Annotated in this window: 37 protein-coding genes (1 of these 37 cut by a window edge); 11 read left to right on the forward strand and 26 right to left on the reverse strand. The window is 43.1% G+C overall.

All coding sequences use genetic code 11. The annotated features are described in order from the left end of the window. On the forward strand, window positions 1-617 hold the 3' portion of the coding sequence (locus H8A87_RS05120) for a saccharopine dehydrogenase family protein (protein WP_198688910.1). The gene continues 472 nt to the left of window position 1, outside the view; only the last 617 of its 1,089 coding nucleotides appear in the window; its start codon lies beyond the left edge, outside the window; the stop codon is at window positions 615-617. 64 nt (window positions 618-681) lie between these two features. On the opposite strand, the gene H8A87_RS05125 is transcribed toward H8A87_RS05120, so the two are convergent. Together H8A87_RS05125 and H8A87_RS05130 are read right to left on the reverse strand one after the other, a co-directional pair. After that, window positions 682-1,260, reverse strand: coding sequence for a TetR/AcrR family transcriptional regulator (locus tag H8A87_RS05125; protein WP_198688911.1), 579 nt, complete (start codon window positions 1,258-1,260; stop codon window positions 682-684). Between the two features lie 310 nt (window positions 1,261-1,570). Beyond that, entirely contained in the window at window positions 1,571-3,019 is a 1,449-nt protein-coding gene (locus H8A87_RS05130; RefSeq protein WP_198688912.1) for a flavin-containing monooxygenase, read from the reverse strand. Window positions 3,020-3,215: 196 nt separating this feature from the next. On the opposite strand from H8A87_RS05130, the gene H8A87_RS05135 reads away from it, so the two are divergent. Together H8A87_RS05135 and H8A87_RS05140 are read left to right on the forward strand one after the other, a co-directional pair. After that, window positions 3,216-4,151, forward strand: coding sequence for a LysR family transcriptional regulator (locus H8A87_RS05135; RefSeq protein ID WP_198688913.1), 936 nt, complete (start codon window positions 3,216-3,218; stop codon window positions 4,149-4,151). A gap of 121 nt (window positions 4,152-4,272) precedes the next feature. Then, the gene (locus tag H8A87_RS05140; protein ID WP_198688914.1) at window positions 4,273-4,905 is read left to right on the forward strand and encodes a LysE family translocator; all 633 of its coding nucleotides are present in this window, start codon (window positions 4,273-4,275) and stop codon (window positions 4,903-4,905) included. Between the two features lie 107 nt (window positions 4,906-5,012). Here the strand turns inward: H8A87_RS05140 and cml are convergent, their stop codons facing one another. After that, window positions 5,013-6,209, reverse strand: a complete 1,197-nt coding sequence (gene cml / locus H8A87_RS05145) for a CmlA/FloR family chloramphenicol efflux MFS transporter (RefSeq protein ID WP_198688915.1) — start codon at window positions 6,207-6,209, stop codon at window positions 5,013-5,015. Here cml and H8A87_RS20180 point away from each other — a divergent pair. Then, window positions 6,208-6,333 (forward strand): hypothetical protein, encoded by a 126-nt coding sequence (locus H8A87_RS20180; protein WP_269749517.1) that lies wholly within the window; start codon window positions 6,208-6,210, stop codon window positions 6,331-6,333. The two genes, cml and H8A87_RS20180, sit on opposite strands and share 2 nt — an antisense overlap. A gap of 195 nt (window positions 6,334-6,528) precedes the next feature. On the opposite strand, the gene H8A87_RS05150 is transcribed toward H8A87_RS20180, so the two are convergent. From H8A87_RS05150 to asnC, 19 genes are all read right to left on the reverse strand, one after another. Next, window positions 6,529-7,128, reverse strand: coding sequence for a hypothetical protein (locus H8A87_RS05150; protein ID WP_198688916.1), 600 nt, complete (start codon window positions 7,126-7,128; stop codon window positions 6,529-6,531). A 79-nt stretch (window positions 7,129-7,207) separates the two neighbouring features. After that, window positions 7,208-10,123, reverse strand: coding sequence for a type I restriction endonuclease subunit R (locus H8A87_RS05155; RefSeq protein WP_198688917.1), 2,916 nt, complete (start codon window positions 10,121-10,123; stop codon window positions 7,208-7,210). Between the two features lie 62 nt (window positions 10,124-10,185). Then, window positions 10,186-11,373 (reverse strand): restriction endonuclease subunit S, encoded by a 1,188-nt coding sequence (locus tag H8A87_RS05160; RefSeq protein WP_198688918.1) that lies wholly within the window; start codon window positions 11,371-11,373, stop codon window positions 10,186-10,188. After that, the gene (locus tag H8A87_RS05165) at window positions 11,373-12,980 is read right to left on the reverse strand and encodes a type I restriction-modification system subunit M (RefSeq protein WP_198688919.1); all 1,608 of its coding nucleotides are present in this window, start codon (window positions 12,978-12,980) and stop codon (window positions 11,373-11,375) included. The genes H8A87_RS05160 and H8A87_RS05165 overlap by 1 nt, the downstream gene beginning before the upstream one ends. 141 nt (window positions 12,981-13,121) lie before the next feature. Continuing rightward, on the reverse strand, window positions 13,122-14,951 hold the full coding sequence (glmS, locus tag H8A87_RS05170) for a glutamine--fructose-6-phosphate transaminase (isomerizing) (RefSeq protein ID WP_198688920.1): 1,830 nt from the start codon (window positions 14,949-14,951) through the stop codon (window positions 13,122-13,124). Window positions 14,952-15,074: 123 nt separating this feature from the next. Then, window positions 15,075-16,445: a bifunctional UDP-N-acetylglucosamine diphosphorylase/glucosamine-1-phosphate N-acetyltransferase GlmU gene (gene glmU / locus H8A87_RS05175; RefSeq protein WP_198688921.1), complete on the reverse strand. Its 1,371-nt coding sequence runs from the start codon at window positions 16,443-16,445 to the stop codon at window positions 15,075-15,077. 184 nt (window positions 16,446-16,629) lie between these two features. Continuing rightward, a complete protein-coding gene (locus H8A87_RS05180; RefSeq protein WP_198688922.1) occupies window positions 16,630-17,052 on the reverse strand; it encodes a F0F1 ATP synthase subunit epsilon in 423 nt (140 codons plus the stop codon). Between the two features lie 21 nt (window positions 17,053-17,073). Beyond that, window positions 17,074-18,456, reverse strand: coding sequence for a F0F1 ATP synthase subunit beta (gene atpD, locus H8A87_RS05185; RefSeq protein ID WP_198688923.1), 1,383 nt, complete (start codon window positions 18,454-18,456; stop codon window positions 17,074-17,076). Between the two features lie 34 nt (window positions 18,457-18,490). Further along, on the reverse strand, window positions 18,491-19,354 hold the full coding sequence (gene atpG, locus H8A87_RS05190; protein ID WP_198688955.1) for a F0F1 ATP synthase subunit gamma: 864 nt from the start codon (window positions 19,352-19,354) through the stop codon (window positions 18,491-18,493). Between the two features lie 59 nt (window positions 19,355-19,413). After that, on the reverse strand, window positions 19,414-20,955 hold the full coding sequence (atpA, locus tag H8A87_RS05195) for a F0F1 ATP synthase subunit alpha (protein WP_198688924.1): 1,542 nt from the start codon (window positions 20,953-20,955) through the stop codon (window positions 19,414-19,416). A 14-nt stretch (window positions 20,956-20,969) separates the two neighbouring features. Next, entirely contained in the window at window positions 20,970-21,503 is a 534-nt protein-coding gene (gene atpH / locus H8A87_RS05200) for a F0F1 ATP synthase subunit delta (RefSeq protein WP_198688925.1), read from the reverse strand. 12 nt (window positions 21,504-21,515) lie between these two features. After that, on the reverse strand, window positions 21,516-21,986 hold the full coding sequence (gene atpF, locus H8A87_RS05205) for a F0F1 ATP synthase subunit B (RefSeq protein WP_198688926.1): 471 nt from the start codon (window positions 21,984-21,986) through the stop codon (window positions 21,516-21,518). A 55-nt stretch (window positions 21,987-22,041) separates the two neighbouring features. Then, the gene (gene atpE, locus H8A87_RS05210; protein WP_047962570.1) at window positions 22,042-22,287 is read right to left on the reverse strand and encodes a F0F1 ATP synthase subunit C; all 246 of its coding nucleotides are present in this window, start codon (window positions 22,285-22,287) and stop codon (window positions 22,042-22,044) included. A 46-nt stretch (window positions 22,288-22,333) separates the two neighbouring features. Next, window positions 22,334-23,158: a F0F1 ATP synthase subunit A gene (atpB, locus tag H8A87_RS05215; RefSeq protein ID WP_198688927.1), complete on the reverse strand. Its 825-nt coding sequence runs from the start codon at window positions 23,156-23,158 to the stop codon at window positions 22,334-22,336. Window positions 23,159-23,189: 31 nt separating this feature from the next. Next, a complete protein-coding gene (gene atpI, locus H8A87_RS05220) occupies window positions 23,190-23,567 on the reverse strand; it encodes a F0F1 ATP synthase subunit I (protein WP_198688928.1) in 378 nt (125 codons plus the stop codon). 609 nt (window positions 23,568-24,176) lie between these two features. Then, entirely contained in the window at window positions 24,177-24,797 is a 621-nt protein-coding gene (rsmG, locus tag H8A87_RS05225) for a 16S rRNA (guanine(527)-N(7))-methyltransferase RsmG (RefSeq protein WP_198688929.1), read from the reverse strand. Window positions 24,798-24,808: 11 nt separating this feature from the next. Beyond that, entirely contained in the window at window positions 24,809-26,698 is a 1,890-nt protein-coding gene (gene mnmG / locus H8A87_RS05230; protein WP_198688930.1) for a tRNA uridine-5-carboxymethylaminomethyl(34) synthesis enzyme MnmG, read from the reverse strand. Between the two features lie 375 nt (window positions 26,699-27,073). Next, window positions 27,074-27,514 carry an FMN-binding protein MioC gene (gene mioC, locus H8A87_RS05235; RefSeq protein WP_198688931.1) on the reverse strand — a complete coding sequence of 147 codons (441 nt, stop codon included), beginning with the start codon at window positions 27,512-27,514 and terminating at the stop codon, window positions 27,074-27,076. Between the two features lie 91 nt (window positions 27,515-27,605). Beyond that, window positions 27,606-28,067 (reverse strand): transcriptional regulator AsnC, encoded by a 462-nt coding sequence (asnC, locus tag H8A87_RS05240; protein ID WP_198688932.1) that lies wholly within the window; start codon window positions 28,065-28,067, stop codon window positions 27,606-27,608. Between the two features lie 166 nt (window positions 28,068-28,233). Between asnC and asnA the strand changes: the two genes are divergently transcribed. Continuing rightward, a complete protein-coding gene (gene asnA, locus H8A87_RS05245) occupies window positions 28,234-29,226 on the forward strand; it encodes an aspartate--ammonia ligase (RefSeq protein WP_198688933.1) in 993 nt (330 codons plus the stop codon). Window positions 29,227-29,229: 3 nt separating this feature from the next. Here the strand turns inward: asnA and viaA are convergent, their stop codons facing one another. Both viaA and ravA read right to left on the reverse strand, forming a co-directional pair. Beyond that, a complete protein-coding gene (gene viaA / locus H8A87_RS05250; protein ID WP_198688934.1) occupies window positions 29,230-30,687 on the reverse strand; it encodes an ATPase RavA stimulator ViaA in 1,458 nt (485 codons plus the stop codon). A 4-nt stretch (window positions 30,688-30,691) separates the two neighbouring features. Continuing rightward, window positions 30,692-32,194 carry an ATPase RavA gene (gene ravA, locus H8A87_RS05255; protein WP_198688935.1) on the reverse strand — a complete coding sequence of 501 codons (1,503 nt, stop codon included), beginning with the start codon at window positions 32,192-32,194 and terminating at the stop codon, window positions 30,692-30,694. 278 nt (window positions 32,195-32,472) lie between these two features. Between ravA and rbsD the strand changes: the two genes are divergently transcribed. From rbsD to rbsR, 6 genes are read left to right on the forward strand one after another with little or no spacing between them, the layout of a single operon-like run. Beyond that, a complete protein-coding gene (rbsD, locus tag H8A87_RS05260; protein WP_198688936.1) occupies window positions 32,473-32,892 on the forward strand; it encodes a D-ribose pyranase in 420 nt (139 codons plus the stop codon). 7 nt (window positions 32,893-32,899) lie between these two features. Then, window positions 32,900-34,399 (forward strand): ribose ABC transporter ATP-binding protein RbsA, encoded by a 1,500-nt coding sequence (rbsA, locus tag H8A87_RS05265; protein ID WP_198688937.1) that lies wholly within the window; start codon window positions 32,900-32,902, stop codon window positions 34,397-34,399. A gap of 19 nt (window positions 34,400-34,418) precedes the next feature. After that, window positions 34,419-35,396, forward strand: a complete 978-nt coding sequence (gene rbsC, locus H8A87_RS05270) for a ribose ABC transporter permease (protein WP_198688938.1) — start codon at window positions 34,419-34,421, stop codon at window positions 35,394-35,396. A 23-nt stretch (window positions 35,397-35,419) separates the two neighbouring features. Further along, the gene (gene rbsB / locus H8A87_RS05275; protein ID WP_198688939.1) at window positions 35,420-36,310 is read left to right on the forward strand and encodes a ribose ABC transporter substrate-binding protein RbsB; all 891 of its coding nucleotides are present in this window, start codon (window positions 35,420-35,422) and stop codon (window positions 36,308-36,310) included. A gap of 29 nt (window positions 36,311-36,339) precedes the next feature. Then, the gene (rbsK, locus tag H8A87_RS05280) at window positions 36,340-37,269 is read left to right on the forward strand and encodes a ribokinase (RefSeq protein ID WP_198688940.1); all 930 of its coding nucleotides are present in this window, start codon (window positions 36,340-36,342) and stop codon (window positions 37,267-37,269) included. A 2-nt stretch (window positions 37,270-37,271) separates the two neighbouring features. Beyond that, a complete protein-coding gene (gene rbsR, locus H8A87_RS05285; protein WP_198688941.1) occupies window positions 37,272-38,273 on the forward strand; it encodes a ribose operon transcriptional repressor RbsR in 1,002 nt (333 codons plus the stop codon). Window positions 38,274-38,278: 5 nt separating this feature from the next. On the opposite strand, the gene mdtD is transcribed toward rbsR, so the two are convergent. Next, complete coding sequence (gene mdtD / locus H8A87_RS05290) at window positions 38,279-39,676, reverse strand: multidrug transporter subunit MdtD (protein ID WP_198688942.1); 1,398 nt, start codon at window positions 39,674-39,676, stop codon at window positions 38,279-38,281. A gap of 64 nt (window positions 39,677-39,740) precedes the next feature. Continuing rightward, window positions 39,741-40,430 (reverse strand): FadR/GntR family transcriptional regulator, encoded by a 690-nt coding sequence (locus tag H8A87_RS05295; protein ID WP_198688943.1) that lies wholly within the window; start codon window positions 40,428-40,430, stop codon window positions 39,741-39,743. Window positions 40,431-40,651: the final 221 nt, after the last annotated feature.

The following is a 40,651-nucleotide window of genomic DNA, read 5'->3' on the forward strand; positions in this document are numbered from 1 at the left end:
CTTTGAACGATAAAGCAGGCCCAAATTCAATTGATTATATGGATAGGTTAACAATTCCTTTTACTGTAAAGCAAAATGGAAAGTACCAAAAGATTCTCCCTTTTTCTGATGAGAGAACTGTTTTATTTAGTGATGGTAACAGCCATAAAGTTTTTCGTATTGATATGCCAGAGCAATTTATCTTCCCCATAATTACAAATGCACAAACTGTTGCAACCAGAATTGGTTTTGATGATCCTAAGAGTAATCAATTATTAGCTTTTTTGGTTAAGAAGGGGATTTGGAAACTATTATCAGGCAAGAGAGCTACCGGGTTTCGTAGAAAAATTTTATATAATCCAGGTGAAGGGCATCAGCATCAAATCCGCACCGACATACAAGGAGTTGATAAGAAAGGACACCGTAAATGTGTATGTCTGCAAATTAATGATCCAAAAGGACAAACACATTTAACAGCGACAGGAGCTGCTGCGTTATTGATTCAGTTGGCTGAACATATACAGAATAATCATTCAACAATTTTAAATACTGGTGAAAGATTTTTAGATGTTGAAAAACTCAAATCGTTATTATCTTCAGAAAATGTTAATTTTAGTATTAATAATAATATAGAATAAAAAGTGGCTTTGAAAAATTACTCAATCCTTAAATAATCCGTAAAGATATTCTTTACGGATTATTTTATTCTGATTCTATAATAGCACTTATAGTAAAGCGTAAACGCTTACTTAAATCAAAGTCACAGTTTTCATTGTTATGATAGAAATACAAAATGGACAAACCCTCAAATAAAGAAACCAACATTAATGCTTTCTCTTTCCTGATATTTACAGGCATATCTGAACAGTAATTACGCAAGATAATAATAATCTGATCAATATAACGTTGATAAAATTTAGTTAGGGTTTTATGTAGTTTGTCTGAGTGGCGGCTAGCTAACCATGTTTCTAACGTCAAGGTACATAACGACATGTCTTGTAAATTATTTACTATGATATCCAGTAAAACATCAAGCTCATTATGCTCAGTATTAGCAAGTTGTAATCTTGTAGTTGCATCCTCAATAACTTGATTGAACAAACCCTCTAATAAAGATTCTATATTAGGAAAATAGTACTGTAAATTCCCAAGAGTTATTCCACAATGGCTAGCCAGAGATCTCATACTAAAAGGGCGACTTCCTCCTTGAACAAGGAGTTTTATCGCATCTTTTAAAATACTATGTTGTTTTTCTTCAAATTTTTCATTCTTAGGTTTCATTATGGGCATTATCAATGTGGTGCCGTTAAGTAAATAGTGAATAATCAGAGATTTGTATATGGCCTTCCTCTGTATTGCAAGAGAGCTTTTCAGATAAAAGGAATGGCAATCGCTTGAGCGTCATTGTAGTCGTTTTTGCTTACATCGGTATACATCAACATGTTGAGCAGGCAGTATAGTCTCAGAATTTGCTACGGGATAATCTGATGTCAAGAAGACGCTTTCTGCTAGAAAACGTCATTGGCCAGCTCAAAAATATTTCTCAGATAGAACAAGCATACTCGACTTTTTGTTGGAAATTGTTCTGAAATTATTTCCACCGTAATTCCGCGTCATCTACAGGCTGCCCCAATACTTCTTTATCCTTTTTATAATCATGTGGAACATGCCAATTCGGGCTACGTCCCTGACGTGGAAGGCCTTCATCACCTCGCCTGATATAACCCGATTGCAACTCACCAAAAATGTTTTCGTGTTTCAGCATTTCACCTGGTTGAGCATAGGGTGTTACAGACTTAGCCCCACGACGATCCATCTCTTTCAATAACCGGCAGACATAATTTGCGGATAGATCAACTTTCAATGTCCAAGAGCTGTTGATATACCCAAACAAATAGGCAAAATTAGGGATGTCCTGAATCAAGGTTCCCTTGTAGAGCATACGATCATTGCCCTGTAGTTTTTGCTCATCAATAGAAATTTCGATACCACCAAGAGGCAGTAATTTCAGTCCAGTCGCGGAAACGATGATATCCGCTGGTAATTCCTGACCGGATTGCAACAAAATGCCTTTTTCAGTGAAACGTTCTATCTTATCGGTCACGACAGAAGCTTTGTCTTCTTTCAGGGCTTTTAAAAAATTACCATAGGGGATCACGCACAGACGTTCATCCCAAGGCATGTATTTTGGCGTCAGGTGATTCATATTAAAATTTTGCCCGACTCTTTTACGAACAGATGACAGTAAAAATGATTTCAGCACAGTAGGTAAGTGTCGGCTGGTTTTATAAAGTAAACGGTGAATAAAAAGATTGCGATTTCTGCTGAGTGTGTAAACCCAACGTTTTGGCATAAATTTATTAAGATATTCGGAAATTTTATCTTTTCCAGGGACAGACAAATAATAACTGGGGGAGCGCTGTAGCATGGTGATATGTTCGGTATCACTCGCCATTGTTGGAACTAACGTGGCTGCTGTTGCCCCACTACCAATCACAACAACCCTTTTACCCTTATAACTCAGACCATCAGGCCAATGTTGAGGATGAATAACTGGCCCTTTGAAATCTTCAATGCCAGGGAACTCGGGTAAATATACTTCATCATAGTTATAATAACCCGTCGCTGCGATCAGATAATTACAGGTAAAGATTCGGGTTTCTCCACTGGCTTCCTCAACAGCAGTAATACTCCATTGGCTGGTCACACTTGACCAGTCCGCGTTAGTAATTTTTAACCCAAACTGGATTTTTTTATCAATGCCATACTCTTTTGCTGTTTCATTGACATAATTTTTAATTGAAGGCCCATCAGCAAAAACACTAGTTTCAGACCAAGGTCGGAATTTATAGCCAAAGGTCATCATATCCGAATCTGAACGGATTCCCGGATAACGAAATAAATCCCAAGTACCGCCGATAGCATGACGACGCTCTAAGATAATCACCTTCTTATCAGGGCATTCTCTTGTTAAATGACATGCCATACCAATGCCAGCAACGCCCGCTCCCATGATCAAAACATCATAATGGCTATCCATGTTACCTCTCCTGCAAAAATGCTGTCCTAATCAGATAAGTACCTTGTTCAATCTGTCATGTTATTTTTTATTTGCTGGGGCAACCATTTGCATTTATGTGGGGGGAGTATCACTATGTTAACTAACCGAGAAATTTAAACGTTAATTACTTATATTTATTATAATAATCAGATAATTACCACACGGAAAGCACATCTTGAATAATTACAAACTACTTCCAGCTTTAATATCAATCCTGCAAACGCTTAATCTCACTGAATCCGCAAAGCGGCTAGATGTTACACAGTCTGCAATGAGTAAAACATTGAATCAGCTTCGTGAAGATTTTCATGACAAGATTATTGTAAGAGAGGCAAATAAATTCATCCTCACGAAGAAAGGAGAGAAACTGAAAGAACAACTTCCAGTTCTGATGCAACAATTAGATAATTTATATGCTCCAGAATCAATGGAACCAAGCCTTTGCAAAAGAGTATTTACCTTAGCTTCCAGCGACTATGTTGCCCAAGCTATCTTACCGTCTATATTTTGTCGTATTGAAATAGAAGCGCCTAATGCAAGCATTGAATATACATTGTGGCATAAGGACAACCTGAATAAATTTTCTGATCAAGATGTTGATTTAGCTGCAACTATTGCCGATTCTATACCTGATAATTTATACGGTAAGATAATGGCTGAAGACCAATTGGTCGTTGTATTTAGAAATAAACCTGCCAAGTTTGATAGTGATATGACTATTAAGGATTATATTAACGGACGACATATTCTCATTAGTGGTGGTGGAGACAAGAATAGCCCTGTTGATCATAAATTAGCAATGATGAACCTAAAGCGTAATATTTCTGCTACAGTTCCGTTTTTCCAGGCGGCTATTGAATTGTTATTAAAAACAGACACCATGTTAACCATACCGCTTCATATTGCTGCTGATTTCGCTCAACATTATGATTTGCAGATAAAACGCTTACCCATTGAAATTCAATCACATAAATACTACTTACTGTGGCATGCCAAGCATCAGCAAGATCCAGAGCATAAATGGTTCAGAGAGATTTGCTTTCCTTTAATCCAATCTCATCTTGAAAGAACGATAAAACAGGGTATGAAATTAATTCATACTTATCAGTAGCTTTTCCATCTTTTATATAAATTTTATTTGCATTAATATAAAAACACATTTTCAATAAAAACATTAACATATTGATTTTTATACCCACTGAACTTAATCTTTTATAATGTTGGTAATAAATATGATATCCATAGAAACACTCGTTACATTTATCAGTATTTCAACATTTTTATGCTTCTTACCGGGCCCTGATAATATTTTTGTGTTAAGTCAATCTGCAATAAATGGGCGTAAAGTTGGAATATCAATTACCATTGGCCTATGTATTGGCTTAGTAATACACACATCTTTAGTTTCATTAGGAATTTCAGCGATTTTACGAGAAAACGCTGTAGCATTTGAAATTATCAGGATATTGGGCGTGCTTTATCTAATTTATCTGTCTTGGGGAGCGTTCAATGTAAAGCCAGTTTACTTTAAAGACAGTAATGAAAAATTTAATGGAAAAAATAAATTCATAAAAAAAGGATTGATAATGAATTTATCAAATCCAAAAATTATTATTTTCTTTTTAGCTTTTCTCCCTCAATTTACGACTGATAGTGAAAATATAACACCCATTCCATTTCAGCTATTCTATCTGGGGTTAATATTTGTAGTTGTTTCTTTTTTAGTATTTACACTCATATCCTATTTATCTGTTTTTTTGAGCGTTGTTTTATCTGATACACCATCAATACAAACGGTTTTAAATAAAATAACAGGTTTAATATTTATAGCTTTAGCAATTAATTTAGCTGTTAGTCAATTTTAAAAAGAATAGACTGTAAAAACTGCTCAATGTGCAGCCTCTCGGCTGCACAGACAAAATGGAATTCTTCGACTACTGCAAAAAAATAGTGAAGATGTCGGAGATCCATACTATTTTCTTATCTTCTGTTTCAATACCGTGAATGCAATGAAACTTACGGCTGACATTCCGAAGCAATAAGCTACCAATGGCCAAGCCGTATCGCCATCAAGCACCAAAGTCATGAGCGTACCCACTCCGCCCACAATCAGACTTTGGATGCTGTAGTACAACGCGACAGCAGTGCCCGAGGCATCGCCAAAATCCCGAAGCGCTCCATTTGCCGTGACCGAAACGACGAACACCATGCCAACCGCAATCAACCACATTGGCACCACGAAAGTCATAAACGACTGTTTTGAAAAGACAGCACAAATCGCCAGAATAATGGCTCCCGCCATCATGACAAATGAGCCTCGTACAAAGCTTCCCGGAATGTCCCAACGTGACACAAAAAATTTCGCGAAACGCGCCACGACAATCATGACGAGTGCGACCGTCGCGAACGCTATACTGAACTCCATTTGAGAAAAACCGGTACGACTGACAAGTACACGGGGGGCAGTAGAGAAAAATACGAAAAATGACCCCATCGCAGTACTGAATCCAAGGGTATAGATCCAGAAAGACTTATTAGACAAAATCAACGCAATGGCTAATCCATGTTTATTCTGCTTCGGTGGTCGTGTCTCATGCCATCGGGGTAGCGCACGACTGAATGCCAACAGCCCCAGCAAGCCAAGCATCACAAAGATCCCTCTCCAGCCAAAAGCAAGCGCAATGACCGAGCCGAGAATAGGCCCGAGCGCAGGCACAAACGCCAGCATGGAACTGAATAGACCATAAATAATGCTACTTTCAGGCCTGTCAGCATAAACATCCCGAACGGTAGCAAAAGTCGCCACCAGAGCTGCCGATGCACCCAATGCCTGTAAAATCCGCAAGACAACAAACAATGCACCAATACTTGTCATGGCAAGGGCAAAGGAAGCGATAGAAAAAAGCAAAACGCCGCTTAATACCACGGGCCGCCGACCGATACGATCCGACAGCGGGCCAAAAATCATCTGGCCTAATCCCAGCAAAAGTATGTAGACGCTTAACGTCAGTTGGATCATAGCAGGTGAAGTATCAAGTGCTGCTGGCATAACCGGAATGACCGGCAGATACACATCCATTGCCAATGAAGCAAGGAGATCAATAGGAACCATCAGCACAAGCGCTGACGATAGAGAATAGCCCCAAACGGGCGTAGTTTTATTAGACATGACAAAAAAATCCGCTCAGAAAGTGAAATCCGGCGGCAATCTGCCTATGAATGATCAACGGGAAGAGATCGCCGCAACAACTACCGATGAAAAAATTCCGGTAAAAAAAGTTGTTGCGGTTTAGCGAACTGTTTGGGGAATGAGACTCATATTTGTACCCTTATGATAGTATTTGATAGTGTTGTCTATTCAATCATTCAGATCTACAAGTGATCAACTTTAACAAACGAAAAAGTACGGCTATCAGCCGTACATTTAAAAAATGAGGGTTAACAGGTTACACCACTATGAATGATAACAATTATCGGTGTCAGTCATCCTACTCACAGGTGCTATATATAACAAAATGATAACCATTATTACCAATAGAACCGCTGTAAGCCTCAGTAACTCCGACAGGCGTTTTATTGCTTTCTGGATTAACTTTTGAAACAAGGGCGAAAAATTTACCTTTACAGATGTATTCTCTCTTATAACCAATAGCATTGAATTTTTTATCATTAGTTAAAGTACTAAGTTTTTTAATATCTTCTGCTACTCCATTAAGTGCTGTACTCAAGTTAGCATTTTGTTTTAATTCTAAAAGGTAAAAGCTATCTTTTTCACCAGCCCAGAGCCAAAAATCTGGCTTACATTTTCCCATATCAGCGGGCATTCCATCCCACTTAATGTTAAATTCTCGCCACCATTCCCTATCTTGGACTGTGACATGATGGTGTAAAAAATAGGCCAACTCAATCTGAAACCAATTCTCCCAGCCAGAAATGTTCTCAATATTAAAGACATTGAAACGTTCAATAATATGCACTTGGTTGAAAAAATTGGCTAATAACTTTACCACGTCAACTTTTTCCCCAAGAGATTCAGAGGCTATTTCTACAAGTTCTGGTGCCATATCAGAGATTTTTATTGTTTCCATTTTATTATTTTGACCTTTTTGTTGTTACACACATAACGCCGTATCAATGATAGTGCTACTCAAGACAGTCATCTTATTGTCAGAATCCTCTAATCCCATTAATAAAGGTTTCAATCACGCTACACACCCGCTCATATACACGTGCACGAACGGTCTTACGTTCCAGAATCTTCGGAGTCCAAGTCAGTGTTGCAGCAACCTCATCCTCACGTGGCATCACGTTGGTGAACAGATAATTGTTCACCAACTCCGTTAACTTTATGAAATCTAGACGTTCTTCAGCACATAGTGTCGTTAATGCTTTGTTTTTTTCCCGCTCGACATAAGTTTCAAACACTTGGGTGATATCTTCATCATGCGCTACATGCAGAAGATTTTGTTCGATAAAGTTATTAATCAGTTCACGTTTACTGCGCAACGTCACATCGCTATCAATGATCTCCATCACTTTTTTCTTCTGCTCCTGCTGCTCTTTTGGCGACATTGACTGAATATTTGCAAGTAATTTGAGGATATAACCGACGTTAATTTCATCACGATGGATCAGAGAAATTTCAAAATCCACCTCATCCAGAATGGATACTTTTTCTTTACCGGAGTGCTTTTTCACTTTGTCGTAAATATCGAGATATTTACTGGTGTAGTCAGCCAGAATTTGCTCAGACAATGGCTTACTCACACCATCAAAATCAGCGAAGGTTTCAAGAATATTTTTCAAACGCATCACATCTCGAAATGCGTTAACAAATACCAGTTGGGCATGTTCATCCGGTAGATCGTCCACACTTTCGACTGTCGGGGTTAAGGCCAATAAATAATCAACCGAGGCCTGATAATCGCTCAGATATTCTTCAAATGACTTAACCAGTACAACAGAAGATGCATTTTTATTGGAGAACAGTGCTATAGCATCATCCGTGGCTTTTTTCAGATTGCGGAAACAGACGATATTACCGTGGCTTTTCTTCTCATTAAGGATGCGGTTGGTACGAGAAAACGCCTGCACCAAACCGTGAAAACGCAAATTTTTGTCCACGTATAGTGTGTTCAATAATGAGCTATCAAAGCCGGTCAGGAACATATTCACTACCAGCAGGATATCAATACCCTTCTCTTTGGTGCGCTTAGCGATGTCTTTGTAATAATTATAAAAACTCTGCGAGTCATTGGCAGAGTAGCTGGTGCCATACAGCTCGTTGTAATCCTTGATAAAGCTGTCGAGGTGATCCCGACTTGAGACATCCACTTTACCGCCCTGTGGAAGACTGATATCTTCTTCATCCAACAGCCCGTTCACCGCCTCTTTATCGCTTTTATCCGCTTCGTTGGCGGCATAAGTGAAGATGGTTGCGACCTTCAGCGGTTTATAGTTCACATCTGCGGCCATAAGTGCAGCCTGTTTTTCTTTAAACAACTTATAGTAGGCGATCAGCATTTCCACCGACCCGACGCAAAACATGGCGGTAAATTCGCGGCTGCGGGTCTTTGCGTTGTGGTGCGCCAGAATATAGTCGGTAATTTTTCCCAGCCGAATCTCGCTCTCCATCACCTCTTTGGTATCGATATCTTCCACGTCGATATCAATTTCATTATTACTTTCTTTACGCTTATAGGTGCCAACATATTCCACGGCAAAACGCAGTACGTTTTCGTCACGGATGGCATCGACAATAACGTATTTATGCAAACATTCGTCAAATAGACTTTCGGTCGTTTGCTTGATGCCATTGGTGATATTAACGTTATCGGCAAAAATCGGCGTACCGGTAAAACCGAACAATTGGGCATTCTCAAAAAAATTAACGAGCGCTTTATGAGTGTCGCCAAACTGGCTGCGGTGACATTCGTCAAAGATAAAAACGATGCGCTCTTTGCGCAGGTGTTCCAGCTGTGCTTTATAACCTTCGTGAGTGATGGCGTTGTTCAGCTTTTGAATGGTGGTTAGCGTTAATTTGCTACAGGTGGCCTTCAGGTGCTTAATCAGCGTACTGGTGTTATTGGTCGTGTCCACGCTGTCTTTGACAAAGGAGTTAAACTCTTTCGCTGTTTGGTAATCAAGATCCCGGCGATCGACAACAAAAATGACCCTATCCACTTCCGGCATCGACATGATTACCTGACTGGCCTTAAACGAAGTCAGTGTCTTGCCTGAACCGGTGGTGTGCCAGATATAACCGTTGCGCGGTTTCCCCGGAATATGCAGGCTTTCCCTGACATGATGGATCATCGCTTCGCAGGCGTAAAACTGATACGGACGCATCACCATCAGGCACTTACGAGTTTCGTTCAACACCGTGTAGTGGGTGATCATTTTGGCGATATGACACACCTTCAGGAACGCATCGGAAAATTTCTCCAGCGACTTAATCGGCTCGTTTTTTTCATCCGTCCAGAAAAAGGTCTGTTCGAAATGGTTGGCGCGGTTGTTGGCGTAGTATTTGGTATCCACGCCGTTACTGATGATAAAAATCTGCACATACTGGAACAGGCCACTACCGACCCAGAAAGCATCTCGATGATAACGGTCTATCTGGTTAAACGCTTCTTTTAGCCCCAATCCACGACGCTTAAGCTCGATCTGCACCAGAGGTAGTCCGTTGATCAGTAAGGTAACGTCAAAACGGGTTTTACGGCTGTTTTGCTCGGCATTGAATTGTTTAACCTGACGAGTAACTTGAAACTCGTTCTGGCACCACTCTTCTTTATTAATAAAGCTAAGCCATTTCTCAGTGCCATCATCTCTCAATAACGGGTAGCGATCTCGCAAAGTTCTGGCGCGATCGATTACCTCATTACCTTTGGTCAAGTGCAGAAAAACACGGTTAAATTCACTGTCTGTAAGCGGGGAGCCTTCTATTCGGTTATGAATTTCAATCTGTTTTCTCAGGTTGGCTTTCATACTGGCTTCGTCAGTGACATTCACCAGCTCGTAATGCATCCCGACCAGTTGTTCCACCAGTTGCGTTTCTAACTCGTATTCGCTTTGCGTTGTCATTAATTTTTAATGCCTTATATTTATATGTAGCGCAGACTCGATATTAACGGAACCAGAGATATTTATACGAACATTTGCTGTAGCAATCCTTGCTTCCAGATCTTTAGTTTGTCCAGCTCCGTTTTTTTAGCAGTGATTTTGTCGTCGATTGCGGAGAGGAGGTTGGCGATTTTGGTTTGTTCTTCCTCAACAGGCTGAGCTACAGGAAGACCAAAGAAACCTGCTCCTGAAATATTCATACGGTCATGTCTGGCGCCACTATTAGCTATATTTTTTATGTAATTATGCCAAATTGAACTTTCAAAAAAATATTGATAAAACTTTAATAACCCTTTTTCAAAACGAAAAACCGTATACAAAGGAGACATAATTCCTTGGATCAATTCATTCATTTTTATAGGGCCAACTGGTGCAGTTGAAGATATTCTCGGGTTGTATACAAAATCACCAATATTAACTACGTAATATCCTGTTAAGTTACCCTCTGTCACAATATCTCTTTCAAAGTAACTCTCTTGGCTGACAATGCCTTGCGTGGCAGAATTAGTTAGAACTGTTCTTACTGAATTATCTCTATTTTTAGTATTTACCTTGGAAGCTATTTCTTTTAACTCCATCTCTTCCCACTCCGGAAACGCTTCCCCATTCTTATCCTTAAACCGTAACTCCTGACTAAAAATCTTTTGCATCATGCCTTTTTTGTACTGGCATAGCAGGTCGTACTGCTTGTTCAGCAGCGTGATTTTTTTGTCAACAGAGGATAAAAAATTGGCGATTTTGGTTTGTTCTACATTACTTGGTATAGATATTTGAAGGGATTTAATTATTTCAGCAGAAAGATTTCCTTGCCCACCTTGCAAAAATTTACTCGTTATATCACCTTTAAGTTTCCTAAGATAAGAGTACAAAAAGTATGAGTTTTGTTCAGAACGTATACACAAAATAGCTTGGTTAATAGCACCATTTAATCGAGATAGTGACACTTCCCCGCTCGTTGCACCATAAAGCGCATAAAGAATATCTCCTTTACAAACGAGTTTAGCCGAGGAATTTTTCAATCCTAATTCAGTCAAATATTGCTGTGTTTTATCGCTACTGATTTCTCCTGATTTTATAAACGGTATATTACCCCCATAATAGTCAGAACATGTTGAAGTTGGGGTTCCCCCGGAGAAAAATTTAGCAATGGAATTGAATTTAACTTGCATCCACGGCGAATTAAACTCCTTAAATCGCAGCTTCGGTACCATCACTTATCCCCCTCTGCCAGCGTAAATGGCGTATTAATCCCCAGTTCCTGACATAACTCGGCTATGATTTTATCGATCTCTGCCACTTTCCCTTCCAGTTCGCGAATTTCCTGCGCCACGGCATTGAGATCAATCTCCTCTTCCGCTTCAAAGGTATCCACATAGCGGGGAATATTGAGGTTGTAATCGTTATTACGGATCTCTTCCAATGTGGCAATATAGCTATATTTCTCCACCGCTTTCCAGTCGTTATAGGTGTCGGCAATCTTATCGATATGTTCCGGTAGCAGGCGGTTCTGAGTTTTCACCTTCTCAAAGTCATTGCTGGCGTCGATAAACAGAATGCTGTCGTTGTGCTTACGGCACTTACGCAGTACCAGTACGCAGGTCGGAATGCTGGTGCCGAAGAAGATATTGGCCGGCAGGCCGATCACAGCATCAATACAATTCAACTTTTCAATCATAAACTGGCGGATATGCCCTTCCGCTGCGCCACGGAACAACACGCCGTGTGGCAGAACCACCGCCATGGTGCCGTCATCTTCCAGGTGGTGGAACATATGCTGTACAAATGCCATATCCGCTTTGCTGGAGGGTGCCAGTTTGCCGTACTGGGCAAAACGGTCGTCGTTCATAAACAGCGGGCTGGCGCTCCATTTCGCCGAGAATGGTGGATTGGCAACAATCGCATCAAACTTCAGGTGCATATGCTGCGGATATTCCAGCGTATCTTCCTGAATAATTTCAAAATCTGCATAGTGAACACCATGCAGGATCATATTCATTCGCGCCAGGTTATAGGTGGTAGGGTTCATCTCCTGACCGTAAATTTTCCCCACCGACGAAGCTTCACGTTTTACGCGTAGTAGCAGTGAACCAGAACCACAGGTTGGGTCATAAACGTTTTTCAGTTTCAGCTTGTAGGTAGTGACGATTTTCGCCAATAAAGTCGAAACAGGCTGTGGGGTATAAAACTCACCCGCTTTTTTACCTGCCCCAGAAGCGAATTGACCAATCAGATATTCATAAGCATCACCTAATATATCGGAGCTGGCTTCACTCAGGTCAAAGCTCAGCTTGTCGAATTCAGTGATCACTTTACCGATTAACTCGTTTTTCGCTTTTGCAGTGCTACCCAGTTTACTGGAGCCTAAATCCAGATCTTCAAATAGATTGCTAAAATCATCGGCTGAATCTGTACCCAATGTACTTTGTTCAATATTGCGCAGCGTGGTCGCCAGATCTTCCAAGATAAATCCGGTGCCAGCACCTTTAGGGTCTTTCGCAACACGTTCCGCCATAATGTGGAACAGATCAGTGGGGGGCAGGAAGTAACCCAGAGTCTGGATGCTGTCTTCTTTTACCGCTTCTACGATATCCTTATACGCCGAATGCTCTGTCGAGAGTTTATTGTACTTAATCCCGTCTTCAGCAAGGATTTTGTTTGCATAGGCCACGAATTTTTCAGAAAGATATTTGTAGAAGATAAATCCTAAGCAGTAGTCACGAAATTCATCAGCATTCATCTTACCACGCAGGGTATCGGCTATATTCCACAGTCGGCTTTGCAGTTCACTTAAATTTTGTGCTTCAATTTGGGGAGACATAGTACTTCCTAAGTATTTCGGTTCGTCACAGTATCGCAACGTTTAAATTAAATCATATCACTGAAAATGAAAAATCCGGCCAGCTTACGCATAACCGGATTAAGACAGTATTTAGTTTTGGTTTACACGTGCATTAGCCGATTACTCCACCGTCACCGATTTCGCCAGGTTACGCGGCTGATCCACATCTGTACCTTTGATCAACGCAACGTGGTAAGACAGTAATTGCAGTGGCACAGTGTAGAAGATCGGTGCGATCAATTCTTCTACGTGTGGCAGGGAGATGATCTTCATGTTTTCGCTGTTGGTGAAACCTGCGTCCTGATCTGCGAAGACATACAGTAAACCGCCACGGGCGCGGACTTCTTCAATGTTGGATTTCAGTTTTTCCAGCAGTTCGTTGTTTGGTGCAACGATGATTACCGGCATGTCCGCATCAATCAGCGCCAATGGGCCATGTTTCAGTTCGCCAGCTGCATAGGCTTCTGCATGAATGTAGGAGATCTCTTTCAGTTTCAGTGCACCTTCAACCGCAATCGGGTACTGATCGCCACGACCAAGGAACAGGGCGTGATGTTTTTCAGAGAAGTCTTCTGCCAATGCTTCAATCAGTTTGTCTTTGGACAACATGCTTTCAATGCGGCTTGGCAGGGCATGCAAGGCATGGACAATATCTTGTTCCAATGCCGCATCAGCGCCTTTCTGATGCCCCATGTAAGCCACCAGCATCAGCAATACTGTTAACTGGGTCGTGAAGGCTTTGGTAGAGGCTACACCGATTTCAGCGCCTGCTTTGGTCATCAGGGCAAATTCAGATTCGCGTACCAGCGATGAACCCGCTACGTTACAGATGGTCAAGGTAGCCAGGTAACCCAGTTCTTTGGATAAACGCAGGGCAGCCAATGTATCAGCCGTTTCACCAGACTGAGACAGGGTAATCAGCAGGCTGTTTTTACGGCGTGCAGGCTTGCGGTAACGGAACTCAGAGGCGATTTCCACGTCACATGGAATACCCGCCAATGATTCAAACCAGTAGCGTGAAACCATTCCTGCATTATAAGAAGTACCACAAGCAACGATTTGGATATGCTCAACCTGAGACAGTAAATCCGCAGCGTTAGCACCCAGTTCTGACAGATTTACCTGACCGTTGCTTAAACGGCCTTCCAATGTGCTTTTGATAGCCATCGGCTGTTCATAAATCTCTTTCTGCATATAGTGACGATAAACACCTTTGTCACCTGCATCATACTGAACGTTGGATTCAATCTGCTCACGTTCAACTGCTTCGCCATTCACATCAAAGATGCGAACAGTACGGCGAGTGATTTCTGCGATATCACCTTCTTCCAGATAGATAAAGCGGCGAGTCACTGGCAGTAAAGCCAGTTGGTCAGATGCCAGGAAGTTTTCTCCCATCCCCAGACCGATCACCAATGGGCTACCAGAACGCGCTGCCACCAGTACGTCAGGATGACGGCTATCCATAATCACAGTGCCGTAAGCGCCACGCAATTGCGGGATAACACGCTGAACCACTTCCAGCAATGAGCCGCCTTGTTGCTGTTCCCAGTGAACAAGGTGGGCGATAGTTTCAGTATCTGTATCAGAAGAGAAGGAGTAACCACGCGCTTTTAATTCTTCGCGCAGTTCTTCGTGGTTTTCAATAATGCCGTTATGCACAACCGCAATATGTTCAGAAGCATGAGGATGGGCATTGCGTTCGCTTGGTTCACCGTGAGTCGCCCAACGGGTATGGGCAATTCCCGTACCGCCGATCACTGGCTGTTTGTCCGCTTCATCCACCAGCATTTGTACTTTGCCAACTTCACGCAGGCGAGTCATACGGTTTTCACTGTCAACGACAGCTATACCCGCAGAATCATAACCACGGTACTCCAGGCGACGAAGACCTTCGATCAGTATTTCTGCAATATCTCGTTGTGCTACTGCACCAACAATTCCACACATTTTGTTTTATTCCTAAAAGCAGGGCCGACAAGCCCTTTTTATGTCGCCAACCTGATTGTGTTCCGGCTTTGCCGGTCCCCGAGCTTTGTAGAGATGGGGATTTTTATTATGAATATATCTTATTTATTTTTTCTTAACTGGTCGCTGCCAGTTCTTAATATGGGTTTGCTTCACCCGGCTGATGACCAATTCGTTCTCAGCAATGTCTTTTGTTACGGTGGTTCCTGCGCCAATGGTCGCACCTTTCGCTACCGTAACAGGCGCAACAAGCTGGGTATCAGAACCGACAAACACATCATCACCAATGATGGTTTTAAATTTATTAGCACCATCATAGTTACAGGTAATAGTACCCGCACCAATATTCACATTACTGCCAATTTCAGAATCACCCAGATAAGTCAGGTGACCCGCCTTGGAACCTTTTCCAAGAGAGGTTTTTTTCATTTCAACGAAATTGCCAACATGGGCTCTTTCCGCCAGCTTAGTGCCAGGGCGTAAACGTGCAAAAGGCCCAACGGTACACTCGGTAGCAATTTCAGAATCTTCGATTACGGTATAAGGGCTAATTACCGCGCCATCACCGATAACGCAATTATTCAGGATACAGCCAGAACCAATATGAACATGATTTCCCAGTGTGACATGACCTTCGATAACCACATTGGTATCAATCACCACATCGCGGCCATGTTCTAATGTTCCACGCAGATCAAAACGAGCAGGGTCTAATAACATTACGCCCGCCAGCAATAATTTTTCTGCCTGCTCAGACTGGTAAATACGCTCCAGTGCAGAAAGTTGAAGACGATTGTTAACCCCTTCCATTTCACTTAAACGGCTTGGGTGTACTGCCTTGATTTGATGCCCTTCTTTGTGTGCGAGCGCAATAACATCGGTAAGGTAATATTCTCCCTGTGCGTTGTTATTTTCCAACTTGGATAACCAACGTTTCAAATCACCACCATTCGCCACCAAAATACCGGTGTTGATTTCGTTGATTTTACGCTGTTCTTCCGTTGCATCTTTTTGTTCGATAATACCCGTTACTTCACCATTTTCACGAATAATACGACCATATCCGGTTGGGTTATCCAAAATAGCAGTCAATAAACCAATACCACCTTCTGGTTTAGCCTCGATCAAACGTTCTAAGGTGCCTTTGGCAATCAAAGGCACATCACCGTACAGAATCAGAATATCTTCATTATCTGCAAAATGCGGCGCAGCCTGTTGCATAGCATGGCCAGTACCAAGCTGTTCAGCTTGCAGTACCCAGTTCAGATTTTGGTTGGAAAGTGTTTGTTTCATCAGGTCACCGCCATGTCCATAAACCAGATGAACATTTTGGGTTCCCAACTCCATTGCGGTATCAATGACATGCTGAACCATTGGTTTACCAGCCAGCAAATGCAAAACTTTGGGAAGATCGGAATACATGCGAGTTCCCTTACCTGCGGCAAGGATCACGACACTTTTAGCGCTAATAGACATAAGAAACCTGACAATTCCAATTTTAAGTATGAAAGTAAACCCGTTTGCAAAATAAATTGCTACATATTTCGTAATGCAAAAAAGCCAGTTAGCTTTCACCAACTGGCTTTTTATCTCACTGCCTATACCCTTCTTTCAAATTGCAGCTCAACTGGCTGTAATTTGAAATCTATTTGGGTACTTATTACATCATGTTCTTTGTCAGCTCGATAACGCGAAGTTTCGCGATCGCTTTCGACAATTCAGCAGATGCCTGAGCATAATCAACATCGCCGTGAGAATTACGGATATGTTCTTCCGCCTTGCGCTTGGCTTCAAGCACTTTAGCTTCGTCCAAATCCTTACCACGGATCGCTGTATCGGCCAGTACGATAACGCCGTTTGGCTGAACTTCAAGAACTCCACCTGACAGGTAGATAAATTCTTCTTCACCAAACTGCTTAACAATACGTATCATGCCCGGTTTTATGGCAGTAAGCAGTGGTGTGTGTTGAGGATAGATCCCCAGCTCACCTTCACTGCCTGTCACCTGAATTTTCTGTACCAGCCCTTCAAACATCAGTTTTTCAGCGCTGACTACGTTCAGGGAGAACGTCATTGCAGCCATATCAACCTCCCGTCAACCGTATTAAAGCTTCTTCGCTTTTTCCACAGCTTCGTCGATGGTACCAACCATATAGAATGCCTGCTCTGGCAGGTGGTCATAATCACCGTCCAGGATGCCCTTGAAGCCACGGATGGTGTCTTTCAGAGAAACGAATTTACCTGGTGAACCAGTGAAGACTTCTGCAACGAAGAATGGCTGAGACAGGAAGCGCTGGATCTTACGGGCACGTGCCACAACCAGTTTGTCGTCTTCAGACAGTTCGTCCATACCCAGAATGGCGATGATGTCTTTCAGTTCCTGATAACGTTGCAGGATAGACTGAACGCCACGAGCCACGTCATAGTGCTCCTGACCAACAACCAGTGGGTCAAGCTGACGGCTGGTTGAATCCAGTGGGTCAACCGCAGGGTAAATACCCAGAGACGCGATCTGACGGCTCAATACGACGGTTGCATCCAAGTGAGCAAAGGTTGTCGCTGGTGATGGGTCAGTCAAGTCATCCGCAGGAACGTAAACCGCTTGTACGGAGGTAATGGAGCCTGTTTGGGTTGAGGTGATACGCTCTTGCAGAACCCCCATCTCTTCCGCCAGTGTTGGCTGATAACCTACCGCAGATGGCATACGTCCCAACAGTGCAGATACTTCTGTCCCTGCCAGGGTATAACGGTAAATGTTATCGACGAACAGCAGAACGTCACGGCCTTCATCACGGAATTTTTCCGCCATGGTCAAGCCAGTCAATGCAACGCGCAGGCGGTTTCCTGGTGGCTCATTCATCTGACCGTATACCAGAGATACTTTATCCAGTACGTTTGAGTCGGTCATTTCATGATAGAAGTCGTTACCTTCACGGGTACGCTCACCAACACCAGCAAATACGGAGTAACCTGAGTGCTCGATCGCGATGTTACGGATCAGCTCCATCATGTTAACAGTTTTACCTACACCCGCACCACCAAACAGACCAACTTTACCGCCCTTAGCGAATGGGCAGATCAAATCCATTACTTTGATACCAGTTTCCAGCAGTTCCTGAGAGTTGGACAGCTCTTCATAGGTAGGTGCTGTACGGTGAATTGACCAGCGTTCTTCTTCGCCAATCTCACCTTTCATATCAATTGGATCGCCCAATACGTTCATGATACGGCCCAGCGTTGCTTTACCCACTGGTACTTCGATTGGGTGTCCTAAATCAGTCACGTCCAAATTACGGCGCAGGCCATCGGAGGTACCCATTGCGATACAACGAACGATACCACCACCTAACTGCTGCTGAACTTCCAGCACCAGTTTTTCTTCACCGTTTTTAACCTCAAGGGCATCGTACACTTTTGGCACGCTGTCCTGAGGGAATTCGACGTCCACTACGGCGCCGATTACCTGGATAATCTTTCCAGTAGCCATCTTGAATCCTCTACGTAATTCGTAAACCTAGCTGTTAAACCGCAGAAGCACCCGAAACGATTTCGGTGAGTTCCTGAGTGATGCTGGCCTGACGAGCCTTGTTGTAAACCAACTGTAACTCTTTGATCAGGTTGCCACCGTTATCGGTTGCGGCTTTCATCGCTACCATTCGTGCGGCCTGTTCACTAGCCAGGTTTTCAACGACGCCCTGATAAACTTGCGATTCTATATAGCGGCGCAGCAGGGTATCCAACAGCGCTTTAGGATCAGGTTCATATAGATAATCCCAAGACTTCTTCTTCAGCGTTTCATCGTCTCCGGCTGGCAGAGGCAATAACTGAGTAATTGTCGGAACCTGAGACATTGTATTTATGAACTTGTTGGTCACTATATACAGTTTATCCAGACGCCCTTCGTCATATGCTTGCATCATGACGTGGACTGGCCCGATCAGTTCGGACAATGATGGGTTATCTCCCATCCCTGTTACTTGGGCAACAATGTTGCCTCCAACAGAAGAAAAGAAAGAAACTCCTTTTGATCCAACAAGCGCCAAGTCAACTTGGACGTTTTTATCAGACCAGTCTTTCATTTCTATCAGCAATTTTTTGAACAAGTTAATGTTCAAACCGCCACATAAACCACGGTCAGTCGAAACAACCACATACCCAACACGCTTCACTTCACGCTCTTTAAGGTATGGATGTTTGTATTCCAGATTACCTAACGCAAGGTGTCCAATCACACTGCGAATGGTCTCTGCGTAAGGACGGCTGGCCGCCATGCGATCCTGCGTTTTACGCATTTTGGACGCGGCGACCATTTCCATCGCTTTAGTGATTTTTTGCGTATTTTGCACACTGGCGATTTTGGTACGTATCTCTTTTGCGCCGGCCATTTCTGCTTCTCCGAATTCAACCAGACGGCCCATGTTCAATCAAACAGGGCCGAATAGTGTTACCAGGACTGAGTCGCCTTGAAGGATTCCAACAGAGCTTTCAGCTTAGCTTCGATCTCTCCGTTGTAATCACCAGACTGGTCAATCTCTTTCAGAAGATCAGAATGTTCACGGCTAGCATACGCCAACAACGCAGCTTCGAAACTGACCACTTTCGCGATTTCAATATCTTCCAGATAGCCACGCTCAGCGGCAAACAGGGACAGAGCCTGCTGTGCAACGGACATCGGCAGATACTGTTTCTGTTTCAGCAGTTCAGTCACTTTCTGACCATGATCCAACTGCTTACGAGTTGCATCATCCAGATCAGAAGCAAACTGGGAGAATGCGGCCAGTTCACGGTACTGAGCCAGAGCGGTACGGATACCACCAGACAGTTTCTTGATGATCTTAGTCTGAGCAGCACCACCTACACGGGATACGGAAATCCCTGGGTTAACCGCTGGACGGATACCTGCGTTGAACAGGGAAGATTCCAAGAAGATCTGACCATCAGTGATGGAGATAACGTTTGTTGGTACGAACGCAGAAACGTCACCCGCCTGAGTTTCAATGATTGGCAATGCAGTCAGAGAACCTGTTTGGCCTTTCACTTCGCCATTGGTGAATTTTTCAACGTACTCAGCGTTAACACGCGCTGCACGCTCCAACAGACGGGAGTGCAGATAGAAAACGTCACCAGGGAATGCTTCACGTCCAGGTGGACGACGCAGCAACAGGGAAACCTGACGGTAAGCAACAGCCTGTTTAGACAGGTCATCGTAAACAATCAGTGCATCTTCACCGCGATCGCGGAAGTATTCACCCATCGCACAGCCAGAGTATGGTGCCAGATATTGCAGAGCCGCAGATTCTGACGCAGATGCAACAACAACGATAGTGTTGTCCAGTGCATCGTGCTCTTCCAGTTTACGAACTACGTTAGCAATGGTAGAGGCTTTCTGTCCAATCGCAACATAGATACATTTGATACCAGAATTACGCTGGTTAATGATCGCATCAATAGCCAGAGCGGTTTTACCAGTCTGACGGTCACCGATCACCAGCTCACGCTGGCCACGGCCGATTGGAATCATGGCGTCAACGGATTTGTAACCAGTCTGGACAGGCTGATCAACGGATTGACGATCGATAACGCCTGGCGCAATCACTTCAACAGGTGAGAAGCCATCGTTCTCAATAGCACCCTTGCCGTCGATTGGCTCACCCAGTGTGTTAACAACACGACCCAGCAGACCACGACCAACAGGTACTTCCAAAATACGGCCAGTACATTTGACTTTCATGCCTTCGGCCAAGTCAGCATACGGCCCCATTACAACCGCACCTACAGAGTCGCGCTCCAAGTTCAGTGCAATTGCGTAACGGTTGCCAGGCAGAGCGATCATTTCACCCTGCATGACATCGGCTAAACCGTGGACACGAATGATACCGTCGTTAACGGAAACAATCGTTCCTTCATTGTGAGCTTCGCTCACGACATTGAACTGAGCAATACGCTGTTTGATCAGTTCGCTGATTTCGGTGGAATTCAGTTGCATATGCTCCAGTCCCCTTAAGACTGCAAGTCGTCTGTTAAACGGTCCAAACGGCCACGAATACTGCCATCGATCACCATGTCACCCGCGCGGATAACCACACCGGCAATAACAGACTTGTCAATTTTGCAATTCAGCTTCACTTTGCGTGACAGACGTTTTTCCATCGCCGCAGAAATTTTAGCCTGCTGCTGCTCATTCAGTTCGGATGCAGAAATCACTTCAACATCAATAGTTGATTCAAGTGACGCACGCAATTGGATAAATTGCTGGAAGACTTCTGGCAGTACCAGCAAGCGACCATTTTCTGCCATTATACGAATAAAGTTCTGAGCATGCGTATCAACCTGCTCACCACAAAGAGTGATGAAGGTCTTGGCTAACGTTTCCGGTGCTAATGAACCGGAAAGCAGCTCACCAACCTGCTCATTGCGAGTGACCTCAGCAACAAACTCCAACATGCTCTGCCAGTGTTCGAGAGATTGGTGCTCTACAGCAAAGTCAAAAGCTGCTTTGGCGTAGGGGCGAGCTACCGTAGCAAATTCAGACATGCCCCTCCCTCCTTACAGTTCAGCGACCAGTTTATCAACGATGTCGCTGTTAGCAGCTTCATCCACGGAACGTTCGATGATCTTCTCGGCACCTGCGATAGCCAACATCGCAACCTGTTTACGTAACTCTTCACGAGCGCGTTTGCGTTCAGCTTCAATTTCAGCATGAGCCTGCGCTACAATTTTGTTACGTTCCAGCTCGGCTTCTGCTTTGGCATCATCAATAATGAGGGCTTTTTGTTTATTAGCCTGCTCAATGATGACTTGCGCATCAGCTTTCGCTTTTTTCAGTTGGTCGGTCGCATTGGCTTGCGCTAAGTCCAGGTTCTTTTTGGCACGCTCTGCTGAAGCCAAACCGTCAGTAATCTCTTTCTGACGTTTTTCAATGGCCGCCATGATCGGTGGCCATACATACTTCATACAGAACAAAACAAACAGGACAAACGCGATGGTCTGGCCGAGGATTGTTGCGTTAATATTCACGGCACAATACCTCTATTTCAATTAATGAATTGGCGTAATTTTCAGTTCTGCTATTTTACTTACCGCCAACAGCAAACATCATAAATAAGCCCAGGCCCACAGCGATCATAGGGATGGCGTCAACCAGACCCATGACGATAAAGAACTGCGTACGCAGCAGAGGAATCAAATCAGGCTGGCGAGCAGCGCCTTCCAAGAATTTACCTCCGAGGATGCCGATACCGATCGCAGCACCGATAGCCGCCAGCCCCATCAGAATAGCGGCAGCTATGTACAGCAGATCCATATTCAGGTTTTCCATGACAGTCTCCAGTTTGTTTCAGTTAAAACACAATTATTGATAGAAATTAATGCTCTTCAGATGCCATCGACAGATAAACAATCGTCAGAACCATGAAAATAAAGGCTTGTAACGTAATAATCAGTATGTGGAAAATCGCCCAGGGCAGGCTAAGTAACCACTGTGACCAAAACGGTAAAAGAGCCGCAATAAGAATAAAGATCAATTCGCCAGCATACATATTACCAAACAGTCGCAGAGCGAGTGATATAGGTTTAGACAGCAAGCTGACCCCTTCTAAAATTAAGTTAATTGGAATAAACAGTGGATGATTGAAAGGCTGCAATGTCAGCTCCTTCGCAAAACCACGAATTCCTTTCATCTTAACGCTGTAGAACAGAATGAGGACAAAGACACCGAGAGACATCGACAAGGTGACACTGACATCTGCTGTTGGAACAACACGCAGAGCAGGCAAGCCGAAGAAGTGTTCACCGATTAAAGGAATAAAATCGATTGGCAGTAAGTCCAATGCGTTCATCAGTAACACCCAAACGAACACAGTCAAAGCCAGAGGGGCTATTACTTTGCTCTTACCGTGATACATGTCACGAACGGTGTTATCAACGAAACCGATTACCATTTCTACCGCAGTCTGGAATTTTCCCGGAACACCATCAGTAGCGCGAACCGCAACTCTTCTGAATACGAATAGAAACAACATCCCTAATACGGTGGAGAAAAAAAGCGAGTCAATGTTCAACGTCCAAAACGTCGCCTCATAACCACTAGCGTGGGGATTGACCAACTCAAAGGTACGCAAGTCCAACTGAAGGTGCTTCAGGTGATGACTTATGTACTCCGAAGTTGAAACTTCTCCTGATGCAGACATGATGCTTTTTACCCTTTTGTTGTTAAAAACGCTAACCGTTCATTACGGCAGGTGCGATGATCTGCACAATCAGCACCGCTAAATAGGCCACACCAAGTGGTGCAAATGCCGCCTTGAACACACCTAAAGCGACTATCAGCACAGTTATCGTAATGATAACCTTAACCCCTTCGCTAATAGCGAAAAACCATGCAATTCGTACCGGAACGCCTTCTTCTTTCGCCTTTTGGAAGCGGCTAAGCAGCATAAAAATGGCATTTGGTAGCCAGCATGCCAACCCACCAGCAAAAGCAGAAGCGCCCCACTCTATACTTTTGGTACAAAAAGCCACACTGAGAATAACAAAAGTCATTAACTGCAAAAATAACAGCTTCAGTGCCATTCTACCGCTGTAAAGGGATACAGACATGACTTTTGTTTTCTCCCTGAGGATACCATCACATATCAGGTTTTTCTGAATGCTGTATAAAACTGGCTTTGCTTAAGAGTGTCAAGTGACAAAAACGTGCAAATTATACGGGCAGCCAAAATGAATTCAATCCATAAGTAGCGAAAAAGTGAATAATTATTTAAATTTCTAACTTTGGTGCTAGATTGCTCACAAATACCATTTAATATTCTGCAACGATTAATGGTACGACCTCAGAATTAAACGTGATGCGCATCACACCAAACAAAAACCATTAATTATGTTTACCATTAAATATAGGATAAAAATCTTTTATTTTTCCACTGAAAATCAAACAATTAATATTATACCTATAAAGTTTTATTTGATATATCGATAAAAAAGGTTAAATGTTTATTTTGATCACTTTCTCTAAAATTTATTTATAAAGAAAATCGATAGTTGTCATCAGAAAGAGAAATTTTAGCAATATAAAAATAACGTTAGCTTTCTGTGATACACCAGTAAATAAAATTGAAACAATGGAAAAAAATAATTAGTAACGCCCGTCACATTTTAAATGTGGTTAGCGTCACTAATTATTTAGATTTTTATTGACAAATAACAAAGTTAGTTTGACTTAAGTATTATCAGATGACGCTGTTCATCTAACTCTGCAACTTGTAGGGGGATGACGCTATCAAGAGAGATCCCCACTGGCAATTGAGTTAATTCATCTTCCGGTAACGCGCCTTTCAAGGCATAAAAACGCCCCTCAAGCGGTTTTGGAAGATGGCCGCACCATGACAGCATATCTTGCAAAGAGGCAAATGCTCGGCTAATTACCCCATCAAAAGGTGGCTTAGGGATAAATTCCTCAACTCGACTTTGTACAGGCTCTATATTGGTCAAACCTAATTCATGCTGAACCTGACGTAAAAAGCGAACACGTTTCCCCAAACTATCCAGTAAGGTGAAATGAGAATCAGGACGCACAATCGCCAATGGGATGCCTGGCAAACCAGGCCCTGTGCCTACATCAATAAATCGCGTTCCGTGAAGAAATGGATTAACAACAATGCTGTCTATAATATGCCTCACCAACATCTGCTCCGGATCACGAACAGATGTCAGGTTATAAGCCTTGTTCCATTTATTAAGCATGTCAACGTAGGCGACAAGCTGCTGTTTCTGTTTCAGCGATAATTCAATGCCAGTCTTTACCAGCAGCGATTCCAATTTGTTAAGCAAAACCCATCCCCTTAGGCGTTCCGACGCAATAAACCTTGTTTTTTCAACCATACCAGCAAAATAGAAATCGCTGCTGGAGTGATGCCTGAAATACGCGAAGCCTGACCAATTGAGCTTGGTTTATGGTCATTTAGTTTTGCAATAACTTCATTGGAAAGCCCGCTGACTTGTTGGTAATCCAGATCGACTGGCAGTGCTGTATTTTCATTGCGCAGTTGTTTTTCGATCTCTTCCTGTTGACGAGCAATGTAACCTTCGTACTTCACTTGAATTTCAACTTGGTCAGCAGCCTGAGGTTCAGTCAGTCCAGGAGAAAAACGTGACAGTGATGTCAACAATTGATAATTCATCTCAGGACGACGCAGCAAATCTTCACCACTGGCTTCTTTTGACAACGGTGTTTTCAACATCTGATTAATATCTTCTAAGCTATCAGAGTGAGGATGTACCCAGATATTGCGCAGACGCTGACGTTCCTGCTCGATCATTTCAACTTTGCGGCAATAATATTCCCAACGAAGATCATCAACCAAGCCAAGTTTACGGCCTTGTTCAGTCAGGCGAAGATCCGCATTATCTTCACGTAGCATCAAACGATATTCTGCACGGGACGTAAACATACGGTAGGGTTCTTTAGTGCCCAATGTGCATAAATCATCAACCAAAACACCGATATAAGCCTGATCACGGCGTGGGAACCAACCTTCTTCACCAGTGGCATGACGTGCTGCGTTGAGGCCTGCCAGCAAACCTTGTGCTGCCGCTTCTTCATATCCGGTAGTGCCGTTGATCTGACCCGCAAAGAACAGGCCATGGATAAATTTGCTTTCCAGCGTTTGTTTTAAATCACGTGGATCAAAGAAGTCATACTCGATTGCATAACCCGGACGAATAATGCGGGCATTCTCCATGCCTTTCATGGAGTGAACGATCTGCATCTGTACATCAAATGGCAGACTGGTTGAGATCCCATTTGGATAGATTTCGTTACTGGTGAGTCCCTCTGGCTCCAAGAAGATCTGATGAGCGTTACGATCCGCAAAACGCATTACTTTGTCTTCAATGGAAGGACAGTAACGAGGGCCGATCCCTTCAATGATCCCTGCATACATTGGACTGCGATCCAAGTTTCTGCGGATCACTTCATGGGTTTTTTCATTGGTATGTGTGATATAGCACGGGATCTGCCGTGGATGTTGATCCACGCTGCCCATGAAGGAAAATACGGGTGTTGGATTATCACCTAATTGTTGTTCGAGCTGGCTAAAATCAATGGATCGCGCATCAATGCGAGGGGGAGTACCTGTTTTCAGGCGTGCTACGCGCAAAGGTAGTTCACGCAAACGGTGAGACAAAGAGATCGCGGGAGGATCCCCCGCACGTCCACCACTGTAGTTTTCCAGTCCGATGTGAATTTTTCCATCAAGGAAGGTTCCTACTGTCAGAACTACAGATTTGGCCTTAAATTTCAATCCCATACGGGTAAACACACCTGTAACAGTGTCGTTTTCAACGATGAGATCTTCAACCGATTGCTGGAAGATCATTAAGTTAGGTTGATTTTCCAATGCGGTTCTTATGGACTGTCGGTAAAGTACTCGATCCGCTTGTGCTCGCGTTGCCCTAACAGCAGGGCCTTTGCTGGCATTGAGTGTTCTAAATTGAATACCAGCCTGATCTGTGGCTTTTGCCATTAGGCCACCAAGTGCATCGATCTCTTTTACCAGATGCCCTTTACCGATCCCACCAATGGCTGGATTACATGACATCTGGCCCAAAGTATCAATATTGTGAGTCAGTAGTAAGGTTTGACGCCCCATACGGGCTGCGGCCATTGCTGCTTCAGTACCGGCATGACCCCCGCCGATAATGATGACGTCAAAGTGCTCTGGATAAAACATGTGCAAACCTTCAGTTGTGAAAATGCTTCATATGCATTGGGAAGAGGATTCTACTCAAGTTTGGGCTTCAGACCAAGTAGGAAGAGATCATCATTAATTAAAAGAAGATCTTTTTATTTAAAGATCTCTTTATTAGATCTTTTATTAGGATCGCGATCTTCTGTGGATAAGTGGATTTTCCATATAAAGATCATGATACTGTAAAGGATCATTTGCTGTGAATGATCCGTGATCCAAGTCAGTATAAGCTGGGATCTAAAAGCATAGTTATTCACAGCCACTCAATTGAAACTGAGTTATTAAATGGATAACTACGGGTTAACCCCTGCTTTTCAGATAAGTTATCCACAGTTGATCGTTATATTTTTAATCGGATCAGAGTAACTTTGACCACTCTTTGACCCATTCTTCGGAAGGATCCTCGGGAATTTCGTGCTGGATGATGTCTATTTCTAATCGATCTCCGATCCGTTTTGCACCGAGATCCTCCAATAAACGTTCTAGTGATCTTATAGCACCACAGAATGTGTCATATTCAGAACTGCCAATACCGACTGCTCCAAATGTCACGTTGCTTAGATCTGGCTGCTGTTGTGTGATCGTATCTGCCAGAGGCTGGAGATTTTCAGGTAAGTCCCCTGCTCCGTGTGTTGAAGTGACCACAAGCCACAGCCCTTCAAGAGGAAGATCATCCAATGAGGGACCATGAAGCACCTTTGTTGAAAAACCGTCATTTTCTAAGATCTCAGCCATATGTTCGGCGACGTATTCGGCGCTACCCATTGTGCTGCCGCTAATTAAGGTTATCGTGCTCATCATGATCCTTGTTAAATTAAAGAACAACGATTGTACGCTGTGAATCTATTGGGATCTACCTGTGGATAATGTGGTTAAACAATTTTCTGTTTTAAGGCTTTATTGTCCTTGTGATCGGGTTTTGCAGGGAGATCAAGGTTTCTGTTGATTGGATTTCGTCAATCGTCTGGATCTTGTTGATAAGTACGTCCTGGAGTGCTTCTATGGATCGACACATGACCTTAATGAAGATGCTGTAGTGCCCAGTGGTGTAATAAACTTCAACGACTTCATCAAGCATATCGAGTTTCTTCAATGCCGCCGGATAGTCTTTGGCGCTTTTCAATATGATGCCGATAAAGCAGCATACATCGAATCCCAATTGCTTGGCACTGATATCAACCCGAGTCCCCGTGATGATCCCTGACTGTTTCATTTTTTCTACGCGAACATGAATTGTTCCCGGGCTTACAGAGAATTTTTTGGCTAATTCTGCGTAAGGTGTACGTGCGTTTTCCATTAAAGCGTGAAGTATGTCACGGTCTAAATTATCGATCTGATAAATTTCTGCCATTTTTAACCCCTATTTTTGAATGATATTTATTTTTATAGTGTAAAAATTATCGATTATATATCTTATACAATATTTTTATTATCAGATATTGAATTTGTACCCCATTTTGTTGCTTAATCTATACCAACAGGACACAGGGTCACTAAAAAATTTTGAGAGTAGCATTATGAAAACATCCTTCATTGAAAAGCAGCAGCAGATTAGTTTTGTGAAATCATACTTTTCCCGTCTGCTAGAGAAACAACTTGGTTTAATCGAAGTTCAGGGACCTATCTTGAGCCGCCTTGGTGATGGTACTCAGGACAACTTGTCTGGCCATGAAAAAGCAGTACAGGTGAAAGTGAAAACATTGCCGGACGCAACGTTTGAAGTGGTTCATTCTCTGGCGAAGTGGAAGCGCAAGACATTAGGTCGCTTTGGTTTTCAAGCTGAACAAGGGTTATACACCCACATGAAGGCTCTGCGTCCTGATGAAGATTGCTTGACTCCTATCCATTCTGTCTTTGTTGATCAGTGGGATTGGGAAAAAACGATGGGTGAAGGTCAGCGTTCACTCGACTATTTAAAACAGACAGTAGGTAAAATCTACGAAGCAATAAAAGAAACACAACAAGCGGTAAGTAAGGAATTTGGTTTGGCACCGTTCCTGCCAGATCAAATTCACTTTATCCACAGTGAAGAGCTTCTGAAACGTTACCCTGATCTGGATGCTAAAGGTCGTGAGCGTGAGGCTGCCAAAGAGTTTGGTGCGATTTTCCTGATGGGCATTGGTGGTAAGTTGTCTGATAGTCAGGCACATGATGTCCGCGCCCCGGATTATGACGATTGGACTACACCAAACAGTGATGGTTTCTTTGGCCTGAACGGTGACATTATTGTTTGGAACCCGGTTTTGCAGGATGCTTTTGAAATTTCTTCAATGGGTATTCGTGTTGATGCAGAAGCTCTGCAACGTCAGCTTGCGCTGACTAGTGATGAAGATCGTCTGCAATATGATTGGCATCAGGCACTGATCAAAGGCGATATGCCACAATCCATCGGTGGTGGTATTGGGCAGTCACGTTTGGTGATGCTACTGCTGCAAATGTCACATATCGGTCAGGTTCAGTGCGGTGTTTGGTCACCAGAAATTATTGAATCAGTTGAAGGTGTGCTCTAAATTTTAATTTAGCCATCTTCTCTGTAAGCGGCTTGTAATCCCGGTATCAAAACGCCAGATATGATCGAAGATGCGCATGATACCGGGTTTTCCGTAATGGGAAAGGGAGACTGCATGGAAGCGGTGTTGTTGATGCTGTTGCAGATTTTTTATCTGATGGATTAGAGTGTCTGGCAAACGTTGGGCAATGAAATCTGAAATAACAACAGCATCAGCATCTTTCCAGATGTTTTCTTTCATTTTCTCAACCGTTGCATTCAAACAGGATGCCAAATCGGTTCCTCCCCTGAATGTTTGCCCCAGAAAATGCATTGCCTGAGTTAACCCATCCGGTGACGTCAAGTCATAGTGGATCAGCTCTGTCGAGAACAACATAATATGGCAGTGACGATTATCTGCCAGCGCAATACGCATCAATGCCAGACAAAATGCCTTCGCACATTGTTCATTAAATCCGCCCATTGAGCCCGAAGTATCGACGCAAACAATAAACGGTCCCCGTGGTTGTTCTTCATTGTGATGATGAGTAACAGGCCTTAATGTGGTTCTTAGCTGCCAGCTGTCCCCTTGTAAACGATAGGACAGTAATTTTTTCTCCACCAGCCGCCGATAAAATTCGTATTCCAACTCTTCAATGCCCAGCATGGCCATCTCAGTGGGTAACAGCCTTAAAATATCATCACTTTGTCGGATCCCGCTGACTTGTTCTGGTACGGTATCAGGCATTCTCTCGATCTGGGTGAATGGCTCGAGAACATAGCTTTCTTCAGGGATAGATTTAGCAGCTTGGCTACGGCCAAGTAATTGTGCCAGTTTTTCCAGTTCAGTCTGCTGTCTGAGAAAGTCAGCGTAGAGGGTAAATAATTGTGTATTGTGCGAAGTCAAGTGAAGCTGGCCTTTACTCATATCCCATAATCGACCTGTGGCGCGATCATTGTGATCAAATATAGGATCAAGATTACCGCTGAGGGTCAATCGCTTCTGGAGCTCTGCCAATAACTGCTCTTTTTCTTGTTCTAAGAGCGCATTATTAAATGTCGTTACCTGTAGGATCAGGCTGATGCGCCAGCGTTGAATAAACAGCATTTGCCCTGAATGCGGGTGCCCAGATAATGTTTTTAGCAGTGTGTCGGCTTCATTGGCAAAAGGTGATTCGAGTTGCTGAAGTTTTTCTACGATAGTCGGCAGCTCTTGATAAAAATTTGTCTTGTTGGCTGTCTGTAAGTGTTGGTATAACTGAAATTCCTCAGCCAATGAGGCTGGAATGAGAGTCTCTTTTATTTTTTGCTGCAATGTTTGCTGCCATGAGGGAAGATCTTTCAGCAATGCGTGTTTAAGTCTTGGGAACTTTTCAAAGAAAATAACCAATTGAGGAGTACTCAACAGTGTCAAAATGATCTCTTCGATCAACTCGCCTTCATTGATGGAAAGCAAGAGGTCGAGCGTGGTCAGCGTTAACATATCACTACCCCATTTTTGATCTCAATTGTTGCAGTTTTTCAGTTAATTGAAGAAAACTTTGCTCAATGCTGGCAAGCCAATGTTCTTCGATAAATAAACAAGGTTGGTGCTGACTGAATAACTGGTGTTGTTGTTGAATTTCATCGCGGATGGATATCAGCTTTTCATTCCACTCGGTATTGATTTTTCCTGACGTTGCCGATTTTTTCCCGGCTTGGCAGAGAACGGCGTTATTACGGCTGATATCCAGCACTTCAAGCTGATGCTTTTCGTTGATTTCCGCTGTGATGGTTTGCGGGAAACCAATGCTATTTAAGCGAGCGGACAGTTCCCTAATGTTATTTTTTAATGTGTTTTCCAATGATTTTTTATCTATTTCGATGAAATTGACTTCAATATCATGCAGATGTAATGAAGGATGCAAAAACAGTGTCAGTTTTTCATCTTTGATGTGCTCGGACAGAGAGTAAAGGATCTTACGGCCAAAGAGGGAAGTTTTGGTGATTAGCTGCAAGGGATGGTGGTCATTTTCATCTTGGTTGGATTGTACCCATTGCTGGTATAACTTCTCCATTTTCTGTATTAAGGCGTGTTGTTGATAGGCTTGTTCTGTCAATAAAGCATGCAGGAATTGAGGCAGAAGTTTTAAGGTGTTCAAGTCGTGCCACAGGCAATCTTTTAATAACACCATATCGAGCGGGGATATCTCGTTTCGTCCGCTGAAAAGGGCGCTGGCCTGCAATAAGCGGATGGATTTTTTCCAGCGGCGATCTGAAACGTCAGAAATATTTCCAGTAGCGTTTACTTGCTGGCGTAGTTGATAAACCAGCTCGAAGATATGATCTGGTAGGGATATATGGTTGATCTTGTCCTGCCATTGATGAAACTCGTCATCAGTGATCTGAATATGGGCTGGCACGGGATTGTCATTTTCATTGTTCCGATCAGTCAGTAAAGCCCGAAAATTTTTCTTCTCCTGAATTTTGTCTAGCCAGAGTCGGATCAACATACGATCGTAGAGTGCTTCTAGGCTGCTATCGGTATCAGGGAGCTCATTGGATGCGGTAACTAGCAAGCGCATTGGCAGGTGTTCTTCTTGATTACCATTTCTGAATTTTTTCTCATTGATAGCCGTCAATAGCGTATTCAGAATGGCGGGGCCTGCTTTCCAAATTTCATCCAGAAAAACAATTTCAGCTTCAGGCAAATAGCCTTCGGTAAGGCGTTGGTAACGTCCTTCGTCTTTGAGTGCTTGAATGGAAAGGGGGCCAAAGATCTCTTCGGGGGTGGAAAAACGGGTCATCAGATATTCAAAAGCGTGTGCATTTTGAAATGCAAACTTGAGCCTACGGGCGATAAGGCTTTTGGCTATTCCCGGCGGCCCAAGGAGAAAAACACTCTCCCCACATAATGCGGCTAGCAGACAGAGGCGAATGGCTTGTCGTCTTTCATATAAGCCACTTTCTAAATACTGACCTAACTGGGATATTTTCTCGACCAATTGCATATTATTTACACCATGGTTCGGATAGTTACCTCCCTTTATTTATAGATAAAATTCAATCTATGCAAAGATTTTGATGAGAGTTTATTGAGCGTCAGTGTTGTGTCTTAAAAAATCGATTCAGCTTAACTTATTCAATAAGTTAGTTTTTTCCCTTTATTTGTCTGTTCTCTAAACGTTTGCATAGCGATCACATTTTCGTATCGATCATGTTGTCTTTGATACCGAGCTTTATATTATGGCTCCTTAGCGAAACGATTCGCTAAGGAGTTAATAAAAAAATGAAAAAAGGCGTTTTATTAAATTCTGATATTTCAGCCGTTATTTCTCGTTTGGGGCATACGGATCAGATCACTATCAGTGATGCTGGATTACCTATCCCGTCATCTACCCAGCGAATTGACTTAGCGCTAACCCAGGGAACACCCGATCTGCTATCTGTGTTTGATGTGGTTGTTCAGGAAGTTCAAGTTGAAGCGGCCATTTTGGCCACTGAAATTATTGAACACAATCCTCAAATGCATAAGCAAATCATCAAGCGCATTGCTAATCTCGAAATACAACAGGGAAATGCAATTGCGATAAAGTATGTGAGTCATAGCATTCTGAAAGAGAAAACAGAGAAGAGTAAAGCGGTTATCCGTACAGGAGAATGTTCTCCGTATGCCAATATCCTCCTTTGCTCTGGTGTAACTTTCTGAGGTTATTATGGAGCCATTACTGGAGTTAAAGGGGGTTGATAAGGCTTTCCCTGGGGTAAAAGCCCTGTCTGGGGCAGCACTGCGTGTTTATCCTGGGAAAGTGATGGCGTTAGTCGGCGAAAACGGCGCTGGTAAATCCACGATGATGAAAGTGTTGACTGGCATCTATACAAAAGATGTCGGCACAATCCGTTATCTTGGGCTAGATGCGATTTTCTCTGGCCCCAAATCGTCTCAGGACGCAGGCATTGGCATTATTCATCAGGAATTGAACCTCATCCCCCAATTGACGATTGCTGAAAACATTTTTTTGGGGCGTGAATTCGTCAATAAACTGGGCATCATTAACTGGAAAAAGATGTATGAAGAAGCTGATAATTTGCTGAAGCGTTTAAATATCCGTTATAGCAGCCATCGGCTTGTATCTGAATTGTCCATCGGTGATCAGCAAATGGTGGAAATTGCCAAAGTGTTGAGCTTCCAATCCAAAGTCATCATCATGGATGAACCAACGGATGCTTTGACTGATACGGAAACAGAATCTTTGTTTCATGCCATACGGGAGCTGAAAGAGCAAGGATGTGGCATTGTCTATATTACTCATCGCTTGAAAGAGCTTTTTGAAATTTGTGATGATGTGACGGTATTGCGTGATGGGCAATTTATTGGTGAACACCCCATTAATGCTCTGAACGAGGAGCGATTGATCGAAATGATGGTGGGGCGCAAGCTTGGTGAGCAATATCCTCGTCTGGTTCTACCGCGTGGTAAAAAGCGGTTGGAGATTAGAAACCTGTCTGGCTCTGGGATCAAAAATGTCAGTTTTTCCCTGTATAGCGGGGAGATTTTGGGAATATCCGGTTTGATGGGCGCAGGTCGTACTGAATTGATGAAGGTTATATACGGGGCACTGCCGAAAACTGAAGGCCAGATCTTACTGGATGGAAAACCTCTGACTATCCGGAATCCACAAGAAGGGCTGGCTAACGGCATTGTCTATATCTCAGAAGATCGTAAGCGTGATGGATTAGTCTTAAGTATGTCGGTTAAAGAGAATATGTCCCTAACTTTTTTGCATTGTTTCAGTAAAAATTTCTATCGTTTGCATCATTTGGCAGAACAAAAAGCCGTTGCTGATTTTATCAAGTTATTCAATATCAAAACCCCCTCCATGGAACAGTCTATTAGTTTGCTTTCTGGTGGTAATCAACAAAAAGAGGCAATTGCCCGTGGGTTCATGACTTGTCCAAAAGTCTTAATTCTTGATGAGCCAACCAGAGGCGTAGATGTAGGGGCGAAGAAAGAGATCTATCAACTGATCAATCGGTTCAAAAAAGAAGGTTTGAGCATTATTTTGGTTTCTTCTGAGATGCTGGAAGTTATGGGAATGAGTGATCGTATTTTAGTGATGCACGAAGGTGGAATAAGTGGAGAATTCAGTGTGGATGATGTTTCTCAGGAAATGCTGATGGCCGCTGCGGTTGGTAAACAATACGGTGCAGCTTAAAAAATTAAGGATAATGGATATGAATTTTAATACAGCACTAACTTCCAAACATTGGTTTACCAAAACATGGTTGATGGAACAAAAATCACTTATTGCGTTATTAACCCTGATTGTGGTTGTTTCTTTCCTTAGCCCCAACTTTTTCACATTGAATAACCTCCTCAACATCCTTCAGCAAACATCTGTTAATGCCATTATGGCTGTGGGAATGACATTGGTGATCTTGACTTCGGGGATTGATTTATCTGTCGGTTCTCTGTTGGCACTGACAGGATCAATGGCGGCATCAATGGTAAGTAGTGATGTTAATGCATTGGTGGCTGTTGCCTGTGCATTAGCATTGGGGGCGGCTATTGGTGCGTGTACTGGCGTTATTGTTGCGAAAGGAAAAGTTCAGGCATTTATTGCAACATTGGTCATGATGCTGTTATTGCGCGGTATCACCCGTGTTTATACCGATGGTAGCCCGATCAATACAGGTTTCAGTGACAATGCGGATCTATTTGGCTGGTTCGGTATCGGCCGTCCATTGGGAGTACCGACTCCAGTCTGGATTATGCTGCTTACTTTTGTTGTTGCATGGTTCATTCTCTACCATACACGTCTTGGTCGTTATATTTATGCTTTAGGTGGAAACGAACTTGCAACACGTTTATCAGGTATTAACGTTGATAAAATAAAAATAATCGTTTATTCCCTATGTGGTTTATTGGCAGCATTGGCCAGCATTATCGAAGTGGCTCGATTATCTTCTGCTCAACCGATGGCAGGGAGTGGTTATGAGTTAGATGCTATTGCTGCTGTTGTACTGGGGGGAACCAGTCTGGCAGGAGGTAGGGGGCGGATTGTTGGCACGCTGATTGGTGCGCTGATTTTGGGCTTTTTAAACAATGGATTGAACTTATTAGGTATTTCTTCCAACTACCAGATGATAGTTAAGGCTGTTGTGATTTTACTGGCGATCTTGATTGATAACAAAACAAAAGTAGATAAGTAATCTCACCTGATAGGAAAAACAACATGAAAATGAAGAAGCTGGCAACCATTCTATCTGCTGTAGCATTGAGTGTGACTATGAGTGCTAATGCTTTGGCAAAGGATAGTATTGCATTGGTTATTTCAACCTTGAATAACCCCTTCTTTGTCACAATGAAAGATAGCGCTCAGAAAGAGGCTGATAAGCTGGGATATAACCTGATTGTGCTTGATTCTCAGGATAATCCGGCAAAAGAACTGGCTAACGTACAGGATTTGACGGTTCGTGGCATAAAATTGATGTTAATTAACCCAACCGATTCGGATGCCGTTGGTAATGCGGTGATCATGGCAAATAAGGCGAATATTCCTGTTATTACTCTTGACCGTTTAGCAAATAAGGGCAATGTGATCAGCTATATTGCTTCCGACAGCCGTTTAGGCGCCAAAATGGTTGCTGATTTTATCGCTGAAAAATTAGGTAATGATGTCAAAGTCATTCAACTGGAAGGTATTCCAGGAACTTCAGGTGCGCGTGAACGTGGTGAAGGTTTTGGTCAGGCAGCCCAAAAGCACAAATTCAATATGTTGGCCAGCCAGCCCGCTGACTATGATCGCACAAAGGGGATGAATGTCATGCAGAACCTGCTGACAGCTCATCCGTCAGTACAAGCCGTTTTCGCTCAAAATGATGAAATGGCTCTTGGTGCATTACGAGCGTTGCAGACAGCCGGTAAAGAAGATGTGTTGGTTGTCGGATTCGATGGCACTGACGATGCTCTTAAGGCTGTACAGAACGGTAAATTGGGGGCAACGATCGCACAGCGTCCAGATCAAATTAGTATCATCGGCGTTCAGACCGCGGACAAAGTGTTAAAAGGTGAAAAAGTTGACGCCACCATTCCGATTGAACTGGAATTAGTTGTTAAGAAATAATCAACATTATTCATGCAGGATTAAATGTAATGAGCATGGCAAAACTTGTGGTGATGGGTAGCATCAATGCAGATCACATATTGAATCTTGAGTTTTTTCCACAACCTGGGGAAACAGTGAAAGGAGAACAGTATCAGGTTGCATTCGGAGGCAAGGGAGCAAATCAGGCAGTCGCTGCCGGTCGTTGTGGTGCTGACATTACATTTATTGCTTGCGTTGGTCGGGATGATATCGGTGAGCGTATTTGCCAACAGTTGGTGAAAGATAAAATCAAGACTTCGTCAATTGAGGCTATTGAAGGTGAAACAACGGGAGTAGCTCTGATTTTTGTCAACCAGCAGGGTGAAAATGTCATTGGCATTAACGCAGGGGCAAATGGGGCGTTGACTCCGGATTATTTTCTTCGCCATCAGCAGGTGGTCAAAAATGCTGATGCGTTACTGTTGCAACTCGAAACACCACTGGAAACCGTACAACTGGCCGCTGAAACGGCCAACAAGCATCACACCAAAGTGATCCTGAATCCTGCTCCTGCGCAGAAAATATCAGCTCAGTTGCTTTCGCTGGTGGATATTATCACCCCTAATGAAACCGAAGCGGAATGCTTGACCGGCATTGCCGTAAAAGATGAGGTGGGAGCGGGGAAAGCGGCTCAGGCTTTACATGATAAAGGCGTCGAAACCGTCATTATCACACTGGGTAGCCGAGGTGTATGGCTAAGTGAGAAAGGTAAGGAAGGCAGAATCGTTCCCGGGTTTAAAGTGAAAGCAATCGATACGATTGCTGCGGGGGATACCTTTAATGGTGCCTTGGTAACAGGATTGCTGGAAGGTAAAGAGATGTTGTCGGCGATCCGCTTTGCTCATGCTGCGGCTGCGATTGCAGTGACACGTCATGGAGCGCAGCCAGCGGTTCCGTGGCGAAATGAAATTGATGCATTTCTATCTGAACAGGATTAACCGTGGCTACTATGAAGGACGTTGCCCGTCTTGCGGGCGTATCGACATCAACTGTTTCTCATGTGATTAATGACAATCGTTATGTCAGTGAGAGCGTGAAAAAGAGAGTCAATGCGGCGATTGAAGAACTGAACTATGCTCCATCTGCATTGGCAAGAAGTTTGAAAATCAAGCAAACCAAAACCATTGGTATGTTGGTGACAAGTAGTGATAACTCGTTTTATTCCGAAATCGTCAGAAGTGTAGAACGAAACTGTTACGAACGAGGATACAGTTTAATTCTGTGCAATACCGAAGGCAGCGTTACACGTATGCTACACAGTATGGAAACACTACTGCAAAAACGCGTTGATGGCCTTTTAATTATGAGTTCCGAACATAAATTGCTACCCAAAGACTTTCTATTGCGATATCCGCTAGTGCCAATAGTGACATTGGATTGGTCTCCTTTTGATGTTTCTAGTGATGTTATTAAAGATAATTCTTTGTTCGGAGGAGAATTGGCTACAACTTATCTGATTAATCGGGGTTTTCGCAAAATTGCCTGTATCGCAGGCTCACAGAATACACCTCCTGCCCGTCAGCGTCTGGCTGGATATCGAAAAGCAATGAGAGATGCTCGGCTTGAGATCCCTGATGGTTATGAAATCCACAGTGATTATGAATTTGCGGGGGGATTGTTATCAATGAAAAAACTCCTCCAATTACCTGAAATTCCCGAAGCGGTTTTTGCGGCAAATGATGCTATGGCGGTTGGTGTTTATCAGGCTTTATATCAGGCGGGGTTTGCTATTCCTAAAGATATTTCTGTCATTGGGTATGATGACATTGCTATAGCTTCCTATTTGACTCCTCCTCTGACGACAATTCATCAACCAAAAGATGAATTGGGTAAGTTAGCTATAGATATGTTGCTCTATCGAATGGATAACCCAGATAGTGAACCGAAACAATTAGTATTGATTCCGAAACTTATTGAGCGTGATTCTGTAGGTCAGCGTTGATAACATCATTTTTTAGGTTGCTTTTTTTTAACCAAATTGCTGCCATCCTCTTTATTTAAGAACAGAAAGATAAAAGCGGAAGCCAAAGTAATCGTACCTATTGTGATAAACGTATAGTGAAAGTGATCTACCGTAGAACCATAGCTCATTGACTCATAAAACCGAAGAACTGCGGCACTGACGGTTATCCCAAAACTAATGGACAACTGTTGAGTCACCGCTAGCAGACTATTACCAGAGCTGGCATTGTTATCATTCAGATCACCAAGGGTAATCGTATTCATTGCTGTAAACTGCGTAGACATCGCCATTCCCAATATAAACAGAGGGATTATCAAAAATACAACAGGAATCTCCGGTGTCTGTAGAGAGAATTGTGAAATCATCACACCAATGATAACCGTGACCCAAATGAGCGTGTTTCGATAGCCAAATCGGGTCAGTATCTTAGCCACAAAAGACTTGGCGAAAATTGAACCAATTGCGTTCGGTGCCATCATTATTCCTGCAATCACCGCTGAGTAACCAAATCCCACCTGTAGCATCAACGGAATAATAAATGAGAGCGAACCAGTACTTAATCGAGTTGCAAGATTGCTGGCGATACCGATTGAAAATGTGTGTGTCTGGAACAGCTGGAGATTAATGAGGGGATTCGGGTGTCTTTTCGCGTGGAAAATATACCCCAATAGTATAGTGATGCCGCTAGCTAACAAAGCCACGGGAATATAGCCAGAGAGTGAATTGTTACCAAATAAATCAAAGCTGACCGATATCATCACCAATCCCATACCAAACAGCATGAACCCCAGAAAATCAAAGGGACATTTGGGCATGGTTAAATTGGGCATATTCTTTCTGGCATAAATGATACCCAATAAACCGATGGGTATATTAATGATGAAGATCCAGTGCCATGTTGCATAAGTGACCAACAACCCGCCAAACATTGGGCCTAAAATCGGGCCCAGTAACCCTGGCATGGTGACAAAACTCAATATAGACAGCAGTTCACTGCGTGGATATGTCCGCAGTAAGGCCAAACGAGCCACAGGCATCATCATGGCTCCACCTATCCCTTGAATCACTCGGGATATGACTAAAAAAGAGAGATTGTGGGAAAGAGAACAAGCGAGGGAACCTAAAGAAAAGAGGGAAACGGCATAAATGAATACCCGCCGAGTACCAAACCTATCAGCTAACCAACCGCTAACGGGAATTAACATCGCCACAGTTAAGGTATAACTGACAATGGCTGGCTGCATTGCCAGTGGAGAATGATTAAGGCTTTTAGCAATTGCCGGTAGTGCGGTGTTAAGAATGGTTGCATCTAAAGACTGCATAAAAAAAGCCATGGCTGCAATCCAAGGCAATCCTGACATACTGCGTGCGGATTTAACCATTAGATATCCCGTTTATTTTTAATGGGCGATAGTTAGTTACTACACAACATTTTAATACATTAAACTATTTGCTGGTTATTAATACCTTTTGGCACTCTTCCAAAGCCTGTTGACTGTTACCGAGGATAATTGCATCAACAATCGCTTTATGAGCCTCTAAGCGAAAGATTTTGTCTGGAACAATCTCTTCAAAATAGTATTGGTATACGGGTTGGAACAAATTAACAAAAGAAATAAGAAATGGATTGCCGTAAGAGTGATAGATGGTGCAATGCAGCTGCTGATCCGTCTCTATCCACTTTTCACGATTAAATTGTTTAGCCAATAAGCACATCTCCTTAATTAATGAGAACACGGTTTGTTTTTGGGTGTGGGATGCGTTGATGGCGGCATAGAAGCAGGCTTGTGGCTCTATAATGAGGCGTAATGCTTGGAAATGTGTCATGACCTCATTAATATTATTGGGAGTCACCCACCACCTTAGCAAATCTTGATCAAGAAAGTTCCAGTGGCTGACAGGCATAATGTAAGTGCCTACCCTTGGCCGAGATAACAACATTCCTTTAGCGATTAAAATCTTTATTGCTTCCCGCACGGCCGTTCGACTGACATCAAAGAGTTTAGTCAATTCCATCTCACCAGGTAGAATACTTCCAGCGGTATATTCATCTGAAAGAATTCTTTGGCCGATTTGTTCAGCCAAAAGATAGGACAGATTCTTTTTTTCTACATTTTTCTGTTCTTTTAACTGCATGGGTACCAGCCCTTCCCTCTATTTCATACTTTATCCTACTGCATTGATTTAATAATTGTTGTCTATATCATCAGTTTTAGAACAATAAAAGAGCGCAGGTGCCGATTTTGTTGAAAAAAACCACGAACGGGGAAAAAATCGAAAAAAACTATTGCCAGTCTCAGAAAACTCCCTATAATGCGCCACCACTGACCGACGTTGAGCTGAGACACGCCGCGGCG

Source organism: Xenorhabdus lircayensis (assembly GCF_016306625.1).
In the GTDB taxonomy this organism is placed as follows: Bacteria; Pseudomonadota; Gammaproteobacteria; order Enterobacterales; family Enterobacteriaceae; genus Xenorhabdus; species Xenorhabdus lircayensis.

Excerpts from the sequence above, each read along its gene's own strand:
- H8A87_RS05155 (WP_198688917.1), bottom strand. The coding sequence starts at position 10,123 with ATGACAACGCAAAGCGAATACGAGTTAGAAACGCAACTGGTGGAACAA.
- viaA (WP_198688934.1), bottom strand. The coding sequence starts at position 30,687 with ATGTTAACGCTGACCACGCTCGACCTCTTGCTTTCCATCAATGAAGGC.
- H8A87_RS05125 (WP_198688911.1), bottom strand. The coding sequence starts at position 1,260 with ATGAAACCTAAGAATGAAAAATTTGAAGAAAAACAACATAGTATTTTA.
- rbsB (WP_198688939.1), top strand. The coding sequence starts at position 35,420 with ATGAAAATGAAGAAGCTGGCAACCATTCTATCTGCTGTAGCATTGAGT.
- glmS (WP_198688920.1), bottom strand. The coding sequence starts at position 14,951 with ATGTGTGGAATTGTTGGTGCAGTAGCACAACGAGATATTGCAGAAATA.
- H8A87_RS05165 (WP_198688919.1), bottom strand. The coding sequence starts at position 12,980 with ATGTCTCCCCAAATTGAAGCACAAAATTTAAGTGAACTGCAAAGCCGA.
- atpG (WP_198688955.1), bottom strand. The coding sequence starts at position 19,354 with ATGGCCGGCGCAAAAGAGATACGTACCAAAATCGCCAGTGTGCAAAAT.
- H8A87_RS05295 (WP_198688943.1), bottom strand. The coding sequence starts at position 40,430 with ATGCAGTTAAAAGAACAGAAAAATGTAGAAAAAAAGAATCTGTCCTAT.
- rbsD (WP_198688936.1), top strand. The coding sequence starts at position 32,473 with ATGAAAAAAGGCGTTTTATTAAATTCTGATATTTCAGCCGTTATTTCT.
- atpI (WP_198688928.1), bottom strand. The coding sequence starts at position 23,567 with ATGTCTGTATCCCTTTACAGCGGTAGAATGGCACTGAAGCTGTTATTT.
- H8A87_RS05180 (WP_198688922.1), bottom strand. The coding sequence starts at position 17,052 with ATGGCTGCAATGACGTTCTCCCTGAACGTAGTCAGCGCTGAAAAACTG.
- atpE (WP_047962570.1), bottom strand. The coding sequence starts at position 22,287 with ATGGAAAACCTGAATATGGATCTGCTGTACATAGCTGCCGCTATTCTG.
- rbsK (WP_198688940.1), top strand. The coding sequence starts at position 36,340 with ATGAGCATGGCAAAACTTGTGGTGATGGGTAGCATCAATGCAGATCAC.
- mnmG (WP_198688930.1), bottom strand. The coding sequence starts at position 26,698 with ATGTTTTATCCAGAGCACTTTGACGTCATCATTATCGGCGGGGGTCAT.
- atpH (WP_198688925.1), bottom strand. The coding sequence starts at position 21,503 with ATGTCTGAATTTGCTACGGTAGCTCGCCCCTACGCCAAAGCAGCTTTT.
- H8A87_RS05140 (WP_198688914.1), top strand. The coding sequence starts at position 4,273 with ATGATATCCATAGAAACACTCGTTACATTTATCAGTATTTCAACATTT.
- H8A87_RS20180 (WP_269749517.1), top strand. The coding sequence starts at position 6,208 with ATGACAAAAAAATCCGCTCAGAAAGTGAAATCCGGCGGCAATCTGCCT.
- asnA (WP_198688933.1), top strand. The coding sequence starts at position 28,234 with ATGAAAACATCCTTCATTGAAAAGCAGCAGCAGATTAGTTTTGTGAAA.
- atpB (WP_198688927.1), bottom strand. The coding sequence starts at position 23,158 with ATGTCTGCATCAGGAGAAGTTTCAACTTCGGAGTACATAAGTCATCAC.
- glmU (WP_198688921.1), bottom strand. The coding sequence starts at position 16,445 with ATGTCTATTAGCGCTAAAAGTGTCGTGATCCTTGCCGCAGGTAAGGGA.
- H8A87_RS05130 (WP_198688912.1), bottom strand. The coding sequence starts at position 3,019 with ATGGATAGCCATTATGATGTTTTGATCATGGGAGCGGGCGTTGCTGGC.
- mioC (WP_198688931.1), bottom strand. The coding sequence starts at position 27,514 with ATGAGCACGATAACCTTAATTAGCGGCAGCACAATGGGTAGCGCCGAA.
- atpD (WP_198688923.1), bottom strand. The coding sequence starts at position 18,456 with ATGGCTACTGGAAAGATTATCCAGGTAATCGGCGCCGTAGTGGACGTC.
- rbsA (WP_198688937.1), top strand. The coding sequence starts at position 32,900 with ATGGAGCCATTACTGGAGTTAAAGGGGGTTGATAAGGCTTTCCCTGGG.
- ravA (WP_198688935.1), bottom strand. The coding sequence starts at position 32,194 with ATGCAATTGGTCGAGAAAATATCCCAGTTAGGTCAGTATTTAGAAAGT.
- atpA (WP_198688924.1), bottom strand. The coding sequence starts at position 20,955 with ATGCAACTGAATTCCACCGAAATCAGCGAACTGATCAAACAGCGTATT.
- rbsC (WP_198688938.1), top strand. The coding sequence starts at position 34,419 with ATGAATTTTAATACAGCACTAACTTCCAAACATTGGTTTACCAAAACA.
- H8A87_RS05160 (WP_198688918.1), bottom strand. The coding sequence starts at position 11,373 with ATGGTACCGAAGCTGCGATTTAAGGAGTTTAATTCGCCGTGGATGCAA.
- H8A87_RS05150 (WP_198688916.1), bottom strand. The coding sequence starts at position 7,128 with ATGGAAACAATAAAAATCTCTGATATGGCACCAGAACTTGTAGAAATA.
- asnC (WP_198688932.1), bottom strand. The coding sequence starts at position 28,067 with ATGGCAGAAATTTATCAGATCGATAATTTAGACCGTGACATACTTCAC.
- mdtD (WP_198688942.1), bottom strand. The coding sequence starts at position 39,676 with ATGGTTAAATCCGCACGCAGTATGTCAGGATTGCCTTGGATTGCAGCC.
- cml (WP_198688915.1), bottom strand. The coding sequence starts at position 6,209 with ATGTCTAATAAAACTACGCCCGTTTGGGGCTATTCTCTATCGTCAGCG.